Source organism: Paenibacillus sp. VTT E-133280 (genome assembly GCF_002264385.1).
In the GTDB taxonomy this organism is placed as follows: domain Bacteria; phylum Bacillota; class Bacilli; order Paenibacillales; family Paenibacillaceae; genus Paenibacillus_AQ; species Paenibacillus_AQ nitricinens.
On sequence record NZ_NFUX01000025.1, the window covers coordinates 1 to 57,671 of the forward strand.

Consider the following 57,671-nt stretch of genomic DNA (forward strand, 5'->3'; position numbering starts at 1 on the left):
CAATGTGCCGACGGTAACGTAAACGAGCCAGCGCCGTTATCCGCCCCAAGTCACCCGGGAATGGGCTTGTTATTAGGGAATAAGTGCAATACGGTCCGTCTCTCGGAACCTTACTACGAAGTTCTTGCTTATAAGAAGCTTTCGAGCCACAAGTAAGAATATTCCTACACATTCGCATTTGCAGTTTTTAGATGTAGTGAAGAGGATATCTGAACAAAATGCTGTATTATTGCAGCGGCTTTAAGTGATATTAAGATATAATTTAGATGAAATATCAGACAATAGGTGCGACATCGTTCGAAGCCTTCTCAATCGAAGTTCCAACCTTGAAGGAGAGAGTCTGAACGAATGATTCTATGGTCTGAAGCTACATAATTCTGATGAAGTTTATGTTCTCCAAATATGTGAAGGACAGTTGCTGTTTTTTGACTCCTGATTAAAGACTTAAAAGTGTATCTATAGTAAACTGAATGTAAAGTGCCCACGGTATAATGGGTATAATTTGTTAAAAAGCTCTTCGGATGAAGAGTTTTTTCCATTTTACAGAAAAGAATGTGATATGTTATGCAGCTTCGCGCGAGTCTTCAGAAGAAAAGATTGCTGGAGAAATATCTTTCTGGGGAGGGGATGGATTATCGGCAAATTATAGCTTTATTTATTCCAATTCTGATTGACCAGGCCTTCATTATTGGACTTAATCTGGTAAATACCGCAATGATCAGCTCGTCCGGGATGGCGGCGGTCAGTGCAGTGAATATGGTGGATTCGCTGAATATTTTTCTGATCAATGTGTTCGTGGCGGTTGCAACCGGGGGGACAGTGGTAGTCGCGCAGTATAAAGGGAGCGGAAATGACCGGATGGTGTCCCAGGCTACGGCGGCTTCGGTCGCCTCGGTGTCGCTGATCGCTTTGGGAATTGGTCTGCTGCTGATGGGCTTACATACTCCTATATTGAACCTTTTATTCGGAACCGCCTCACCCGAAGTGCTGGAAAATGCCCGCATCTACCTGATCGGCAGCAGTATCTCATATCTGGGCATCGCGGTGGTTCAGGCGGTATGCGGGGCTCTGCGAGGAGTGGGCAAGACGCGGGCTTCTTTGATGCTGTCGCTCATCATGAACCTGCTGTATGTTATCCTGAACGTGGTCTTCATTAACCTGTTGCACATGGGTGTGCTGGGGATGACGCTTGCGATTAATATCGCGCGGTATGCAGGTATGGTTTGTGCCCTGGTGTATCTGTTCAAAGTGGATACGGCCCTGCGGGTGCGTTTTCGTGACCTATTCCGAATCCCTCTGACCATGCTGCGGAGAATCATGTTTATCGGCGTGCCGTTCGCGGCGGAGCAGATGTTCTTCAACGGGGGTAAACTGCTCACCCAGGTGTTTATTGTCAGCCTAGGCACTTATGCCATTGCGACCAATGCGATTGCCGGCTCGCTGGCTCTGGTGTTTCAAATTCCAGCCAGCGCGCTGTCTCTAACTATTGTAACGGTGGTCGGCCAATGTATCGGGCGAGGGAATGTCTCTGAAGCCAGAAAGTTCATCAAGTCCTTTCTCTGGATCGGGTCCGGCTCTTTGGCGTTGATCGCCTTGATTCTGATGCCGCTATTCCACCCGCTGGTATCGATCTTTTCCCCACCTTCCGAGATCATTGATGATCTGTTTGTGGTGCTGCTGGTGAATTCCATTGCCCAAGTTCCGCTGTGGGCCGTCAGCTTTATTTTGCCGTCCGCGCTTCGGGCAGCTGGAGATTCCCGCTTCACCTCAATTACCTCGATGCTGACAATGTGGCTGTTTCGGGTGATTTTTGGATACATCCTTGGGATCCAGCTGGGCTACGGCGTCATGGGTGTCTGGCTGGCAATGAACTGCGAGTGGGCCGTTCGGGGGGGCATTTTTCTGTGGCGCTTCAAGGGCAAAAAGTGGTTTGCGCATAAGCTGATTTAGAATTGTTGATAAGGATACGTACTGCCAACGCCTGTTGCCGGAAACGTAGCTATTAAAAACGTGAAAATACAGCACAGGGCAGCGATTCTCATATTTACTTGAGAATTGCTGCCCTCTGTTTTGGTTATCGACTGCTTGCATTAGCTGATTATGATTAGGACTGGGTCAGTCACCACTCTAGAAAATTCTCCGACTCCATCTATTCAGCTTGGCACTGCCCCCTCTGATTTCTGCGCTCGGAATTCCTTCATTTTGAAACAAATTAAAAGACAAGTCAGTAACAACACACAGATTAACGTTGCTGTATGAGTCCAAAACATAATCTGAACATTCATTAAGGCATGGACGCCTATCACGAAAAATAGATTCTTGGTTAGGACATAGAGTAATGAGAATATGACCCCTAGAATTAATAGTGCGATAAAATCATAAACAAAATCCTTTCTGACTAATCCTGAATAGATCCGATTTGGGATATGTATAGCGACATAGATAGATTGTGAGATAAGCATTGCTTATCCGATTCGTGAAGTATTGTTATCGCCTTTTTTTAATAAGAGATAGCATTTCCGAAAATCTGTCCCAGGAATTCACCAAAGACGACGTTTGAATTCGTAAAGATATCATTATTGAATGTTAAACTTGAGTGAGTCAGTAATGTCATACCTAAATCAACAATGTTTATAGCGAGCCAAAATAATAAACTACCGAAAAGTGCTGCTAATAAAAATGAGACTGACCATAAAGCGTATTGATGTAGGCTTAACTTTATCCATCGATAGCTCCTCAGTTACTTTATTGCGCAGCATGATTTGTAATCCTCCTTAGGTTTTACCCGAGAATTGAGTAGTATAGAGTACTATTTATAATACATAATTTCCCAAATGATATCTGAGATTTACTATATTCTTTAAGTGCTTGAGTTCACCATTACAAAAATCATATATTCTCACGTATCCTTAACTCCTCCCCAGATTGACAGATGAAGGGGCACTGGCTATACTTGAAATGTTAAAATGCAAATCGGATAAAACGTTGATGAAAATGAAGTACACCGGAGGATGGCTTGATCAGAGAACAGGTTCCTTTACGAAAGCGTTTCGTAATGGCTGGGAGAACCTTGAAGACAGGCCGGTGGAAAGCTAATTTCGGAGTGTGAGATCACAAGCTCACCGGGGGCACCCGTTATCAGCCGCGACAAGGCGATCGCCCTTTAACTTTCCCGTAAATTGGGTCAAGGCGATAACCAGGGTGGTACCGCGATATTAATCGTCCCTGAATTATTCAGGGGCGTTTTTTTGTTTTTATTTTTTTAGGAAATTTGTATAATCTGGCGCATGCGCCGAATTAAAAAGATGAGACGGGAGCTGTAAACAATGAAAGCAAGTGAAATTCGTTCCAAATGGCTTAAGTTTTTTGAAAGTAAAGGTCACAAAATTGAACCTAGTGCATCTCTCGTACCGCATAACGATCCTTCGCTGTTGTGGATCAACGCAGGTATGGCGCCGCTGAAAGCATACTTCGATGGCCGTGAGATTCCTGAGAATCCGCGCCTGACGAACTCGCAGAAATGTATTCGTACCAATGATATCGAGAATGTAGGGAAGACACGCCGTCACCATACGTTCTTCGAAATGTTAGGTAACTTCTCTATCGGCGATTATTTTAAAGAAGAGGCGATCACATGGGCTTGGGAATTCTTGACCGGCAAGGAGTGGATCGGCTTCGATCCAGAACGTATCTCCGTAACTGTGTATGCTGAGGATGAGGAAGCTTTCAAGCTGTGGAATGAAAAAGTAGGCTTGCCAGCAGAACGCATCATTAAGCTGGGAGATGAGAACTTCTGGGATATCGGCGAAGGTCCTTGTGGTCCTTGCTCGGAAATCTTTTATGACCGCGGCGAAGCTTACGGCAGCGACATGAGTGATCCAGAAATGTATCCAGGTGGAGAAAACGAACGTTGGCTCGAAGTATGGAACCTTGTGTTCTCACAATTCAACCATAATAAGGATGGCAGCTATACGCCGCTTCCGAACAAGAACATTGATACCGGTGCTGGACTGGAGCGTTTTGCATCCATTCTTCAAGATGTAGATTCCAACTTCGATACCGATTTGTTCCAACCGATTATTCAAAAAACAGCTGAGCTTGCTGGTGTAACTTACAAGGATAATGTTGAACAGGATATCGCGCTAAAAGTTATCGCAGATCATGTGCGTACCGTTACTTTTGCCGTAGGGGATGGAGTACTTCCTTCTAATGAAGGTCGTGGTTATATTATCCGCCGTTTGCTGCGCCGTGCTGTTCGCTACGGAAAGACCCTGGGTCTGGATCGTCCGTTCCTGCATGAACTGACAGAAACAGTTGGTGAGATTATGGGTGTGTATTATCCATCCGTTGTCGAGAATCGGGAATATATCGCCAAGATTATCCGTACAGAAGAAGAACGTTTCCATGAGACATTATCTGATGGATTGGCTATCTTGGGTGAGATCAGTGCTAAAGCAAAAGCAGATGGACTCAGCACGATTGCTGGATCCGATGCATTTAAGCTATATGACACTTACGGATTCCCATTTGACCTGACGGAAGATTTCGCAGCAGAGCAAGGATTAACTGTAGACCGTGAAGGCTTCGATGTCGCTATGCAAGAACAGCGTGATCGTGCAAGAGCTGCACGTCATGACGGTGGCAGCATGAAGATCCAAGGTGGCGCATTAGCGGACCTGACGGTTAAAAGTGAATTTGTTGGATATAATGACTCGGTAACAGAGTCGAAAATCATGGCTATTGTTGTGGGTGATGAATTGGTCGATACCGCTGGTGAAGGCGTAGAGTGCCAAGTAATTCTTGAGGCAACACCGTTCTATGCTGAAAGTGGTGGACAAGTGAGTGACACAGGACTGCTTACTGGCGGTTCAGTTACAGCTAAGGTAAAAGGATTGTTCAAGGCTCCACATGGTCAACATGTACATTTGGTAACTGTGGAAGCTGGAGAATTGAAAGTAGGCGAATCGGTTCGCGCTGAAGTGGATCGTGCACAGCGTGAAGATATCGTGAAGAACCATACAGCTACTCACCTACTGCATAAAGCGCTCAAAGAGGTTCTGGGCGGTCATGTCAACCAAGCAGGATCTTTAGTGGAAGGTGCACGTTTACGGTTTGACTTCTCCCATTTCGGAGCGATTACACCGGAGGAACTAAGCGACATCGAGCATCGCGTGAATGCACAAATCTGGCGTGGTCTTGATGTAGTCATTGAGAACAAGCCAATTGATGAAGCTAAGGCTATGGGAGCCATGGCACTATTTGGTGAAAAATATGGCAATATCGTCCGTGTCGTTCAAGTCGGCGATTACAGCCTTGAGCTTTGTGGTGGATGCCATGTATCCAACACATCTCAAATTGGGATTTTCAAGCTGCTTAGCGAAAGCGGCATTGGTTCCGGAGTGCGCCGTATCGAGGCAGTAACTGGACGTTTCGCTTACCAGTTTACTGAGAGCCAACTGGATCTGCTCAAGCAATCTGCGGGTCTGCTGAAGTCTTCTCTGAACGACGTTCCAAAACGGATTGAAGCATTGCATAACCAAGTGCGTGAGCTTTCGCGTGAGAATGAATCCTTGCAATCTAAGCTTAGCGCAACCTTTGCCGCTGAACTAACAAGCAGTGTGAAGACGGTTGGTGCAGGTACACAGCTTCTTGCTGTTGCTGTTCAAGCAGGAAATATGGACGCTCTGCGTTCTACTGCAGATGAATTGAAATCCAAGCTCCCGGATGCTGTGCTTGTTCTGGGTGCAGCCATGGACGACAAGGTGAACTTTGTTGTTGCTGTACCACAGGATCTGGTGAAGAAGGGCTTCCACGCTGGTAAGATTGTTAAAGAAGTCGCAGCAGTATGCGGTGGCGGCGGTGGAGGACGTCCAGATATGGCACAAGCTGGTGGTAAAGATGCCTCCAAGCTTGGCGAGGCACTGGCTAAAGCAGAAGAATTAGTGGCTTCCCTAGCATAAATAAAAATTACGAAACTATTTCTTAATTTAAACGTATTACGAAAAAACATAGCGGTACTGAGAGTATGACATCAGTACCGCTACTCTTTATTAACAGGTGGTTAGATTTTCATGAATAGTTGTGCTTGACAATAGCTTAAAAGCCAAAAATATCATTATTTTTGTAGAGGAAATGCCAAAAAAAGCGTGATTCCACGCGCAGGATTTCCTCGTTGGGCTATGAATATGTTATGATAAAGGAAGCAAGTGAGCTGCACAGTAGCAACTTTGCGAAGCCGCCCTTTTAGGGTGATTTTGCAGAAGGAAGGTGTCACAAATGGACTCCATGGACAAAACGGTCAAATTCAATGTGAAGGGCGACGAAAAGGAAGCTTCTCCCCAGGAAATATTGCTCGCTGTATACGATGCACTGGTGGAGAAAGAGTATCATCCGATCAATCAGATCGTAGGGTATCTACTTTCCGGAGACCCAGCTTACATTCCGCGTCATAACAATGCGAGAAGTTTGGTCCGGAGAAAAGAACGTGATGAGCTGATTGAAGAGCTGGTTAGATTCTACCTCGTCAATCACAAGGTGGATAATCCCAGATGATGAAGAAGTTAGGATTGGATTACGGCGACCGTAGAATCGGTGTAGCCACAAGCGATGTTTTTGGATGGACGGCACAAGCTCTTGAAACGATTGAGCGCCGCGGTACTGGTAATGAGTTCGAACGTATTCGTGAACTTATTACGGAGCACGAAATTGGAGAGATTGTCGTTGGTCTACCGAAGAATATGAACGGCTCAGTAGGACCCCGGGGCGAAATCTGCATAGAGTTCGCTGACAAGCTACGGGAGCAATTTGCAATGCCCGTACACCTTTGGGATGAGCGTCTGACGACGGTATCCGCAGAGCGGGTGCTGATTGAAGGGGACGTCAGCCGGAAGAAACGCAAAGGGATTGTGGACAAAATGGCTGCAGCCCTGATTTTGCAAAATTTTTTGGATGCTAACAGTAAAAGGTGAGGGGTGCGAGGATATGACAAACGAACAGATTGGCCAAGAGGAAGAACCGGAAATTATCTATATTCCTGATGAGGAAGGTAATGAAGAGGAATTCGAGGTCATTATGAAGTTTGAGGTTGATGGCTCGGACGCTAAGTACATGATGGTGGTTCCGCTTGATTCCGAGGACGAGGAAACCGATGAGGTTTATGCGTTCCGTTATGTGGAAGAAGGCGATGATCTTCAATTGTTCATGATCGATAATGACGAGGAGTGGGCGATTGTCGAAGAGACTTTCAACACACTGGTTGACGAGTTGGACGGAGGATCAGAGAATGACTGATGTATCCGCTGATCAAGCGGTATGGTCCTCGCGGCTTAAGGAAGCCTATGGAGAAACAGTAGAACTGGAAGATGAGCAGGGCAAGTCTTCCATTTACGATATTATCGCCGAATTTGAAGTCGGTGGTATTGGCTATGCGGTGCTGAAAGGCGCTGGTAAAGACGTGGAATATGAAATTCTGCGTATCGTTGTCTCTCCTAACGGACTTCCGGAACTAGAGAACATCGTGGACGATGAAGAGTGGGAAGACATCTCTGAGCTATATGATGAGATGACGTTTCCAGTGGACGATGCAGAATAAACTTTAAACATGTACGTTACATTTATGATGAGTACGGAAGAGGGCGGAGAATTCCGCGCTCTTTTTGCTTGGAATACGATCAATATAATTAAAACAACAATCATGATCATGAAATATGTATTGAATTTTAAGTAGTACACTTTTATACTTTATAGTCGGAAAGTGAGGAACCTGACTTGAAATCCGCAATCCGTACGGTGCTTATCGTTATTCTTTTGCTGGTAGCAGCAGGAGGCGGAGGCGCTTGGTACATTTGGAACGGGATGCAGCCGGTAGAACCTGCAGGTCCTGCCGTAACATTTACGATAGAAAAGGGCATGGGCAGCGCGGAAATTGCTGATCTGCTCGAACAAAATGGCATTATTCGGAACAGTCTTTTTTTTAAGGGATATTTGAAATGGACTAAAGAAGGCTCCAGCTTTAAAGCTGGTACTTATGTTGCTAGTCCAGGAGATACCTATGACGAGCTCATCGAGAGGTTAAATGCTGGTGATGTTGTTAAAGAAGAGACCGTGACTTTCACGATTCCGGAAGGATATACTGCTGAGCAGATTGCCAAGAAGCTTGCTGAGGCTTGGAATCAGGATGCTGCTATTTTTCTTGAAATCATGGATACCGGTGCAGGCTTGAAGGGAATTGATGCTCTAGGTATCCCACAGGATAAGAACCTTCGTCATCGTCTTGAAGGATATTTGTTCCCTGAAACATATGAACTGGCCAAGGATAGTACGCCGCAGGAAGTTGTAGAAGCATTATTGGATCAGTTCCAGCAGAAACTGGATACGATCCCGAACTGGAAGCAAAAGCTTGAAGCAAGTGGAATGACACTTCATGGGCTGTTGACAGTGGCCTCGTTAGTCGAACGTGAGGTTGTTGTAGATAGTGAACGACCACAAGTTGCTGGCGTGATTTATAACCGCTTAAAGAAAGAGCAGAAGCTTGAGATCGATGCTACGGTTCAATATTTGCTCGACAAACAGAAGGAAAGACTGTTATATAAAGATTTGGAAGTTGACAGTCCTTATAATACGTATAGAAATATTGGGCTTCCTCCGGGACCTATTAGTAATCCGGGGCTGGCTTCCATTCAGGCGGCACTCGAACCCGAGGCTTCTGAATACTACTTCTATGTGACTAAGAAAGATGGTACACAGGGCCATTTGTTTGCTAAGACCTACAAGGAACATTTAGCCAATATCGAAAAAAGTAAGCAAGAATCGAAATAAAATATTAAAATGAAGAGTGGTGCGGTTGAAATAACTGTACAAGTAGGAGGTACAACATGATTAACAAACCGGAATTGCTGGCGACAGCAGCATCCTTAGAGGAAGCTGCTGCTTTGCTGGATGCCGGAGCAGATGCATTGCTCATCGGGGATGACCGTTTCGGCATGCGTCTTGCCGGACATTTCTCTTTGGAGGATACAGCTGCTGTTGTAGAAATGGCACATGCGCGTGGCTGCAAAGTATATGCTGGACTAGGTGGACTCATGTCCAACCTTCTTCTGGAAGAGCTCCCTGCCTATGTGAAAGCTATAGGTGAACTTGGTGTTGACGGTGTTGAGTTCGGTGATCCTGCGGTGTTAACCACAGTGAAGAAGGAAGCACCGGGTATGAATCTGCATTGGAATGCGGAAATGACCTCTACCAATTACGCAACCGCGAATTATTGGGGGCGTAAAGGTGCTACTCGCGTAGTTCTTGCGCGTGAGCTGAATATGGATGAAATGACGGAAATGGTTCCGCTTTTAGAGGTAGAGGCACAGGTTCAGGTTCACGGCATGACCAATATATACCATTCCAAGCGTAAGCTTGTAGAAAGCTATATGTCACATCAAGGACGTCCAAGCGAGGGCGGCAGTCTTGGTAAGGAACGTGGTCTATTTTTGATCGAGGCAGAACGAGATGACCAAAAGTTCCCGATCTATGAAGACGAGAACGGTACACATATTATGAGTTCGGAAGATATTTGTATTTTGGAGGATCTTCATATTCTTATGGCTGCAGGCGTGCGGAGTTTTAAGATTGAAGGATTGTTGAAATCAACAGCGTATAATGTGGCGGTTGTTAAGACTTATCGCAAAGCTATTGATCTTTATGCAGCTGATCCAGAAGCTTATTCTTTCCAAGAGGATTGGATGGAAGCTATCAGAACGCTGCAGGATCCAGAACGGGAGCTAAGCTTCGGATTTTTCTATAAAGAGCAAGTATATTAAGTTTAATTTAATGAGAGTTTTTTAGATCCCCGCAAAGACTAGGTGCAGTAATCATGCATAGACATCACTTTGTGGGGCGATGGAGGGGAGAACAGGAATGGGAACCATGACAAAGCCGCAATACAAGGGCAAACGATACCGTCTGGATAAACCGGAGCTCCTAGCTCCGGCCGGTAATTTGGAAAAATTAAAATTCGCAGTACACTATGGTGCGGATGCTGTTTATATCGGAGGGCAGAAATACGGCTTGCGTTCAGGAGCAGACAATTTCAGCTTTGAGGAAATGCGTGAAGGTGTTGAATTCGCCAAGAAATACGGCGCTAAGGTATTTGTTGCAACGAACATCTATGCTCACAATGAAGATGTCGCAGGGATTGAAGAATATCTGCGTAACTTATATGAAGTTGGTATTGCTGCTATTATCGTTGCTGATCCGGTCATTGTAGATACAGCACGCCGTTTAGTACCTGGATTAGAGGTACATTTGAGTACTCAGCAGTCTACACTAAACTGGCAAGCGGTATCCTTCTGGAAAGAAGAGGGTCTGCCACGTGTCGTACTCGGACGTGAGACAAGCCTGGAAGAAATCGCTGAGATTAAGAAGCATGTTGATATTGAAATCGAAAGCTTCATCCATGGAGCGATGTGCTCTTCATACTCAGGAAGATGCGTATTATCCAATCACTTTACAGACCGTGACTCCAATCGGGGAGGCTGCTGCCAGTCTTGCCGCTGGAAATATGATCTGTTCGAGGATGCGCGGCCTGAGGACACTTGGGTGTCTGAAGAAGATCAAGCTGAAGCACAATCTCCGGCACCTATGCTTCCAGGTGTAACTCAGATTCCACTGCATCAGCAAGGAGATAATCCTTTCTCTATGGGATCTAAGGATTTGTGCATGCTGGAAAGTATCCCTGAACTTATTGAAGTAGGTATCGATAGCTTTAAGATCGAGGGACGGATGAAATCGATTCACTATGTAGCCACTGTCGTTAACGCTTATCGTAAAGCTATTGATGCTTACATGGCTGATCCTGAAGGATACGAGTTGAAGCAAGAGTGGTTGGATGAGCTGAACAAAGCGGCGAACCGTCCGCTTAACACAGGATTCTTCTACGATACTCCGGATCATGAAGATCATATCTATGAGCCTGAAGAAAAAGCGGCTCCTTATGATTTTGCCGGACTTGTACTGGAATACGATGCTGAGAGTGGAATGGCGCTAATTCAACAACGTAATCACTTCAAGCCTGGTCAGGAAGTTGAATTCTTCGGACCCAATGATACATTCTTTAAGCAGACTGTAGCGGAATTGTGGGATGAAGCAGGCAACCCGCTTGACGCAGCCCGTCATCCTCTGCAGCGTGTTCGCATGAAGGTAGATCAGCCCGTAGCATACTTTGATATGATGCGTAAGAAAAAATCTTGATAAGATACAGGGATGTTCTTTGCAAAAAGGGCATCCCTGTTTTTCTTTTGACAAAGCTAACAATAAGTTATATATATTAGTAACTAACAAATAAATCCAAGCAGGAGGGTAGAACGAAGGGAGTTTTTTTGTCGAAACATACATAGGTTAAAAGTTATAAAAAAAGTATAGTAAAGCTAAGAAAAAAGGCCTAATAAACCGATATATAATATAGTTAGCGCTTTCATATGTCCTCTAATATTAGCGGGTAGATGATCATGATGGGGATCCTGATCAAGATAGTATTAGTGAATAGCATAAAGAGAGAAGGTTAGAGAGATGAAGAAGAACAATAAAAAATCTGTAAATGCACAGGGCAATGAAGTAGGGACAGGAAAGACATCAAAGTTAGAGGCTAAGAAAATGATGTTGGGTTGGGGAAGCCAAATCAAGAGAGTTAATCCTATCCAATCCGTAGGAGTGAAGTTATTTCTAATATTCCTATGTTCCACTGTAATTGTAGTTATGTCACTTGGACTTATATCTTATTCGAAGGCGAAAACAACGATAAAGAATAATGTATCCGAAGCCTATCGTCAGACTATTATCCAGACTGCTGAGAAGCTGGATATTACCTTGAAACAGTATGAGAACTTGGCATTACAGCTTTATTTTGATGCGCAAATGCAAACAGATCTGAAGGCTTTGTCTACTGCACAAACAGCTTACGAGAAATTTGAAGCAACAAGTGCAATAAGTAAGAAATTGTCCAGTCAGACGACAACTGATTCTAATATTATCAGTGTCTCTTTGATTCCAGAGACACCTGAGCAGGATATCGTTACTAGTGGTAGTGCTGGCATTAGTCTTGACGGATTACGTGAACAAGAATGGTACAAGAAGATTGTAGCCGACACCAAAGAGTATAATTCATATTATTCGGACGGCGACAAAGGCGGCGCGAAGAATATTTGGTTCTCCACTTCTATTCAAGGAAATGAAGATAAGGAGATTGCTATGGTAAGATCCCTTAAAAATTTGGGATCAGAAAAAGGATACATAATCATGCTTGTGTTGAAAAACACACTGCTGGAGGAATCTTTTGCAAGTGTGAAGCTGGGAGATGGCTCCCGTATTCAACTAGTATCTCCTGAAGGTACAGTTGTAGCTTCTTCTAATTCGGTAGACGATGGTAAGCCATCGGAGTTTTCTTTTATTAAAGAGAGTAAGAAAAATAACAGTAGCCTAGAAGCTAAAGATCCAAATGGAAAAGAAATTCTGGCAGTCTTTAATCCGATGATACGGGCGGATTGGAAGCTATCAGGCGTAGTGCCTACAGACGAGTTAGTGAAGGAAGCCCGTCCGATTCTGTTGACGACGTTCATTACGGCTGCTGGTGCGGCACTGCTTGCAATATTGATCGGGATTTGGATGGTTCGTATGATCGCTCAGCCTCTGGCACGATTGAAGAATCTTATGGTTCAAGGTGCAAGCGGGGATTTGAGTGTACGTACAGAATATGTGTCTAAGGATGAGATTGGACAACTTTCAGCCTCCTTTAACTTGATGATGGAGCGTATTACTGAGCTTGTATCGCAAACTAGAGAAACTGCTCGAGATGTGCTAGAGACCGCTGGCGAGCTTGGAGAAGCTTCGCGTAAGACGGCTATATCCGCGAAGGAGATAGCAGCCGCTACGGAAGAAATCGCTGGAGGAGCAGGTAGTCTGGCACTTGAAGCTGAACGTGGTAATGAGCTTACAGACGTGATAGCTACGCAAATGCAGACCGTGATTAATGCCAACAGTGAGATGGATGAGGCCGCACGCGGGGTTGGAGAAGCCAGCGCTCAAGGTGCCAAGCAATTAACGGATTTACTGGAACAGACTAGCCGTACTGGGGAAAAGACAGGTGCGCTTGTAGAACGAGTTAACAATTTGAAAGAAACAGTATTCTCTGTGATTAAGGTGCTGGATGTGATGAAGAGTATCACACAGCAGACGAATATTTTGTCATTAAATGCGACGATAGAAGCTGCACGTGCAGGCGAAGCTGGCAAGGGCTTTATGGTGGTAGCCGGTGAGGTAAGACAGCTTGCCGACCAATCGAAGCAGTCTATTGCTCTAGTAGCCGGAATCACCGACAAGATCATAACGGAAATGAACGAAACGGAAGCTGTATTATCTGAAGTGGCTCCTCTCTTTAAAGAGCAAATAAGCTCAGTGAAGAACACGAGCGATATCTTTGTATCGGTAAAAGGACAGATGGATGAGTTCATTACTAGTCTGGAATCGGTGACAACAGCGATCAGTAGCTTGAATCATTCACAGGTTGTATTGTCGGAAGCAATGGGTAACGTAAGTGCTGTAGCTGAGCAATCATCAGCGACTTCCGAAGAAGTAGCTTCCCTCAGTAATGAACAGCAAAGTGTAAGTGATCAACTTGTTTCGTTATCAGGTAAGCTGGAAAGTGCTTCAGGACAGTTAAAGGATAAATTGTCATTATTCACGATAAAATAACTGGGTCTAACTAATTTTTTTATGATTTACATAACAAAACCGCTTCTTCGTTATGAGGAAGCGGTTTTGTTATTGTGTAAAGAAGGACTTCCCCGTATAATAATTTTGTTAGGTAAATAATAATAACAAGTTAGGTAAAAAAGGGTTAAGGAGAAGGACCGTATGAAAGGTAAACGCATCTTTGGCTGGTGGTCCGTTATCGGGGACATGAGTATGGAACGCAAGCTGCTCCTCGTCTTTTTAATAATTATTACCCTTCCGCTTACCTTCATTAGTGTGTTTACTTATAAGAGTTATTCAGAATCTATACAGGGCAACACTATTGCTTATTCTGAGAAGTTAATCGATCAAATGATGGATGGAGTAGATGATTATATCGAAGATATGAAGCGTATTTCATCTATGCCAGCCTATGTGAACGATATTAAACAAAATTTAATTCGTTCAAACCAATACCATGAGCAGAAAGAGATCATGGGTGGCGAATCAGGCAGAGCTACATTGTTACCCGGAGATTTTGATTTACTGTTGTCCATCCAACGGGGCATAGAAGGCAACATTTCATTTATTAACAATATTAAACGAGGCGCGAACACGGTTTATATTTTTGACGCGTATGGAAATGGGTATTATTCTGCCAAAGATGGTGGTGTACGGCTCGACCTCGATCAAAGCTATAAGTATTGGAGTCAGCAGACGAAGGATTCCAGCGGAGAGGCACTTTTGTTTGGTACCCAATCATTTACGAGTAATTTGCAGAGCACTCGATATGCTTTTACCGTTGTTCGCAAAATCGTGGATGGTTTGTTAAATCCGATTGGGCTTATCGCGGTTGAAGCGAATATTAGCAATTTGGAGAATCGGGTTACGGAGCTGGATAAAGTAACGCATGGCAAATCTCTGATTGTTGATGAGATGGGGATGGTCGTGTACAACAGTGACAAAAAGCTTCTTGCCACGGATGTATCTGATTCAGAGCTATTCAAAAGGGCCGATGGGAAATCCGGAAGTTTCTATGATACAGTCAACGGAAAAGAATTTCTGAATATTTACTCAAGCTCTAGCAAGACCAATTGGAAGGCCATTATCTCTATTCCTGTGGATGTTCTGATGCGGGATGTGAAGGTAACCCGTAATGCAACGCTCGTTGCTACACTAAGTATCATTGTACTGGCGTTAATTATCTCCATTATCCTTTCCTTTGCACTCACTAAATCACTATCGCAGATGATTCAACTGATGAAAAAGGTTCAGGGCGGCGATCTAGAGGTGATGTTTAGGGTTAGACGGCGTGACGAGATTGGTCTGCTCGGGCATCAGTTTAATCGAATGCTGGCTCGGATCAGGCAGTTAATTCAGGATATCTACCGAATTGAAGAGCAGAAGAAGGAAGCGGAGCTTCATGCTCTGCAGAGTCAGATTAATCCTCATTTTATCTATAATACACTGGAGTCGATCCGAATGACCGCTGAGCTCAATGATGATATTGAAGCTGCGGATATGATCTCAATTTTAGGTAAACTGCTACGGTATAGTACAAGTGATTTGAGCGGCAAAACGACAATGAAGCAAGAGCTTGGATATGTACGGAATTATGTTGAGCTGCTGAACTGTCGTTACCCTAATCGTTTCGTACTCGAAATCGACGTGCCGAAGGAGCTAGATAATTACTCTATTATCAAGCTGGTCTTCCAGCCGATCATAGAGAATGCTGCTTATCATGGCTTGGATGATAATAAACCACAAATGCATTTAAGTATCCGTTGTGAGATGACTGAGCAAATGCTGTTCTTTCATATTAAAGACGATGGCTGTGGAATGGATAAGATCACTTTGGAGAGATTGAACGATGGGCTGCAGAAAGAAAGTCCTCCTAAGAAAAGTATCAATGGGGGGATTGGTATGAAAAATATACAGCAGCGAGTGCGTCTTCATTATGGAGCGGCTTTTGGAATTGAGGTATTTAGTGAGCTTGGACAAGGGACGGATGTTATTTTGTCGATGCCGTTGCTGGAACCGGAAATGATTAGATTATCTGACTGAAATAAGAGGAGGCTGTCCGTTGATGGGGATGAGATTACACTGGACTACGCGTACCATACTGCTGCTTCTCTTTTTGTTATCGATAAGTGGCTGTGAGAACAACACCAAGCAGACGGAATCAACAGTGCCTCCAGTTGGAGATGAGGGGAAGTCTGACTTATCCGGCACCATAGTCATGATGACCAATCGAATAGATCTGATTGAGAACGGAACCTTTCAAGGGTACGCGGATCAATTCAAGCAAAAGTACCCCGAAGCGAATGTTGAATTTGAAGGTTTATCCAATTACGCAACGGACATTCTGGTAAGACTATCCACCAAGGACGCCGGAGATGTACTTTTGCTTCCTGTGAATCTTCCATCAAAGGAACTGGATTATTTTTTTGAACCGTTGGATGAAGAAACTTCGGCTAGTGAGCGCTTCACTTCTTATGCTACTTATGATGGTAAGCGATATGGGCTATCTACGGGAACTACCACGGTAGGGATTGTCTATAATAAAAGATCCTTCGAAAAAGCAGGAATTACCGCGGTTCCACAGACACTGGATCAATTCTACGAAGCTTGCGCTAAATTAAAAGAGGCTGGAATTATCCCGCTGTATATGAATTATGGAGCCGTCTGGCCACTGCGTGAATGGGGAAATAGTCTGGTCAATTATATGACAGGTAACCCTGAGTATCTAAATAATATGGTAAATGAGGATAGTCCATGGCAGCTTGATAATGAGTGGGGGAAATCCATTTCCATTGCTCGAACCTTAATTGCTAAAGGTTATGTAGAGCATGAACTTTTCTCGAACAATTGGGAGATCTCTAAGACTAGACTCGCTAAAGGTCAAGCTGGCATGTATTTACTTGGAAATTGGGCGGTTGGTCAAGTGCTTGATATGGGGGCTTCACCAGATGATATCGGATTCTTCCCTTTTCCTTATGATAATAGTAGTACTCACTATGCGCCGATCAATCCAGACTGGTTCGTGGGTGTTAGCAAATACAGTAAGAATAAAGAGCTTGCTATGGCTTGGTTGAATTTTTTTGTAAAAGAGACTTCGTATTCAGATGATTGGGGATTCCTTCCTGCTGATGGTAGTCTGAACCCTTTTATGCCGCAGTACCGTGAATTTTTATCTTATGAACCAAAGCTGGTTTATGGCACGGTACAAAGTGATGCGTTCATCGATCTGGCGAATGGAGCTAAGTTATCCTTTTGGTCCGGGGATTATATTCAGGAGTTACTTGCTGCGCCTGATTTACAAAAGTCTTTTGACGAATTAAATGCAAAATGGACGGAAGCGCGGGCAGGCACACAGGTAACTTCTCAGCCTTAACTTTAGTTCAACATTAATTTTAATACAATCTCTGGAGGGTTTAATATGGCTAAAAAAGTCACCATGCAAAAAATAGCTGATCATCTCGGTGTATCCAAATTTGTTGTCTCTAAGTCACTTTCTGGTAAAGCTGGCGTTAATGAGATGACCAGAGAACGAGTGATTCAAGCGGCTTCGCAGTTAGGCTATTTTACGCAAAAGAATGCTTTTGTCCAAGGTGTCAAGCGTACTCCTCCGGTAGGGGCCAGTGATCGGAATAAGCAATCTGTGCTTGTATTAATGCCGAATATCCGCTCGCAAACTCAGGATTCCTTGTATTGGGGGAAAATTGTGGACGGTATTGCCCTTGCGCTGGATCAAGAAGGACTTGGAATGGTGATCATCTCTGAGAATCGTGCGGATAATTTCGTGAATATCTTGAACCCAAGCGGGATTCTTGGTTTGGTAGGTGTGGGCGAAATCTCCACTTCTTTACTACTTGAGGTGCATCGCATCGGTCTGCCGATGGTGTTGATTGACCATGAAGATCCATTAATTCCAAGTGATACTGTATTCGCGAACAATTTGGATTCCATGGCTCGACTTACTAATCATTTGATGGGGACAGGCCATACACAAATGCATTTTATCGGGAATATTGGATTTTCACGCAGTTTCCGGGATCGGTGGATCGGCTTTCGGAGTGCGCTGGAGGAGAGTGGGATAAGACTGCCTTTGGAAGATGATGCGAATCTCTTTTTGGAAGGGGTGGAGGAAGAGGTATTCCAAGAGGATTTTAAAAATTGGGTGATGAAACGGAAAAAAGCTAAGACACTCCCCACCGCCTTGGTCTGCGCCAATGACAAAACAGCACTTACGGTCAGTGATATCCTGAAGGCAGATGGTATTAATATTCCTGGGGATATCTCGGTTACGGGCTTTGATAATATTGAGGATGCCTCAAGAGGCGTTCCGCCGCTTACTACTGTGCATGTCCCTAAAGAAGCGATGGGCCGGGCGGCAGTGGAGAAACTGCTAAGTCGGATTGGGCACCCCTCTGCACCGCTGGAGAAAATCCTGATCGCAGCAGACATAGTGCATCGTGATTCTGTGGATATACCGCGAGATTAGAAATTAGCCGATTAAAAATAATTGAACGCCATGAAATTATGGTTATGGTTAGGGGGAATTCAGTTATGTCAGAAGCAGTTGCAATACCAAAGATTGAGGGCGAGAATATTCATCTGCGTGGTGTAGAAGAGTCCGATCTGGAGGCCTATTACAAATTTTTACTTGATGAAGAGATGGGACGTCTAACAGGGTCGCAAGGAGAAATCTCACGCGAGCAAACTGCAGCCTGGATTCGTAAGATTAGTGTTCCAGCTGAAGATCGTGTGGATCTTATGATTATCGTCAAGGAAACGGATGAGCTCATTGGAGAAGTGGTGCTGAACGAAATGGATCCAGACAACCGTAGCGCAAACATTCGAATTGGGATTCGTAGTCATAAACATAGAGGGAAGGGGTACGGTACTGAAGCTATGACTCTAATGCTGCGATATGGCTTTGAAGCCTTGAAGCTGCATCGTATCCATCTGGGTGTATATCCTTTTAATCCAAGAGCGATTCATGTCTATGAGAAGCTAGGTTTCAAGCGCGATGGTGTGGAGCGGGATGCTCTTTATGTAGACGGAGAATTTCATAACATGATTCTGATGTCTATACTGGAAGATGAATATCGGGCTTTGTACAATTAAAAATTTGCTCGTCGACATTTCTCCGAACTTTCCGCCTAACAGTTCTTGTACAGCGGCAGCAGCATTGGGATCTGGCTTCTTTACTTCAGGAATTTCGATCATGATCTCATCCATACGTTTGAACATTTATATCTCAGCCTCCTTCGAGTTAGGGGATTACTGAGCAATTTTGAGCTTCTTACCAAGCAATAGCGTCATCTGAGTCCGTAAGCTCCGGGGATGATGGATATACGATATAAGCAAGCCGCCAATGATCCCAAAAAACAGAACAGCGATCCTCCGATAACAGGAGAATCGCTGTTCTGTTGATTTTTATGGACTCTGAACTCTTACTTACAGCGCTAAATTACGATCAATGAGGGCGATGCGTTGCTGTACACAAGCATAAGAGCGAAGCGGGTCTTCTGGTGTGTTCAGTACATAATCTAACATTTGGTCAACGGTAGTTGTCGCTACATGGATGCGAGTGTCGGAGGAAGCGTAGTAGATATAAATCTCACCGTTATCGCGTGCAATCACACCATTACAGAATACGACGTTGGATACATCACCGACACGTTCCTCACCGTCTGGTGCGATGAAATGACCGCCTGGGGAATGGGTAACTTTGTTTGGCTCCTCCAAATCAGTTAAAAAGGCATAAAGCACGTATCTAAGCCCAGCAGCAGTGTTTCGCACACCATGAGCAATATGCAACCAGCCTTTTTCAGTTTTGATTGGAGCTGGACCTTGACCATTCTTAACTTCCTTGATGGTATGGTAATGGCGCTCATCCATGATGGTTTCACTCGTAATCACGGCAGCCTCAATTGAATCCGAGAGCCCCCAGCCAATTCCGCCACCGGAACCTGCATCAATAAAGCCATCCTGTGGGCGAGTGTAGAAGGCGTATTTTCCATCAACATATTCAGGATGGAGCACAACATTACGCTGCTGAGCTGACCCTGTTTGGAGATCGGCCAGACGTTCCCAGGTCTTCAGATCTTTTGTGCGAACAATACCACATTGGGCTACTGCGCTAGAAAGGTCACCGTGTGGGGCATCTGGATCTTTACGTTCTGTACAAAAAAGGCCATAAATCCAGCCATCTTCATGGCTTACAAGGCGCATGTCGTAAACGTTAATATCCGGAACATCTGTCTCGGGCAGCACGACTGGACGATCCCAGAAGCGGAAGCCATCCACACCATTATCACTTTCAGCTACAGCAAAAAAAGATTTACGGTCATTACCTTCCACGCGGGCAACAAGATAAAACTTACCGTTAAGTTCTATGGCACCAGGGTTGAAAACGCCGTTGACACCGATTCTTTCAGCGAAGTATGGATTGGTGTCAGGGTTGAAGTCGTAACGCCAGATTAGAGGAGCGTGCTCAGCGGTAAGCAGTGGATGAGTATAACGGTCATAAATACCGTTTCCATAAGGGAGCTTTTCATTGTTACGGGTGATCAGTGCCTCATAACGTTCTGTAAGTTGTTGTTTGCGTTCTTGAAATAATGATGACATTATACAGTCTCCTTTATAGTTGGTTTGATTCGTCCGATCATTTCAAAGCAGGCTCTGCTGTTATGATAAGGGCATTTCCAGGCACTAACCTTGGTTGCGTCAGGGAGAGGCAGATGCTTCTCGTCCACACCCCAGTACCATTCGCCTAATTTGTGATCCACCATATATTTATCAATAAAAGTCCAGGAGGCTTGGGCAGCCTCGTTAAATTTGCTGTTACCGGTCAGCTGATAAGCATTATAGAATCCGACAACCGCCTCCGCTTGCGGCCACCAATCTTTATCTTTGCTTAGCAATCCGCTCAGATCAGCTTCATTCCATATCCCGCCATCGGTATCTATACCTTCTGCAAGAACAGCTTCTGCCATGGAGATAGCGACAATTCGAACACGCTGTAGCAGCTTTTCTTCTCCAAGTATTTCTGCGGCTTCCACAAGCAGCCAGCTGCCTTCGATATCATGTCCATAGGAGATAATATCTGACTTAACATTCCAGGCCTCATCAAAGAAAAGATGAAAATGCTTGCCTTCGTTATCAATGATATGGTCCAGCATCGTTTCAATTAGCTCAGCCAGCGTGTTTTCCAGCTCCTCTGACTTCCATACTCGATAAAGTCCGGTATACGCTTCTAACACGTGTAGATGTGTGTTCATTGATTTTTTCTCATTCAAGTCCTTGCTGCTAAGGCTGAGGTTATCCGTGATTTGCCATTCCCGTGATAAAGCTTCAACATAACCTTTATAAATAGAATCATAGCCGTATTTCTCAACGAGCTGGAATATTTGAATGGCCTCATCTAATACCTCAGGCCGCCCAGTCGCGCGGTAGAATTCAGCCAATGCGTAGATAGCAAAAGCTTGGCCATAGATCTGTTTTTTCTCCTGTGAAGGTCTGCCCTCAGCATCCACCATCCAGTATAAACCGCCATATTCTTTATCGATGAAATGATCCATTAGATAGATATAAGCACGTTCTGCCATAACCAGATATTCTGTCTTGCCGTAGATTCGGTAAGCGCTCGCAAAGGACCAAAGAATACGTGCATTAAGCACAAGACTTTTCTCCGCGTCAGGTGTTATGTTTAGCTGATTGTCGATTTCACCAACAAAACCGCCATTGATTTCGTCCTTCGTCTGTTTCATCCAAAAACTAAGAATATTACCCTGTAGCTCATCCTCAAGCTGGGTCAACCATAATTCTGGTGAATTAATCATTGGTAAGTAGTCACTCCTCACATTACTTATTGATTTTCGAGGTGAAGTATTCTTTAATGATCCCAGCGGCTTGTTTGCCATACATACAATAATCATCATTGTGTTCTGCTTCATGAATTGGATAAAGATGAGTAGGCCAATCCCAAAGCATAAAGCCCTGAACCCAATCTCTGCGCTCACAGCCTTGAAACATTGCCTGATAGAATTTGCTTTGTTCTGCTTGACTTGGTTCACCCTTTAAGGTCCAATCATTAGGAATTGCCGCGCTCCCATTTCGGCTTGGGCAACCCGCCTCCATAAAAAAGAATGGCTTATTCTGCGATCTAACCACACTTTCAATCCGGTCGAGCTGAGCTTCCCAATCATTAGCTGGATAATATCCACTTGAAGAAATCACATCGAGCGCATCCCACCAGGTCACGTTATCCTCCTGATATTTATCGCAATTATAAGTGAGAATTCCTGAGTAAACCTTCCGAACCTCGGCAATAAGCGTGCGCCATTCGGCATCGCGTCTATCCGCTTGGACAAGCTCGCAGCCGATACAGAACATCTCACAACCCGATTCTTCAGCGATAGCAGCATAATGCAGAATAAATTTAGTATAAGAGCGGAACCATTCCGACCATTTAGGCTCACAAGGGACATCCTTATCGAAAAAGTTAATGTGAGCACGCCAAGTTCCGTCCGCACAATTAACAATCGGCTTAAGGCATACCTTAAGCTGCAGTGACTTTGCTTTACTAATGGCCTGTTTCACTTCATCGTCAGTAACGGTTGGAGCCTCCCAATAGGGGATTTCCGTAGAATGAGCGGTTGATTGAAGTGCACTAAGTGCAATGGCTGTCCAGTTCGCCCCGGTGACTGAAGACATGAGTTCCATCGAACGTTCCGCTTCTTCTGTTGTCCAAGAACCACGTGTACCCGAGAAGCCCCAGGTTATGCCTGCAATGTATTCGTTGTTAAATACCATCGAGAATCCCACCTTACATGAAAATAGAAAAGATAATTATTATGTTAATTTGTTATATAGTTATTATTAATTTGTTAGTTTATAATAACAACTTAATTCAGTTATATACTTTTTCGGAGATGATTTCAAGGACAATTTATAGTGGCGGCTGGGAAATTAGAATAACTTTCGTTATAGTAAATGCAAGACTATAAAAGAGCGAAATCGTACATTGACTTAAGACATAGGAAGAATTCTATTCGTGATGATGGTGCAATCATAATAACTGGCAGATACAGCTGGAGGGAAGTGCTCAAATGATAAATGTTATGATTGCGGACGACGAGGAGGTCATTCGCAGGGGGCTCGAAAAAATCACATCCAGGATGGAGCTGGACGTACATGTAATTGGATCCTACGGTAACGGGTTGGAGGCCTGGGAGCATATTGAAAAGTTATCCCGAGCGGAAATAGATCTGCTTATTACAGATATAAAAATGCCTAGAATGGACGGCTTTATGCTTATTGAACAGGTTAGAGGTTATATGGAGGATTTACCTATTGCCGTTCTTAGCGGTTTTAGTGAATTTGAATATGCCCGCCGAGCCATCCGTCATGGGGTGATAGATTATTTATTAAAACCTATTGATAAGACTCAGCTATATGAATTGCTCAAAAGAGTAGAGGATACAAAGAAAAAGAGCGTTAAAGACCAGGAGGAGATCATCTCCCAAGCGGCGGATGGTGGAGAGCATTACGTAGTTGAACAGACTAAAAGCATACTGGAGAGGGAGTATGATCAGAACTTCGAACTTGAGCGTTTGGCGGAGACCGTCGGTATGAATGCGAGCTACCTTAGCCGGTTATTCAAAATAAAGACGGGGCAAACCATCACCGAATATCTAATTCAAATTCGAATTACTAAGGCGAAAGAATTGCTGATCGAGCATCCCGACCTAAAAAATTATGAAATTGCCGATAAGGTTGGCTATAGTGATCCGGTTTATTTTAATAAATTGTTCAAGAAAATGTGTGGGATGACACCTAAGGATTACAAAAGTGGCTGTAAATTACCGAAAATGGAACGTGAGGTTTAGTCCTATATAGGAAGCTATTATTTAGGAGAGCGATAAGCTCTCTTTTTTTGTGGTTATTTTCAATAAATTAGATAATAAAAACACCATAACAAAAACAAAAATAACAAATACAAGACCAGAAAAAGCAATTCAAACCATCGTTTTGCGTGAAAAATAGATCTATAATGGGTTTGTAAGCGATATCATCACTTTTTTTCAAGAGTATTTCTGTTAGTTTGATAATGGTAATTACTCTGTTAAATTAATGGTGATGATAAAAGTTATTATTTTTGTTATTAAACCAAATTAGAGTTGAATGGAAGAGAGGGGTCGTAAAAGCATGAAAAAAGGAAAAACAATGATGGGCTTGATGGCACTGACACTTATGGCAGGATTGTTTAGCGGTTGTTCCTCAAACAACAACACCAACAATGAAGGCACTAAAAACACAGGAAGCAATGGATCCTCAACAGAGGCGACGGCAGCTCCGGCTGATGATGCAGCAGCCAAGGATATTAAAGGGGATATCACGGTTATTACGCAAAGAACGGATATTGTTGATACCGTATTCAAAGAGTATGCGGCTAAGTTCAATGAGAAATATCCTGATGTAAAGGTGAATTTTGAAGCGCTTGCTACTTATGAAGATCAAATTAAAATTCGCATGAGCACTAGTGACTATGGCGACGTTCTTTTGTTACCTACAAGCATAGCTATTAAAGATATTCCCGATTTCTTCGAACCACTGGGTACACTCGAAGATATGCAAAAACAATATACAGGGGTAGAAGAACGAGCAGTAGACGGAGTGGCTTACGGAATTCCAATGACCATCAACTTTAACGGTATTATTTACAACAAACAAGTCTTCAAGGATGCAGGGATTACAGAGGTTCCAAGAACTCCTGAACAATTCTTAACTGCTCTGCAATCTGTTAAAGACAAAACGAAAGCTGTGCCTCTGTATACAAACTATGCAGCTGGCTGGACATTGACCCAATGGGAAGCGGATCTGGCTACAGTAGCTGGTAACCGTGATTATGTGAACATTGGTCAAGTGGCTAGCGACGACAACTATGTTCCAGGTCAACCTCACTATGAGCTGTACAAAATCCTGTACGATGCAGCACAAAAAGGTTTGATTGAAGAAGATCCAACGACTACAGATTGGGAATCTTCTAAAGCGGATCTGGCTAACGGAAAAATCGGCACGATGGTTCTTGGATCTTGGGCAATCGGTCAAATCAAAGGTTTAGCAACGAATCCAGATGATGTTGGCTTCATGCCATTCCCTACGAATGCAGATAAAATCCTTGTACCGCTTGCTGGTGACTACAATCTGGGTGTCAGCGTTCATAGTAAAAACAAAGAAGCTGCTAGAGCTTGGGTGGATTGGTTCATTAACGAATCTGGCTACCCAACGACAGAAGGTGGCGGTATGAGCCCGGCTATCGGTGCTGAGCTTCCAGAAATTCTGAAACAATATGAAGGCACTGAAGTAACCTTTGATACACTTGCAGCTGCTAAAGCCGGTGAAGAAGGCTGGTCTGATGAAATCGACAAACAAGCCGAAATCGGTGCTTGGCAACCAGACTTCAAGAAACGTATTATTGAAGCCGCAATTGGCAACAGAAAAGAATCCTATGATGACATCATGAAGGACCTCAACGACAAGTGGAAAGCCGCTCGCACGAAAGTCACAGCACAGTAACAACTATAAGCTTTCTTAAATGCTTTAGGCGGTAGTGGAAGTGGAAGGGGATATGCGATCGGGCATTTCCCCCTTCACATTTAAACGAGTCATAAATAAATGAGGATGCTTTTCTGGAGGTGTATCGGGTGTTCAAGTTTTCGAATTTGAGTTACAAAAATCAACGTATTGCCATCATATGCTTGTTCTCATTAGTACCGATCGTATTGCTACTCACGTTTGCTTATTATCCAGTCATCAGTATGTTTCGGTACAGCTTCACCAGCTGGAATGGCCTAAGTAAAAATATGGAGTACGTTGGGTTAGAGAACTACAAAACCATTTTTACGAAACCGGAGTATTTTTCCGTATTTAAGGTCAGCTTGTATTATTTCTTTACCACCTTTATTCAGATGGCGCTTGCTTTGTATTTTGCAACCATTCTGAGCTTTAGTGTTCGCATGAAAAATTTATTCAAAGGGATCTTGTTCTTCCCAACCTTGCTAAACGGTGTAGCGATCGGCTTTATCTTTTTGTTCTTTTTCAAACCAGATGGAACGCTAGATACGATTCTTAACCTGCTCGGACTCAGCGGTTTACAGCAGAAGTGGCTGCTCAATCCGAATTTGATTAACTTCTCACTTGCAGGTGCGTCACTGTGGAGATACATGGGGATGAATTTCCTGATCTTCCTTGGGGCTATTTCCTCGATCGGTTCGGATATTTATGAAGCTGCTGAGATTGATGGTGCAAACCGATGGCATCAGTTTATGCATATTATTTTGCCAAGTATTAAGCGAATTCTGCAGTTGAACTTGATCTTAGCGGTTAGTGGCGCCATTGGGGTATTTGAAATTCCATACGTCATGACAGGCGGATCTAACGGAAGTAGCACATTTGTTATTCAGACGGTCGATGTAGCTTTTAAATATAGCAAAGTTGGATTAGCGTCAGCGATGGCCGTAGTTTTGCTGGGTATCGTTATAGTAGTTACTATTTTGCAGCGCGTTCTGATCAAGGAGGAGAAATAAACTATGCATTCTGTAAAATATACCACTGCTAGTATATTCAAATATCTCACCTTGATTTTGGGAGCACTTGCAGCGTTGATACCTATCGTAGTTGTATTTTTTGCTTCATTAAAAACAGGGCCAGAATACGCTTCAACCGGACCGTTAACGCTGCCAGAGAATTGGCTGAATTTCTCCAACTACACTAAGGCTTTTGTTGATGGGAAAATGCTTCTGGGATTTAAAAACACGGTCATTATCGTTGTGATCTCTATCCTGGGTGCAACGCTGACGGGTTCAATGATGGCTTATATTTTATCCCGCTTCAAATTTAAAGGCAGTAAAGTTCTCATCAGTATGTTTCTGATTGCTACTCTGATTCCGGGTGTTACTACGCAAGTAGCAACTTTCCAAATCATCAATCACTTGGGCTTGTTTAATACCAGATGGGCACCCATCGTGATGTACCTCGGTACGGATATTATCGCTGTATATATTTTCATGCAGTTCTTGGATTCGATTTCCGAGTCACTGGATGAATCCGCGATGCTGGACGGGGCTTCGTATTGGACGATTTATTGGAGAATTATTTTGCCGCTGCTGAAACCGGCGATTGTAACAGTAATTATTGTGAAGGGCGTAAATATTTATAACGATTTTTACACTCCTTTCCTTTATATGCCGAAAACAGATCTCCAAACGATCTCCACAGCGCTCTTTAAGTTTAAAGGTCCGTACGGATCACAGTGGGAAGTTATATGTGCGGCGATTATGATCGCAATTATCCCGACCTTGGTTGTGTTTACCGCGTTGCAAAAGTATATCTACAATGGATTTTCGCAAGGTTCCGTGAAGTAAGCTTAGTAGTAGATTTCATAACAGTACTAGATAAAATAGCAATCTAAAAAGTTGCATACATTTGGAGGGAATACTAATGAGTGAAGTGAAATTGGTAGGAGCAAGTGCAGTGAACATCCCGAACATGCCTTGGCAGGATAAGCCTGCGGGCTACGAGAACCCGATTTGGAGACATAATGATAACCCGGTTATCAAAAGAAATCCCGCAAAAGGTGTAGCCCGTATTTTTAATAGTGCGGTTGCTGCGTATGAAGGGAGTTTTATTGGAGTATTTCGTGTAGAAGATAACACGACTCGTCCGCATTTGCGTATGGGACATAGTGTTGATGGTCTAGATTGGAAAATCGATGATGAGCCGATCCGATTTATAGATGAAGAAGGTAACCCTTATCAGCCGCGGTATGCTTACGATCCACGTCTGGTTAAGGTCGAAGATACATTTTATATTATCTGGTGTACAGATTTTTACGGCGCAGCCATTGGTGTTGCCAAAACACAAGATTTCAAAACATTTATCAGCTTGGAAAATCCATTCCTGCCCTTCAACCGGAACGGCGTATTGTTCCCTAGAAAAATCAATAATAACTTCGTGATGTTGTCCCGTCCAAGTGACAGCGGACATACACCATTCGGCGATGTATTTCTTAGCGAAAGCCCTGACTTTGTTTATTGGGGTAAACACCGTCACGTGATGAGCAAAGGGGGGCAGGGCTGGTGGCAAAGTGTGAAGATTGGCGGCGGACCTGCACCGATTGAAACCTCTGAAGGCTGGTTGATGTTCTACCATGGCGTTACTGGAACTTGTAACGGACTTGTATATAGTATGGGTGCAGTTATTTTGGATATTAACGAGCCTTCGAAAGTCAAATATCGCTCGAAAAATTTTGTGCTAACTCCTGAAGAATGGTACGAGGAAAGAGGTTTTGTAAATAACGTTCTTTTCCCATGTGCTACTTTGCATGATGCAGAAACTGGACGTATCGCCATCTATTATGGCGCTGCTGATACTTATGTAGGCGTTGCATATACAACCGTTGATGAAATCGTCAACTATGTCATCGATACCCATGAAGAGGTTGGCGATGATGCGGGTTTAGGCAAAATTTAATAGGGTGAACAAGCTTTGGGGAACAACCTTAGATAGAGTGAAGTGGAGTAGATGCTTGGTGGTCGTGTAGCGTTCGAAAGAACTTTACAGCGTGCAGTGTAATGTGTTTTCTGTGCTGGGTTCTGCACGTTGCGCGCTTTGTGTTATGTGTTATGTAGCTTCGGCTTTTCATTGCATTCTCTGCAATAGAAACTCTCGATTTCGTCTGAAAAAAAGAATCTATTGCACTCTCTGCAATGGATTTCCGCAAAAATCAATTTTATGCTCATTTTCGTTCGAACTGATTGCGCAAAGTGCAATAGAACAAAGACGGACACTCATATGGAGAGATTCTATTGCACAAAGTGCAGCGCAAGAGCCACGAGTGAGTACTATGAGCTCATTCATGAGACGCCAGTATGTCTAGGCTAAAGCCGCAGTTGCACAAAGTGCACTTAAACTAACCTGTTTGGTGGTGTTTAGTGTAAATAGTTGCACATTGTACACTTATTTCAGGCGATTTTGCCCCGGAAACCCCGCTGTGAGCAATTTTAGTTGTATAGAGTGCAATTAAATGAACAACACAACTTACTTAGCTGTAATAGTTGCACAAAGTGCAACTAGCGAGCTCTTGTTATTAGTAGAAGCTAACGGAAAATCCACATATGCGGGTTTTCCGTTTCCATTGTTTTTAAGTGAAAAAACCTTAAGGAGGACTTTAATATGGGAAACGACATGACATTGTCACAATTAAAAGAATATAACGGAAGCAGCCCAAAGCCGATCGACTTTGACGCGTTTTGGGAGCGGGCTTTGCGTGATCTGGACGCCCAGTCACTAGATTATGAACTAGAGCCTGCGGAGTTCGTCAGTGAGCTGGCGGAATGTTTTCATCTTTATTTTACCGGCGTTGGCGGAGCAAGAATTCATTGTAAATATGTAAGACCGAAGAAAAGGAGTTCAGAAAAAAGTTCTGGTGTCGTGATGTTTCATGGATATTCCTGTGACAGCGGGGATTGGATGGAGAAGGTGACTTATGCGGCCCATGGGATTAGTGTCCTTGCGATGGATTGCCGGGGACAAGGCGGACTTTCCGAGGATAATCTTACAGTAAAAGGCACAACCATTCGTGGACATATTATTCGCGGCATTGACGATCCTAATCCGCACAACCTTTACTATCGTAATGTGTTTCTGGATACAGCACAGACTGCTCGAATATTGATGTCTATGGAGGAAGTTGATCCTGCACGAGTAGGTGCTTTTGGTTTATCTCAAGGCGGAGCGCTTACTGTAGCTTGTGCAGCATTAGAGCCGCGTGTGAGCATGGCCGTTCCTGTGTATCCGTTTCTTTCAGATTATAGACGGGCTTGGAAGCTTGATATCACTACGTCAGCTTATGAGGAAATTAACTATTATTTCCGCTTTTTTGATCCCCATCATTTACGTGAGGACGAGATTTTTAATAGACTGGGTTACATCGATATTCAGAATCTCGCGGAGCGAATTCAAGCTAAAATGTTGTGGGTTACAGGGTTATCCGATGTGATTTGTCCACCTTCAACGCAGTTTGCCGCATACAACAAAGTACTAGCGCCCAAAGAGCTTATGGTTTATTATGAGTACGGTCATGAGTATTTGCCATATCTTTCCGATCGGGTGTTACAAATGTTCATGACCTTGTAAACGATAAGCCAGTAGGCATAACAGACGACAACGGTGGTGAATGATTAGATGAAAGTACAAGTGAAAAAAGAAAAAAGACGATTCCAGCTGCATCCATCCAAATCCATTGGGGTGCGGCTTTTTCTCATCTTCTTTGTTTCGACGATGGTGCTCGTGCTCTCTCTCGGCTACACTTCCTATTCCGTAGCTGAGCATACGATCGAGACGAATGCGCTGTCAGCCAATCAACAGACAGTCGTTCAAACCGCTGAGAAGTTTGATGTGGAATTGTTACGTTATGAGGATGGTCTAGGAAGAATCTTGTATGACAATGAAATTCAAAATGCACTCAATCAAGGGAATAATCCCACTACAAGTAATGAGGAACGTAAGGTACTATCTAACCAGATTAGTGCGCAGCTAAATGATTGGCTCACGGCATCAAACGGTGTGGAGGCCGTATACCTTATTCCGATGAATGAAGGTTTTCCAATTTCTTCGGCAGGGACAAAAGATAGCGCTTTTATTGAGAGTTTCAGAGAATCCTCATGGTTTAAGCAGCTACAGGAGAAGCCACAGAGTGTATGGATTCCACGTGAATTACAGGGCCAGGAAGGAAATACGTCAGGTGTTTTCCATTTGGCCAAATCGATTGCCGGTGATTCTAAAAGCAAGGGATACATAGTTATTAACGATATTAGAATTAGCGAATTAGAAAATCAGCTTCGTAAAGTGGATCTTGGAACAAGCTCCTACATGCAATTGCTGACGAATAAGGATGAATTGATTGCCTCCTCCCAGCAAGTGGGGACAGATACATATCTGAATTTGGGAGGGACGCTTCTGGGTGGTCTGCAGAATACAGCAGGCTCATTGCCAACAAAGGATGAAAAGGGAAAATCTATATTAGCTGTATACGGAACACTAGAAACCTCGGGATGGAGATTACTTGGTGTTGTACCGGCTGAGAACTTGACGAAAGACGCGCTGCGTATTCTCAAGACTACTTATATTATTGTTGCTGTAGCTGCTGTTATCGCCATTCTGATTGGATATTGGATGTTCAGAATGGTATCTCGGCCCCTGACCAGACTTAAGAATTTGATGTCAGAGGGAGCTGAAGGGAATCTAGGGGTGCGTACGAATATCACCTCACGTGATGAGATCGGTCAGTTATCCAGCTCTTTTAACATGATGATGGAACGGATAACAGAGCTGGTTATTCATACGAATGAAACCGCCCGGAAGGTACTGGAAACCGCCGATGAGCTTAGCGGTGTTTCGCGTAAGACTGCTGATGCAGCTATGGATATTGCTGCGGCCACGGAAGAAATTGCGGGTGGTGCAGGTAGTCTGGCCTTGGAAGCTGATCGTGGCAATGAGTTGACAGGACAAATTTCGGTACAGATGGATTTAGTTAATTCAGCTACTCACGAGATGGATCACACCGCACACAGCATCGGCGAACTCAGTGAGGAAGGCTTCAACAGGTTGAAAGAATTACTTAATGAGACAAATAGGACGGGCCTGAAGACGAATCAGCTTGTGATGAAGGTTAACGAGCTGACAGAAACGGCATCTTCCGTTATGAAGGTTCTTAATGTCATGCAAAATATTACACAGCAGACGAATATCTTGTCACTGAATGCCACCATTGAAGCAGCAAGAGCAGGCGAGGCTGGACGCGGATTCATGGTGGTAGCCGATGAAATACGCCAGCTTGCAGATCAATCGAAAGAGTCTATTGCTGTTGTGGCTGAAATAACAGATACCGTTATGAGAGATATGAACGAGACGGTTGTGGTCCTTTCAGAAGTTGCACCGCTCTTTAATCAGCAAATGACTTCCGTGCAGAGCACTAGCGATATTTTCGTATCTGTGCAGGATCAAATGCAGCATTTTATCGCTCGTCTGAATGCTGTAACTGTGTCGATGGACAGCCTGAGTCAATCGCAAAAGGTTCTATCCGATTCGATGAGTAACGTAAGCTCTATAGCTGAGGAATCATCAGCTGCCTCTCAAGAAGTTGCCTCGCTTAGTGGAGAGCAACAAAGTGTAAGTGATCATTTGGTAGAGCTTTCTTTGAAGCTGGAGGATGCATCTTTACAGTTAAAGGAGAAGTTATCGAAATTCAGCGTATAGGATAGCCGTAACAGAATACTAAATTAAAGAACCGCTTATTCCTTTAGGAGAAGCGGTTCTTTGATTTTTACTTTTAATTTAAATATTTTTTTGATTGTGATGTTGTAATGAACATTTTATGGCGATTCTAATGGATGTAGATAGGACATAATAGGTGTGGATTCTGCTCAGGAGGGAAGACATTGCGTAATAACAAACATCGGCGTGTATTCAGCGGTCTTCTTATTTTATCTGCGGCTGTAGCCGTGTTGATCCTTAGGCTGGCGTGGGTTCAACTAATTATGAAGGAACAGAAGGTTCCTGGAACAAAATATACCCTTGCGAAGATGGCGGAAATTCAAAGTGAACGGGAAACTGTACTGGACAGCGGTCGGGGACGTCTGTATGACCGCAAGAATGAGCTTCTTGCGGGGGAAACCATTTGGACGGCGGCTTTTTTTCCACAAGAGGAGATGGCTAAGAAATCAGTGACGAAGGTTGTTTACGAAGAAGCTAAACCCATGCACCGACTGGCGGAGATTCTGGGTGTCAGCTATGAACAACTGTTGAATAAGCGGTCGTCACTTAAGGAACCTTTGCTATGGCCATCTTCAGTGGGAAAAGGGCCACTCGCGTTGTCTCAGGCACAGGCAGAAGAAGTGAGTGCACTGGGGATCGACGGAGTAGGCGTGCTCCCTTTCGCACGCAGATATGATGGAATTTCTTCAGGTCGGCAATGGCTAGGCTATTTATCGGAAGCCACCATGCATAAAGCTTCTCCTACGGGTCTTAGAGTTCCTATGACGGGAACGGACGGTTTAGAGAAGACATTAGAGCCTTTGCTTCAAGGGGTAGGTCACACGGAAGCATTTGTTCAAGTGGATGCGCGTGGGAATCGCCTTCCAGGCAGTCCCATTCAAGTTAAAGCTCCGGGCAATCCATATTTCCCTCTTTCTTTATATACAACGGTTGATAAGAAGCTTCAGGAGGGAATTGAGGAGCTTGCGCTCAAATCCGGAATGAAGGAAGGAGCCATAGTGGTGTTAGATACCGGGACGGGCGATATTGAAGCCATGGTATCTTTACCCTTCTATAATCCAGAGAAGGTATCTCCGCAAGGAGGGGAATGGAACAATCGGGCACTCCAGGCTGCCGTTCCTGGATCGATCTTCAAAATCGTTACAGCCGCCGCGGCGTTAGAAGCAGGTATAACCTCCGCTGATGAGCTTTTTTATTGTTCAGGGCAATACGAGAAATATGGTTTGTCTTGTATGACAGGAAAAGGACACGGCCCCCTTACGCTGGTGCAAGGATTCGCCGTGTCCTGTAATACTGTATTTGCTGCTCTGGCAGAGCGCTTAAGCGGTATCCAGCTTCAATCGACTGCACTGGCGCTAGGACTCGGTAGAGATATCAGCTGGCAAGCCGAGAAGACGCTTGGGTTTCCAATTCTAAAACCACTATCCGGAGAGCAAAAGGGAACCATCTTTACTACCTTACTGCCGGATGACAAGGGAGCCAGGGTGCAGACTGCAATTGGACAGCGAGATGTACAAGTAACCCCTCTACAAGCAGCTAATCTTATTGTAACGCTACTGCATGGAGGTGAAGTAAGGGCGCCAAGGATTCTGCAGCGAGTCACATTTGCCAACGGGCAGAAGCTGGAGGATCTGCCGGGACATCTGTCCCCTTCTTCTGCAGGGAGGATTTCTGAGTCTACAGCCCGCCAGTTACTGTCTATGATGCGCAAAGTTGTGACTGATGGAACGGGAGCCCGTCTACAAAGCACACACTGGCCTCTTGCAGGTAAATCAGGGACAGCACAGACGCTGGTTAAGGGCGTAGCACGCAATAATCAATGGTTTATCGGCTACGGTCCGGTGGATCACCCAAGATATGCTGTATCAGTTGCTGTAGAGAATGTCGCTCCCGATAGTCCGCATCTTGCCATTAAGCTGTTCGGTCAGATATTTGATTTATTATCATCTTCTACAGAAGCTTGAGGCTCCGGAGGAGTAGCAGTGGCCTTGCCCTTAGATGAAGGGCCATTTGCAGCAAAGGGCGAAACGATAAACTCCTCTTGAGGCAAATAGATCCAGCTCTGAAGATATCCTTGTTGAATTAGTTCTTTGATCAGAATAAGCAGAATCGGCGACAGGATCAGACCGGCCATACCGAAAGCGGATGTGGACAGAATGACGAAGGACAGCATCAGAAAAGCAGATGATACGCCGATCGAATTCCCGGTAATCTTCGGTTCAAGCAGTTGTCTTACAATCAATACAATCGCCAGGAGTACGATTAAACCGATGGCTAAAGAGGTATTACCAACAATAAACAGGTAGATGATCCAAGGGACTAAAATCGTCGTTACACCAAGGAGCGGTAAGACATCAAATACAGCACAGATAAGCGCCATAGTGATTTCGTTACCGGTCCTTAGTATGAATAAGCCAACCAGTACGATAACAAAGGTAATGCTAATAAGAATAAGCTGGGCTTTTAAATAAGAGCCGATGGCTTTGAAGACGTTGCCCTGCAAAAAGGCATAAGCAGTTTTAAATGTTTTTGGCATTTTGTCATGGGCAACCTTGCGCCAATCTTTAATCTCCATACTAAGGAAAAATGCTAAAATAATAGCGATCCCAAAATTAGCCATGAAGGAGGAGAAGGATCCGAGCACACCGACCATATACTTTAGAAAAGTAACAAGCCAATGTGTAAGGACATTCGTGGCATCTTTAAAGTATCCATTTACTTTGTCGGTAATATCCGGCGGCAAATTATTGATTTTTTGCTGAAGATAGGTTGTGGATTCTACGAAATGTTGTTGTACCACATATGTATATTTAGGAAGGTTTTCTTGAAAGTGAAGAGCTTGGATGGTGACCAATAGTCCAGCGCCAAATAACGTACCTAGAAGAATGATTAGGAATAGCAGCACTGAGATCGCCGAAGCGAAGGGTTTGGCAAGTCCGCGCCGGTTCAAGAAACGGGCAAGTGGTTCAATAAGCAAAAATACAAAAAAAGATAGGAATACAGGTGCAGCTAACTGATACAATTTACTGAAGGCGAACATAACCAGATAGACCGTGAGGACAATTAATCCAATGTCGAAGAACGTGCGCCAATATTTTTTGTACAACGGCAGCATAGATATAAACAACTCCCTTTTTAATTAAGTTGATAGGTCAGCTTGAATACATTGTACATGATTTTACGTAAAAACCGTCTATTTCTTTGATACATGTGTTAAAATAGGGGGTAACGTATTTTTTAACTAACTTCACTTGGCCGTATCACAGGTTCTGCTTGCAGACGTAAGGCGAGCCAAAGTCAACTCTGGAAAAGCGAGGAATTCATATGCAGACTTTGCTGCTCTGGTTATTTTATATCTCCACTTTTTATGCTTTTATCCCTGGTATGATTAGTCGCATTTTTGGTTTTCGTGTCTTTCGTAAAGGAACTGGGCAAAATGAGTTTGCGTTGACCTTTGATGATGGGCCTGACCCTCGGTTTACGCCGTTACTTCTGGATTTATTGAAGAAGTACGATGCAAAAGCTACCTTTTTTGTAGTAGGATCTAACGCTGAACGTTATCCGGATCTTATTAGGCGGATACATGGAGAGGGACATCTTATTGGAATTCATAATTATGTTCACAAGACGAACTGGCTCATGCGGCCCGCAACCGTTCGTCGGCAGATTCAGCGCACGAATGATATTATCTACAACATAATAGGCGAGCGTAGTACTTATTACCGTCCACCTTGGGGGATTGTTAATTTATTCGATATTTCCAAACGTCGCCAAGTTGAAATTGTTCTATGGTCGGTAATGTTTGGAGATTGGCGTGAGAAGCTTGGTGCGCAGCGTCTCACTGAGAAGATGCTGGCGCGATTGAACCCCGGTGAAGTGATGCTGCTGCATGATAGTGGCACAACATTAGGTGCCGATCCGGGCGCACCCGAGAATATGCTTATAGCTCTTGAACTGACGCTGCAGGAGGCCCAAAAAAGAGGATTGCGCAGTATTCGAGTGGACGACATGATCAAAATGGCGGAGAAATCACCGATTCGGCGGTTATCCTTTAGTAAAAGAGTACTGGTCGGACTCTGGTTGGCTTGGGAGCAGGTATTCCAAGTATTGTTCCAGCTCAAGACGATTAACCCGGCCGATCCGTTCATGCATTATCGAATGCGTAAATATCAGGGAGAGCCTGTTGAACTTGGTGATGGAACCTTGCTGAGTAAAGGTGATAAAGTCATTGAGCTGCATATTGATAACAGGCAATTATTCGAGTTAGGTATTCATTCTCGTTCTTCTGCTCAACTTGCGATTCGAATGATCCGCAGAATGGAGAAAGGGTTGCCAATGCTAGCAGAAGTTATTGCCGATGATGTAAACCTCGCGCAAGCCAAAGCACTTTATGGTGTTAGTATGATTAACCGTGGGCCAGAGAAATTCGGTTTTAGCGTACATGATTTGCCCGATGGCATATTCGCACGCTCCACCAAGTTTTACTTAAAGATCCTGTTAAGTGTAATTCATCCAGATGGTGGTGCTAGGCTCAAGGAGCGTAGTGAGGTACTTGTACCGAAGCTAATCCTGATGCCTGTCTCAGAATTATTCAAGAAGATGAATAAGCAACTGCCTCATGATGAAAGGTCGGTAAGGAAACGTAAACCACAGCAAGAGGAAGCATTGTCGCTTAACGATTCACTCACAGAAGTGGAATTACCAGGAGCAACAGTAACGAATTGATTCATGATATTATTTAGACTTATAATGAGCCGTAATATAGATGCCTCACAAACCAGCAATGGATTGTGGGGCATTTTTTCTTGTGTCCAATAAAAAAGAGCAGTCCGACCATAGATTATCTAAGGTAGACTGCTCTTGTATGCAAGGAACAACTAGAATTCGGGTTTGCTAATTAAATCTTCAGGACTGCACCGTTACTTGCGTTGGTAACCATTTTGGAATAGCGAGCCAGGTAACCAGTCTTAACTTTAGGCTCAAACTCTTTCCAGCCGGTACGGCGAACCGCCAAAACTTCTTCTTCAACCAGCAATTCAATCTTACGGTTGTTGAGATCCAGTTCAATGATGTCTCCATCCTCAACAAAAGCGATTGGACCGCCTTCTGCAGCTTCTGGAGAGATATGACCGATGCTAATTCCGCGGGAAGCCCCCGAGAAACGTCCGTCTGTAATCAGACCGACCTTAGCACCAAGACCCATCCCCACGATTAGCGAAGTAGGAGCTAGCATTTCCGGCATACCCGGTCCACCCTTTGGACCCTCATAACGAATAACGACTACATGACCTTCTTTAACCTTACCGTTAGCGATACCTTCGAGTGCGGATTCTTGGGAATCAAAGCAGATCGCAGGACCTTTGTGATATCCACCAACAGAAGCATCAACTGCACCTACTTTAATGATGGAACCTTCTGGAGCCAGGTTGCCGTATAGGACGGCGAGACCGCCTCTTTCGGAGTAAGGATTATCGATCTTATGAATGACGGAAGTATCTTGGATTTCATGACCGATTACGTTCTCGGCTAATGTTTTGCCGGTAACTGTCATGCAGTCTCCGTAAAGAGCACCTGGTTTCTTCAGCAATTCATTCAAGACGGCACTAACGCCGCCTGCGCGGTCCACATCTTCAATGAAAATATCGGATGCTGGAGCCAGCTTCGCCAAATAAGGAACCCGGTTAGCCACTTCGTTAATGCGTTCAAGCGGATAATCGATACCAGCTTCTTGAGCCAGGGCAAGGGTGTGCAGTACTGTGTTAGTAGAACCGCCCATTGCCATATCCAGTGCAAACGCGTTATCGAGTGATTCTTTAGTTACGATATCTCTTGGTTTAAGGTCCAACTTAATCAATTCCATCAGTTGAGTAGCAGATCTGCGTACAAATTCTCTGCGTTCATCGGCTACAGCTAGGATGGTACCATTACCTGGCAATGCCAGTCCAAGTGCCTCTGCAAGGCAGTTCATGGAGTTGGCAGTGAACATTCCTGAACAAGATCCGCAGGTAGGACAACCGAATTGTTCTAATTCAAGTAACTCAGCATCATTGATTTTTCCAACTTGATGAGCACCTACGCCCTCGAATACGGAGGTAAGGGAGAGTTTTTTACCTTTACTGTCTACGCCGGCTTTCATTGGACCGCCACTTACGAACATGGTCGGGATGTTGACACGCAATGCGCCCATCATCATGCCTGGTGTGATTTTATCGCAGTTAGGGATGCAGACCATGCCATCGAACCAATGCGCAGAAACGACAGTTTCCAAGGAGTCAGCGATGATCTCACGGCTTGGCAGGGAATAACGCATACCGATATGTCCCATTGCGATACCGTCATCAACACCGATCGTATTGAATTCGAAAGGAACGCCGCCAGCTTCACGAATCGCTTCCTTAACAATCTTACCGAACTCTTGAAGATGCACATGACCTGGAACAATATCAATATAGGAATTGCAGACCGCAATAAACGGCTTTCCGAAATCTTCTTCTTTTACTCCGGCTGCACGCAGGAGACTACGGTGTGGAGCACGGTCAAAGCCTTTTTTAATCATGTCTGAACGCATTTTCTTGGCTGCCATAATGACATTCCCCCCTAAATGAATTTCAATCAAATATAGTGTCGCATTAACGCAATGAACTCCAAAGACCTGCGTATATACGGTTTATAGAAAGAACGGGGACCTGCTTCCTGAATTAGAAAAGCGATGCCGTTTCTATAAAAAAAGCCGCTGTTTTGGTATAAACAGTTACCGCCTAAAATGAACGGAGAAGTCATTGTTATTAGTGAGTCTATCACAAAGAGCACGTTTTTTCTACCGGACAATGTGAGATTTGTCGATTGACGAAGAGCGTGGGAAGTGAAGGAAAAGCCCATTTTCGTAAGGAAAGTGCTTTATTTGGAAATAGATCAGGGTTCTGATGGATCTATTTGCCACTCTAGACAACTTTAGGAGAGCTGAGTATGATGGGAATTATTATTTTATGGGAGGTGCTGGAAAATCGGGATTCGTCTACAATTACCGCCGTGGTAGATTGTTTGTACGGGGATGAATAGCTAAGGAGGAAAAGAGAATGTCACAGCGTACAACTTTTTTAAATCCAATTGTAGCAAGCTCGGGAGACCCGTGGGTATTCAAACATACCGATGGCTATTATTACTTTATGGCAACGAAAGGTAAATGTCTGGAGCTGACGAGATCTAGAACATTGACCGGTCTTGCAGAGGGTGACAAGAAAGTGATCTGGTCTCCCGAACCTGGGGGCACCTACAGTTACAATCTGTGGGCGCCGGAAATTCATCATTTGGATAACAAATGGTACATTTACTACACTGCGAATGACGGAGGAGGCGACGAGTCTCGGCGGATTTGCGTGCTGGAAAATGAAACGGCTAATCCGCTGGAAGGACTGTGGGTATGGAGAGGTGCACTGCAGACACCTGTCTCAGGGTTGGATGGAACAGTAATGACTTTGCGGGAACAGCTGTACTTTCTGTATGGGGGATATGGTCATTTCCCTGATTATGGGTCAGCCATATACATTATGCGAATGAGTAATCCATGGACCTTGGAAGGTGAGCAACATCTGCTCACAGCTCCAACTCTGTCATGGGAGAAGCAAGGTGGCATGGCGATTAACGAAGGTCCGGTTATTTTGCAGCGAAACAATCGTATTTTCATGGTTTATTCGGCCAGTACGACGTGGTCTGAGGATTACGCACTAGGTATGCTCACCATGAGCGAAGCAGCAGATCCTTTGCAACCGCTCTCATGGGAGAAATCAATGTCACCTGTATTCTGCAAAAGTGTAGAGAACGGGATTTTTGCTACGGGACACAATAGCTTCACCCGATCTCCTGACGGCGAGGAAGATTGGATAGTCTATCATGCGCTTCCTTCCGCTGGAGCGGATGTGTCTTTACGCGCAACCCGTATCCAGAAATTTGGCTGGAATGTGGATGGAACACCGGATTTTGGGGTACCTTGTAGTGATACGCTTGCTCAGACTGCGCCATCGGGAGAGTAACATTAAAACATAAAATCAAGATAGAAAAGGTCATTCATTACAGGAAAACTGTAATGAATGGCCTTTTCATTTAATGTGGATATTTTTAATCATTGTCCATAATGATTGACAGAAAACGCCTGATTGGTAAGGGTTATTTCATAAATCTATAGTTTTGCTGGTATGTTTTTTAATAGATTTGTAGTGTGATATAGTCATATATTTATTTGAGGAAAGTCCATAAGGTTACAAAAATATTGTATGAAAGCGTTGACATTTTGATTTTGGATGCTTATAATTCGATCTGAGATACAGAAAAACTGTATTAATCAAGGGGAGCTATCTACGTGGCAAAAAGGGCGTGGTTCCAAGCTTTGGATTTGCTTAAAGCGTTGTGGCAAATATTTTATAGTGGGAGGTTAAGTATGAAGAACAATGCAAAGCGTTATTTTAGTCTTTTATTTGTGTTAATACTGATCATTTCGACTGTAACAGCATGTAGTGGCAACAGTGCAAACAATGGGGCGGATAAAGGTGTCTCCAACAACAAAGAGAAAGAGAGCACAGCCAAAGACCCGGTTGATTTTACAGATATCAGCGCGGACATACGCGGCAATACAGCCCCAACGCAAGAGCAAATCGACGAAGTTAATCATTCCTTGAATGATACATACCTCGGCGACGTCTTCGATGAAGTCATTCCAAATGATTACTCAGCTTACCCTGTTAAAGGTGATGTGGTTCTGGATGTATGGATGCCTGCGAATTCTAATATTCCGGATATGAACAATCATGCCGTCCAGAAGCAGGTCGAGCAATTGACGGGCATCAAAGTAAACTTCATCACGCCGCCAATCGGCCAGGAAGCGGATGCCTTTACGTTGATGATCTCCTCCGGTGATCTGCCAGACATTATCATTGAGCCGGGACGCTACCCAGGGGGACTTGAAGCAGGTGTAAATGACGGTGCTTATATCGATCTGACTGATCTGATGGAAAAAAATGCTCCGAACTATACGAAGTGGCGCAATTCGGATGAATCAAGAAGAAAAACCACGGTCACGGATGACGGCAAGCTGCTCGGTTTTTATGGGATTGCCCCATACTCGGAGTGGACTTGGTTTGGGACGCTGATTAAGCAGGAGGCGCTGGATAAAACTGGGCTTGAGGTTCCAAATACGATTGACGAATGGCATACCTTCCTGACAAAAGCAAAGGAAGTTGGATACAAAGCTCCACTCAATTACGGATCTACTTATGGGCAGATCTTCACCGGCATCATAAATGGTGCTTATGGAGTTTGGGATTGGACCTTCCTTGATAAGAACGGCAAAGTAGCCTGGGGGCCGGCGCAGCCGAAAGCTAAGGAATATTTGACCACTATGCAGCAATGGAACAAAGAAGGATTGTTGAACCCGGACTGGGCGACGGCAGATTTTAACCAAAGAATGGCCAGCGCTATTTCGGGGGACACCGCTGTGATGATGGATTCTCCGGATACGATGTGGAGTTATTGGAAAGAGCAAAGCGGAATCGACTTTGTGGGGGCGCTGAACCCGGTTCTGAATAAAGGGGATAAATCTGCTACCACATACAAGAATTTTAAAAGAGCAGGGACCGAAGCTGCGATCACTACCCAAAGTGAGAATGTGGAAGCGGCAATGGCCTGGCTTGATTTTAATTACAGTAAAAAGGGCTGGGAATTGATTAACTTTGGCGAGTATGGAACGGTACATCTAATTGATGAGGCGGGAATGCCTTATTATCCGGAGAACAGCTATATCTATAAGGATCCTGAAGGTCAGCCGGTATCGACTACGTTATTCAAATACCGTATGCATAATTGGCCGAATATCCGTGACGAGCATCATGCCAATCCGCTGATTGCTACCAAAGGAAGCTACTCCGGAGATATCCGGAAATACTGGACTGAGAATATGGATACCAGCATGGCCATGCCGCCGATTTCCTTTACCAAAGAGGAGGCCTCACGGGAAGCTGAACTTGGTAACCAATTGTCAACTCTACGTGGAGAGTATTTTGCAAAGATTGTAATGGGAGAATTGTCGGTTGATGCCTATGATAAGTTCTTGAAAGAAGCTCAGAATATGGGACTGGATGAATTCTTAAATATCCATCAGGCAGCCTTAGATCGATATAACAAACGATAGGTGGTTGTTTTATGGAGATATTAAGAAAAAATAGAGAAATAAAGCCGATTCCTGAGTTCGCTAAACCTAAAAATACCAAGCTAGTGATTAAGAAAGATTTGAAAAAAAACTGGTTTGTATATCTGTTGGCCGTTCCTGTAGTGGCGTGGTTCCTGATTTTCTGCTACGGGCCGATGTGGGGGGTTATGATCGCTTTTAAGGATTTTAAACCCCTGCTGGGGTTTGGCCAGAGCGAGTGGGTAGGGTTCAAGCACTTTATTGATTTCTTCCAAGGTCCGTATTTTTGGAGAGTTGTTAAGAATACCTTGCTGCTTAATGTTTGGGGAATCGTCTTCGGATTTACAGCGCCGATTATTTTAGCTTTAATGCTGAATGAAATTCGTGGGGCTAAGTTTAAGAAAACCGTTCAAACCATTACCTATATGCCTCACTTTATTTCACTCGTGGTTGTCTGCGGGATCATCCATATTTTTGCTGCGGATGAAGGGATTATTACGCAAATCCTGCAATTTATTACCGGAAAAGAATATTCTTCACTGCTCGGATATTCTTCTTTCTTCCGGCCGCTTTATACATTCTCTGGCATTTGGCAGAGCATTGGTTGGGACAGTATCATTTACCTCGCTGCGATGAGCTCAATTGATACTTCTTTATATGAAGCAGCTGAAATCGATGGCGTAGGAAGAATAAAGAAAATGTGGCATATTACATTGCCGCAGATTAGCCCGGTGATCATCATCTTGTTCATTTTTGCAATTGGAGGGTTAATGTCATCCGGCTACGAGAAAATTATTCTGCTATACAATCCTCTGATTTACGATACTGCTGATGTCATTGCATCTTATGTTTACCGTCGCGGCTTAAGAGAAGCCAGTCTCAGTTATTCTACGGCGGTGGGGTTAATCAGTTCGATTGTTAACTTCGGGCTACTGTGGATGACCAATAGTATAGCCAAACGCAGATCCGAGGCCAGCTTATGGTAAGAAAGAGGGACAGCCATGAAAGATAATCTGCAGCCTAAATCGAAAAAAATCAGAAAGCATAGATCCACAGGGGACAGAATATTCGACTATTCACTGTATGCCTTATTAACCGCATTAACGCTGGTGTGCTTTTATCCTATCCTGCATATATTGTTTGCTTCCGTCAGTGATCCTAGCTCATTAGTTGCCCATAAAGGAATCTTGCTAAGACCGCTGGGGTTTACTTTGGATGGCTATAAGCTGGTGTTTAAAGATAACAGTCTGATCAACGGCTATAAAAACACGATTATATATGTAGGGTTAGGCACATTAGTCAACATGATCATGACCATTCTGGGAGCTTATGTATTGTCCAGACGAGGTTTGTATTTCAAAAACTTCATCATGATCCTGATTACAATCACCATGTTCTTTGGTGGCGGGTTGATTCCCTGGTTCCTATTAATGAAGGATATTGGTTTGTACAATAATTTGTGGGCTATGATTTTGCCAAGTGCTTTAAGTACATGGAACATTATTATTTTACGAACAAGCTTTCAAGCCATTCCGCAGGAATTGGAAGAAGCGGCTACCATTGACGGGGCAAGTCAGGCCCATATTTTAACGAAAGTGATTCTGCCGCTGTCCAAAGCTACGCTGGCTGTAATCTTTTTATACTATTTAGTTGGGAATTGGAACTCATGGTTTAATGCGATGGTGTTGTTGAAGGACAGACAGCTGTTCCCGCTGCAGCTATTAATGAAGGAAATATTAGTAGCTAATGATGCAACCGCAACCTCGATCGGCAGTGCAGGCGGTGTAGTCATCGATAGTGCCCAGAGCCAGACGGCTTTCCGCGAGCTGGTTAAGTATTGTGCGATCGTCGTTTCTACGCTTCCTATATTAATGGTATATCCTTTCTTGCAAAAATATTTTGTTAAAGGTGTTTACGTAGGTTCGATCAAAGGATAGCGGGCAAAACCCCCAAGTTCATCTTATATAGAATTATTAAAAGGAGTGAAGTACACCATGTTGACAGAAGCGAGCAGCACATCCGTTCCACGTCCAGAATATCCAAGACCCCAATTTGCCCGTAAGGATTGGCTTAGCCTAAATGGAGAATGGGATTTTACGTTTGATGATGAAGATGTCGGTGAGGAAGAACAATGGTATCGGGCGGACATTAAGGGTCTATTTTCACGGGCTATTCAAGTGCCCTTTGCATTTCAGAGCAAGCTGAGCGGAATTGAAGATCCTTCCTTTCATGATGTTGTGTGGTATAGAAGAGCTTTCGAAGTTCCTGAGGGTTGGAACGGGAAAAGGATTGTCCTCCATTTCGGTGCCGTTGATTATTTGGCAAAAGTCTGGGTGAATGGTCAGCTGGTGGCCATGCATGAAGGCGGACATACGCCATTTCAGGCTGATATCACTCCTTCGCTAATTAAAGGAAGTAATACTATTATACTGCGCGCAGAGGATTTCAGCCGGGATGTCACTTTGCCGCGGGGCAAGCAATATTGGCTGGAACAGTCTGCTGCCATCTTCTATACCCGCACAACCGGAATCTGGCAGAGTGTCTGGCTTGAACCGCTGTCTGCAGTGCATCTGAGCAAAGCTATGATGACACCTGATATTGACCGCAATGAAATACGGCTTCGGACATTTCTGCAAGGATTTAAGTCTGCTGAGCAGCTCAAGCTGCGCATAACGGTATCGTATGACGGTGAAGTGATTGCAGAAGATCAATATTTGGTCCTGAATGCTGAACAGCTGCGGACTATCGGCTTGGGTGATTTTGCGGATCATGGTCTTGGACGTTTATGGAGCCCTGAGCATCCGAATTTGTATGATATTCAATTCCAATTGCTTCGAAATGAGGAAGTAATTGATGAAGCAGTGAGTTATTTCGGCATGCGCAAGGTGTCGATTGAGAATGGCAAGCTATGCTTGAATAACCGTCCATATTTCCAGAGACTGGTGCTGGATCAGGGGTACTTCCCTGACGGGATATTAACTGCACCTACAGACGAAGAGCTGAAACGTGATGCCCAGCTGACAAAGGAAATGGGTTTTAACGGGGTGAGAAAACATCAGAAGACAGAGGACCCCCGGTTCCTGTATTGGTGTGATAAGCTCGGCCTGTTGGTATGGAGTGAGGCGGCTAATGCTTATGAATATTCCGAGGCGTATGTGCGCCGCTACACGAAGGAATGGCAGGAGATCATTGAGCGCGACTATAACCATCCTTGTATCGTGACCTGGGTTCCGCTTAATGAGAGCTGGGGTGTTCCCAATGTCCAGATTGATACACGCCAGCAGCAGCACGGATTGGCAATGTATCATTTAACGAAATCCTTGGATGGGATGAGACCTGTTGTGTATAACGATGGGTGGGAGCATATGACTACAGATCTGGTAACTATTCATGACTATGAGAGCCATCAGGAAGTACTGGAGGAGAGATATGCCACGGCAGAATCTTCTGTAAATGCGATGCCGGCCAACCGCAAAATATTCGTCGGTGGAGCTTCGTATCAAGGCCAGCCGATTCTCGTATCCGAGTTTGGTGGAATTGCCTTCAAGAAAAGCGAGTGGGAGGGCTGGGGTTATTCTGGGGCAGAGAACGAAGAGGATTTCCTGATGAAGCTCAAGGCAGTGGTTGACCCGATGTTCACTTCCCCGGTGATCCAAGGTTATTGCTATACTCAGCTGACGGATGTCGAGCAGGAAATCAACGGACTGCTCACCTATGATAGACAGTCCAAAGCTCCGCTTGAAGCGATCCGCAATATCATGATGCATATCCAATAAATAACGATTACTAAAAGGAGTTACACCATGACACAACAAGTAACGCTTCCACGTCCTGAATATCCCCGACCTGACTTTGTTCGACCAGAGTGGATCAATCTGAACGGCCAGTGGCAATTTGAAATTGATCATGGCAAAAGTGGGAAGGAACGCGGATACCCTGTTAACGAACATAATCTCTCAGGGACAATTACTGTGCCCTTCTGTCCGGAAAGCAAGCTGTCCGGTGTAGAATACAAAGATTTTATGGCTGCCGTATGGTATAAAAGGGAGTTTAATATGCCGGAAAACTGGATAAATGGCAGAGTTATCCTTCATTTTGGCGCCGTTGATTATATGGCAGAGGTCTGGGTGAATGGAGTATCCGTAGGTACGCATCGCGGAGGATATACTCCGTTTAGCTTTGATATTACTTCTAATCTTTTACCGGGCAGTAATGTGATTACTGTATATGCTGAAGACGACGTTCGATCGGGACGACAGCCGCGGGGCAAGCAGAGTGAACAGTTCCATTCGCATGGCTGTGATTATACACGCACTACAGGAATCTGGCAGACGGTATGGCTTGAGCAAGTGCCTGAAACCTATCTGTCTACTATGAAAGTTATCGCTGATCCCGACAATAGCTGCGTACATCTGGAAATGAAGGTACAAGGGAACGCAGCGGGAGATATACTTAGCGCTACTGCTCTTTATGGCGGCAAATCCGTTGGGGACAGCAGTGTGATTGTTTCCGGGCTCTCTATAAAACTTACGATTCCACTGACAGAGATTCACTTATGGGAAGTTGGAAACGCCAGATTGTATGACCTGAAGCTGTCTTTGCATAGTCAGGGACGGGAGAGTGATGTCGTCCATTCTTATTTTGGACTCCGCACTGTACGACTGGATGGGATGAAATTCCGGATCAATGGAAAATCCGTATTTCAGCGGTTAGTGTTGGATCAAGGTTTCTATCCGGAGGGAATCTATACCGCTCCTACTGATGAAGATCTGCGCAGAGACATCGAAATCTCGATGGGGCTTGGTTTTAATGGTGCGAGACTTCACGAGAAGATTTTTGAGCCGCGTTATCTTTATTGGGCTGACCAATTAGGTTATCTTGTCTGGGGAGAACATGCCAATTGGGGGTTGGATATTACTGGAGCGGATAGTCTATCGCACTTCCTGCCGGAATGGCTTGAAGGTATGCAGCGTGATTTCAATCATCCTGCGCTGATCGGCTGGTGTCCTTTTAATGAGACCTGGGACCGGGACGGTGTGAAACAGCATAACGCTGTGCTCCAGATTGTTTATGACGTATCAAAATGTATGGATCCAACTCGTCCGGTAATTGATACGAGCGGTAACTTCCATGTGGCTACAGATATCTTTGATCTTCATGACTATGACCAGAATCCGCAGACGTTCCGGGAAAGATATGAACCGATGAAGCATGGCGGTGAAGTATTTAATACCTTCCCGGCTCGCCAAACGTATGAAGGTCAACCTTACTTCATCAGCGAATATGGCGGAATTTGGTGGAACCCACAGCAGAAAGATGAGAAATCATGGGGGTATGGGGACAGACCGACCTCAGAGCAAATGTTTATCGAACGCTACGAGGGGCTGACGAATGTACTATTGGATCATCCGCTGATGTTTGGATTCTGCTATACCCAGCTGTACGATGTGGAGCAGGAAGTCAATGGACTGTACACTTATGACAGACAGCCGAAGTTCGATCCGGAGCGTATCCGCCGCATCAATGCGCGCAAGGCTGCAATTGAAGATTAGAGGCGCTACGTAACTATTCATTCGAAAGGAATGTGATAGATTATGAAAGTGAATTTCCGGCAAAAATGTCTGGTCGCCTTAAGTGTCCTTCTTATTCTTCCAATGGGGAAGGTGACCCTTGCAGTCTCTGATCATAATGACTTTTACAACGTGGTTATGCAGGACGGGGCGGACCCATGGGTATATAAACATACAGATGGCTTCTATTATTTCACCAAAACAACTGGCGGTAATGTTACCCTCTGGAAGTCAGCCCAGTTGACCACTATTGATGCAGCGCCTACAAAAAAGTTGTCAACACGGGCGGAAGCGGTATCTGGGCGCCTGAGCTGCATTATATAAACGGAGCTTGGTATATTTACTATGCGATGGACGATGGAGATAACGTCAACCACCGCATGCATGTAATGGAGAACACAGCGGCAGATCCGATGCAGGGAACTTGGCAGTATAAAGGCCAGATTACAGATTCAAGCAATATGTGGGCTATAGACGGTACTGTACTGCAAGTGAACGGCGAGCTGTATTTTATCTGGTCCGGCTGGGAGGAGAATGTCAATGTGCGGCAGAATCTCTATATCGCGCATATGAGTAATCCCTGGACTATTGATTCCGAACGCGTAGAGATTTCAAGACCAACGTATAGCTGGGAAACGAATCATTCCCCATATGTGAATGAAGGACCGCAGGTGATTATAAATGGAGAAGTCATTAGTTTGGTCTATTCGGCAAGTGGAAGCTGGACCAATGATTATTGTCTGGGGCTGATCACCGCAGACATCTCCAGTAATCTGTTAAATCCGGCATCATGGCATAAACGCAATCAGCCTATCTTTTTCTCAGGCAATGGACTTTACGGACCTGGACACCATTCGTTTACTAAGTCTCCTGACGGCCAAGAGGATTGGATTATGTACCATGTCGCCAAATACAATAACGCAGGCTGGAACCGCGAGGTGCGGATGCAGCAATTCAGCTGGAATGCTGATCATACCCCTAATCTGGGTATTCCCGTTGACCCTAATCTTCCGATAGCTTTACCTTCAGGTGAAACCATGCATACCCGCTACGAAGCAGAAAAAGGGGCGTTTGGCGGTATTGCCTATGCTTCTTCTAGTCCCAAGGGCTCGGGTGGACTGAAGGCTGGCCATATTGATACGCCGGACAGTTACGTGGAATTTTCAGTTGATGCGGCAGCCGCAGGCGAATATATTCTTTTGGCTCGAACGGCGAATGGAACGGCTGGCGGGAATTGGTCGGATTTTCAGCTGAGTGTCAATGCAGGACCATCCAGCCCATTTTATATCACCAATAAAGGGTGGGAGAATTGGGGGCTGTCCACAGCACGGATTCAACTGAAGGCAGGCATGAACAAGCTTCGTTTTACCAAAGGCGATGGTTACGGAGAAATTGATTTCATTGATATTAAGCCATTGTGAATCGAACAAACCAAAGAGACCTATGAAATGGCTTCCGGTTTTCCGGAGGTCATTTTAGGTGAAAGGACCTGTTGGTGTAATTGTTTTTCATCTCATTAAGAAGTAAGATTAGGATAATTATTAGGATACAAGGAGAGCTGATTTGTGCTGGAACTTAGCTTAAACGACCCGGAAAAATTAGTCAAAGTAACGCATGCATTATCAACTCGTTCTAGGGTTGATATTCTTCGGCTCTTAAACTCCAAAAACTTAAACATTATTGAAATCGCTGAGAAGCTGAAGCTTCCAGTGTCGACAGTAGCCAGCAACATCAAAGTATTAGAAGCAGCAGAGTTAATTCATACAGAATTGCTTCCGGCTTCACGCGGGGCGATGAAAGTCTGCAGCCGGAATTATGATGATCTTCATATTGCCTTGAATCTGAAAGAACCAATGTCAAAGGGATTAACACATGTCTATGAAGTAGAGATGCCAATCGGTCATTATAGCGACTGTGAGGTATCTCCTACTTGCGGGATGGCTAATAGCGAGGGTCTTATTATCAAAGAAGATGAACCGTCGAGCTTCTATCACCCAAAACATGTCAACGCTCAGCTGATCTGGCTCCGCAAAGGATTCCTGGAATATTTGCTGCCTATGGATATCCCCTCCGGAGCACAAATTGAATCGCTTGAATTATCAATGGAGATCTGTTCCGAAGCTCCGAATTATGACCAGAATTGGCCTTCGAACATTTCCGTATGGGTGAATGGTTCCGAGATCGGCATGTGGACCAGTCCTGGTGATTTCGGTGACCGGCGGGGCAAGCTGAATCCTAATTGGTGGTGGGATGGATCCACACAATACGGGTTTCTCAAGACCTGGCGTGTTGACAATGAAAAGACGACGCTTGATATGGAGAAGGTGTCGAATGTTTCCTTAAATGATCTTCTGATAAACCGGAGCCCCAAATTGCGGCTGCGCATCGGAATCAATCCTGATGCAGTTCATCAGGGCGGACTGAACCTGTTCGGGCGCCAGTTTGGTGATTATGAACAACATATTATGATGAAAGTAAAATATACAATGGATCAGGATGAAGTAGAGCTTTAGCTTAGGAGATGAACAAATCAAGGGGGGCCTCGGAAACGAATCTTCGTATCCAAGGAACCGTCTTGATTTGTTCGTTCTGGATGTAAAGTCAGAGTGTGCGCCTTAGGGCGGCACGCTGAAGGGTGATCATCCAGTCAACGGACGGCTCAACCAGCGGGTGAAAGAGACGTTTAACTGACGGCTGAGCCAGCAATATGGTGAATAATACGGCGGTGAGCAGCAGAACCACTGCCCCAGCAGCATTGCCAATATAGGTGTAAATATCGGAAACAGCGGCCAGACGAACGATAAAACCATGAAGCAGGAAGACATACAATGTGCGGCGCCCGCAGTCGGTCATGCGGCTCGCTCCGTAAGGTACAAGGCCGAGGAAAGCGAGCGAAGCGACAATTTGTAGTCCGTACAGTCCCAGGCGGTATACGCCTGCATACCATACATTGGCATCAAGCTGCATATAGGTCATGTTGCCATATAACCAGCCTAAGGGAAATCCCGCCCCCCATCCTGCCATGACGGCAAAGAGTAGAATAGAGGCAGCAGCTGCAATGATTTTGATATATTTCTGATAGAGCTTGACGAAGGTTTCGAACGAAAAATGATAGCCGATAACGAAAAAAGGAAAATATACAAAGGTACGGCTGATGCTGAACCATACACCGTCCAGCTGGAGATATCCGACAGCCACTCCCGCTGTTACAGCGAAGAGGAGCTTAGCGGTTACGGACCATTTGCTCATTCCGAGCATCAGGAGGCGCCAGCAGGCATGACTGGCCAGAAACCACAGGAGCAGATAGGGTGCGAAAATGGAATGCTGGATGTTACTTACGTGAAAGAGAGAAACGTCGAGTGCAGAATATAAGCTTTGAAAAATGAGGTATTGCAATCCAATTTGCAGCAGGATTTTGCGGCCGGTAGTTCCGGCAAGGCTTTTTCTGGCGAAATAACCGGTCACCAGTACGAACAGCGGCATGTGAAAGCTGAAAATCCACATATATAATCCGTGTATTCCGCCCATTTTGTTAATCAGAGGTTCAATTGCATTACCGGCAAAAACAGTGATCATAAGCATAAAACGCAGGTTGAGAAAAAAGATTCCTCCGCGCGCTTCCAGCGAGTTTCCCCCTACCATTTAGCCTCCAAGTTGTGCTGTATGCAAATTGATTAATTTAATTTTAAAATACAAGATTTTCTTCAATTGAATTGTGAATTAACTCACTATTGAAAGCGTTGTCATAAGTATCAAATGTGGCGATGTGTTGAAGGTTGTTAGAATAGTGGGTTTCTACTATAATTTTCTTATATGCAGTAACATCCGGGAGTGGAGCATGTTGAAGAAAAGAATAACTAAGCGTCGTATTGGTTTAATTGTAATAATCATTCTTGTTGTAGCCGGATTGCTGTTGTGGAGATATTTAACGCCGTATGCACCGGCTCAAGAAGCCGAAACTGCACTGATTTCAAGTGGTGGAGTTACCGTCGAACAGAATGATAATTGGATCTCGTTCGAACCTTCCATCACTAAAGGCGCCTCGATTATATTTTATCCTGGGGCTTTGGTTAAACCGGAAGCTTATTCCCCTCTTGCGAAGAGCGTCGCTGCTGAAGGGCATCCCTTCTACATCGCCAAAATGCCGTTTAATTTAGCCGTAACTAAGGGTGATGCCGCAGAAGAGATCATTCGTGTGCATCCGAAGCAGTCATTTGTGCTGGGTGGACATTCACTTGGGGGTGTTATGGCCTCACGTTACGCAATTCAGCATGCGGACCAGCTGGAAGGTGTGTTTTTCTTAGCCTCTTATCCAGATGACAAAGGAAGTCTGCGAGAGACTACTTTGTCAGTGTTGTCGGTTGTGGGTACTGAGGATCAAGTGATTGACAGAGACAGTTACAACAAAGGCCGTTCCTATCTGCCAGATAACACAGTTTATAGTTCAATTATAGGTGGGAATCACGCGCAATTTGGCAGCTACGGGCCTCAGAAGGGGGACGGTGAAGCCACAATATCTGAGGAAGAGCAGCAGAGTCGCACAGTAAGTGCCCTGTTGGATTGGCTGGGAAATCTGAGGTAGCTATGGCTCATTCAACAGAGGGAGGAAACAATTCATGCCAGTATTACACATTAAAGATGAATGCGTTCCCTGCACCGGAATATTGTTCGATAAAGACGGGACGTTATTGGATCTATTAGCCACTTGGGGGAATTGGGCCGAGCTTGTACTGTGTGGAATGGAAAATCAGCTTGCGATTATGGAAACCGATTTTATCGTGGATCGGAGTAAAGTGCTGGGTACCCAGCATGATGCTGCAGGAAAGCTGATTGGTTATGATCCGGCAGGGCCGCTCACCATGGCTACAGAAGAAGAAAGTTATGGTGTGCTTGCATGGCAGCTGTATGCTGCGGGTGTTCCTTGGAATGAAGCGTTGACCCGTGTAAAGAGTATAGCTAAGGACGCTATGTATGAATTACGCAAACGCCGCACGGCACAACCCCTGGAAGGGCTTCTTCCTTTTCTGGAACAGTGCGCGGCTGCATCACTCAAGCTAGGGGTGGTTACCTCAGATGGCGCAAAGACCACTCAGGAGCATCTGGATTGGCTTGGTATTGCTCATTACTTCCATTCGGTAGTTACAAGAGACAGAGTATTAAACGGAAAACCCGCACCTGAAATGGCTGAATTAGCCTGCCGGGAGCTTGGGCTGTCTCCTGAAGTGACGATTATAATTGGTGACAGTAATGCAGATATGCAATTGGGTAAAGGTGCAGGCTTACGCCTCGCCGTTGGAATCTCCAACATGGGTGATGGGAATCACTTGATTGACGCAGATGTGATTATTTCTAGCTTTAATGAGCTAAGGATCACCTACTGATCAGCATACTAATGGAAAGGATGTGCTACAACAAATGGATCAATTGCAGACACTTGCTTCTTGGATTAAAGACTGTGACAACATCGTTTTTTTCGGAGGGGCAGGTACATCAACCGAGAGTGGGATTCCGGATTTCCGCTCGGCAGCAGGATTATACCAGACTCAGCACAATTCACCTTATCCGCCTGAAGTGATGCTGAGCCGTACTTTTTTTATGTCCTCACCGGACATTTTTTTTGATTTTTACCGTAGTAAAATGCTTCATCCTGATGCTCGTCCAAATGGCGCGCATCAGCTGCTTGCAGAATTGGAACGGCAGGGCAAGCTTAAGGCAGTGATTACGCAAAATATTGATGGCTTACACCAGCTGGCGGGTAGCCAAAAGGTACTTGAGCTGCATGGTTCCATTCATCGTAACTATTGCATGGACTGCTCACGTTATTACGGGCTGGATCAGCTTCTGGGTACCACTGAGATCGTCCCTCACTGCCCCGACTGTGGTGGCATTATCAAACCAGATGTTGTGCTTTATGAAGAAGAACTGGACCATTCGTTGCTGATTAGTTCTGTCGAAGCGATAGCCGCTGCAGATATGCTAATCATTGGTGGAACTTCTCTTACAGTTCAGCCTGCGGCTAGTCTGGTCACTTATTTTCGGGGCAAACGCACGGTGCTGCTGAATGGGGACCCCACCCCTTTTGATGATCAAGCTGATCTTTTGATTACAGACCGGATTGGGAAAGTACTTGGAAGTGTAAAGGATATGCTTGGTTAGAGGTTCTCATGGCTTGTCTTTTGTCAGATTATTATTGCGCTCAGAAGTTTAAAGATAAGGAAGAACGAAGTAGCGCGCAATGAGAGGCAGGGATAAGCAATGGTATATGTAGCAAGTGATGAACGGTATGTAGAGATGTGTTATAACCGTTGCGGGAACTCAGGTCTTAAGCTTCCGGCAATCTCATTAGGACTATGGCAGAATTTTGGTGGAATTGATCCTTACGAGAATGGCCGAGAAATGATCACCCGTGCCTTTGATCTTGGAATTACTCATTTTGATCTGGCCAACAACTATGGACCACCAGCAGGTTCAGCAGAAGAACTGTTTGGAAAAGTGCTTGCTAGTGATATGGCTCCATATCGAGATGAAATGGTAATTTCAACGAAAGCAGGGTATAACATGTGGCCCGGCCCTTATGGAGAATGGGGTTCGCGTAAATATATGCTGGCCAGTCTGGATCAGAGTCTGAAGCGGCTGGGCCTAGATTATGTTGATATCTATTATTCGCACCGGCCGGACCCGGAAACACCTCTTGAAGAAACCATGCAGGCGCTTGACCATGCTGTCCGTTCCGGCAAAGCTCTGTATATAGGATTATCTAACTATACCGCGGAGCAGACGCTCGAATCGATTAGAATTCTGAATAGTTTAGGAACACCGCTCTTAATTCATCAGCCTAGTTATTCTATGCTCGATCGCTGGATTGAGGGTAGTTTACAGGATGTGCTGGAACAGAGCGGAGTTGGCAGTATCGCTTTTACACCTTTGGCTCAAGGATTGTTAACCAATAAGTATTTAAATGGAATCCCAGAAGGATCAAGAGCGGCCAAACCCTCTGCTGCGTTAAATGAAAGCCGGATAACACCGGATGTGAAGCGCAAGATCCACGCGTTAAATCAGCTTGCTGTTTCAAGAGGCCAGAGTTTGGCGCAGCTTGCACTAGCTTGGACACTACGTGATGGGAGGATTACTTCTGCATTGATAGGGGCTAGCAGAATTAGTCAGATTGAAGAGAATATAGCTGCACTTCAGCATTTGGAGTTCTCGCAGGCAGAATTGGATCGCATTGAGACTATTCTTCAAACGGAGAATGGAACTTGATGAAGACGCGGGTGAAGGGATGAGCGACATCAATGGAGTTGCTTCAAGATGAGAACAAGGTGAAAGAGTGGGCCGAAGCCAACTCGGGATCTATGGGCTTAAACAGGTCGAAGATTGAGGCTAAGTATATTTGGAATCCTGGAGGGTTTGTAAACCAATCTTATCGCATAACGGATGGTCAATCCTCTCGTCATTTAAAACTCTCGCAAGTACAAAAAGCAGCAGGACTTAAACAGTGGGTTAAGATCAGTGAACATTTGACTTATAATTACAAAGCACCACGGTTGATTAGGGAGATTACACAAGAAATAACCTCTGGTTATTCTTATGGTTTAGTGTTTGATTTTATCGAAGGTAAACCATTAAGCTCCATTTCCGATCCACTGCCAGTGATTGAAAAGGTTCTGAGGTCACTTCATCAATTACATGGGGATAAAGAGATTAGGCTGGCAGTTGCAAGTGAAGATAAGAACTACAACTATGCCGCCGCATTTACTGACGAATACATCAATCGATTTGAAGAAGATCTGCAAATTATTAGAGCGGAGAAGCATTTGCTAGACTTCGTAACGGCGGACACTTTAGAATGGTTCGATACAGAAGTGGAAGCTTTGAGAATAATGGTTAGTCAGCACCCTTCTTTTCAGAGAAAGGCGTCCGACATCGTACACAATGATGTGAATTGGCAGAATATCTTAGTCAATGATCCTAATGAATTTTGGATCATTGATTGGGATGACCTAACGGTATTTGGAGACGCTGCCATGGATTATTCCGTACTACTTTGGCCGCTCTATAAATCAAAAGATTGGACTTACTGCAGAGATCTGGTTATTGATTTAGCAGGCATTGCAATAATGGAACGGATTGAGTTTTATTTTAGAGCGAAGCTTCTTGATGATGTGATTGATGTTCTCGCTGACTATGTGGATGCGGAGCATGTGCCAGAACTGAAAGAAATGGCTCAGAAAAGGGCGAAAGAGATACATCTACGAGCTTACCCTGAATATCTGAATCAATATGCAAAATAACCGCAGCAAACTGAAAGATCAGCTTAAAAAAGGGATTCACATATTGGACTTGCCTAATATGTGAATCCCTTTTTTTAAGGCCTCCCTTACTCATTTGTCTTTTTTACATGTCTAGTCGTTGTAAGACGGTAAGCGGTGGGTGACTGAGCACAAAACCGTTTGAATTGGCGTGAGAAGTATAAAGCATCGGTGAGCCCTACGGATGCTGCTACCTGTTCCACGGACAGCTCGGGCCGTTCACGCAGCAGCTGTCTGGATTTTTCAATGCGCAGCTTCAGCAGGTAGGTCACCGGAGATAATCCGGTCTCTTGCTTAAATACACGGGATAGATAAGCCCGGTTATAGCCAAGAGTATCACACATTTGTTCAATGGATACTGGATGAGCATATTGGGAGGCCATGTAGTGGATCATTTGCTTCACAGTACGCTTAACCTGTGATTCAGCTCCAGGAAGACGGGAGAAGGAAGAGAGTAAATCTGCAGCTTCACCTACAATGAGATAAAGATACCCTAGAGAAGTCAGGTGGGCACTTTCTTTGTTTGCTTTGAAGGCTTGCATGATACTGGAAAGGGCACCTGGGATGACGCTATCACCTGTTGTAGTCACCACAGGTTTTTGAGGTGTAAAGCCTGTCTGCAGCACAAGGCTATCAGCCTCACTCCCTGTAAAAGCTGCCCAGCGATAGCACCAGGGCTGATCTTTATCCGATATATAACTGACCAGCTGTCCTGGATGAATAAGGAAGAAGTCACCTTTTTCCAGTGCATATTGATGATGTTCAGTACGGAAAACCCCTGAGCCAGACTCAATAAAGTGAAGTAAATAATAATCGTAAATCTTAGGGCCAGCTTGATGCATAGGAATCGTCTGACTCTGACCAGCAAACAGTACATGGAGATTTTGTTTATCGTAATACACGGGATTAGATCCTACGGAATAAGTATGCTCCATTTGAGACAGCCTTTCTTGTGTTATTGTAATTTTATGGCTTATAGTTTAAGGTGTGTTAATTATTTGTGTAATTATTATATTATGGGAAGTCACATTTATCCATACATTACACACATGATTGCATTATCAGAGGATGACTGATTCTATTATAATGAATACATAAAGAACGCTTTACTAATTCCCACTGGCTGAAGCAGCGAAAGGATGGAGTGGCATTAATGAGCACACAGGAACTTAACAAGAAATTCATCGAAAAGTACGGGGTAAGCGAGCAAGAAGCTCAAGTATTTTATGCACCAGGCCGTGTTAATCTCATTGGAGAGCACTTGGATTATAACGGTGGATACGTGCTGCCGGCAGCTTTGGAATTCGGAACAACGTTGATTGTGCGTCCACGCAGTGACAGCAAAGTGAATTTTGCATCTACTAATTTTCCTTATGAAGCAACTATTGATTATAGTGAAATTGGCAAGGCCAAAACCGGAGAATGGATCGACTATCCGGTTGGAGTAATGGTTGAATTGGAGAAGAAAAACACTCCGGTATCTAAAGGTTACGATCTGCTGTTCCATGGTGATATTCCGAATGGCGCAGGCTTGTCCTCATCGGCTTCTCTTGAAGT

Annotated in this window: 45 protein-coding genes and 1 pseudogene (1 of these 46 running past the window's edge); 37 read left to right on the top strand and 9 right to left on the bottom strand. The window is 44.5% G+C overall.

Annotated elements, in window-relative coordinates; translation table 11 throughout:
* Positions 1-564 precede the first annotated feature (564 nt).
* On the top strand, positions 565-1,950 hold the full coding sequence (locus CA600_RS13000) for an MATE family efflux transporter (protein WP_094870563.1): 1,386 nt from the start codon (positions 565-567) through the stop codon (positions 1,948-1,950).
* A 203-nt stretch (positions 1,951-2,153) separates the two neighbouring features.
* Here the strand turns inward: CA600_RS13000 and CA600_RS32200 are convergent, their stop codons facing one another.
* Positions 2,154-2,462: a CPBP family intramembrane glutamic endopeptidase gene (locus CA600_RS32200; RefSeq protein WP_094870564.1), complete on the bottom strand. Its 309-nt coding sequence runs from the start codon at positions 2,460-2,462 to the stop codon at positions 2,154-2,156.
* Between the two features lie 864 nt (positions 2,463-3,326).
* On the opposite strand from CA600_RS32200, the gene alaS reads away from it, so the two are divergent.
* From alaS to CA600_RS13070, 13 genes are all read left to right on the top strand, one after another.
* Positions 3,327-5,960: an alanine--tRNA ligase gene (alaS, locus tag CA600_RS13010; protein ID WP_094870565.1), complete on the top strand. Its 2,634-nt coding sequence runs from the start codon at positions 3,327-3,329 to the stop codon at positions 5,958-5,960.
* A 316-nt stretch (positions 5,961-6,276) separates the two neighbouring features.
* The gene (locus CA600_RS13015) at positions 6,277-6,552 is read left to right on the top strand and encodes an IreB family regulatory phosphoprotein (protein ID WP_042125473.1); all 276 of its coding nucleotides are present in this window, start codon (positions 6,277-6,279) and stop codon (positions 6,550-6,552) included.
* Positions 6,552-6,968, top strand: a complete 417-nt coding sequence (ruvX, locus tag CA600_RS13020; protein ID WP_094870613.1) for a Holliday junction resolvase RuvX — start codon at positions 6,552-6,554, stop codon at positions 6,966-6,968. The genes CA600_RS13015 and ruvX overlap by 1 nt, the downstream gene beginning before the upstream one ends.
* 13 nt (positions 6,969-6,981) lie before the next feature.
* Positions 6,982-7,290 carry a DUF1292 domain-containing protein gene (locus CA600_RS13025; RefSeq protein WP_038569507.1) on the top strand — a complete coding sequence of 103 codons (309 nt, stop codon included), beginning with the start codon at positions 6,982-6,984 and terminating at the stop codon, positions 7,288-7,290.
* Complete coding sequence (locus CA600_RS13030; RefSeq protein ID WP_094870566.1) at positions 7,283-7,591, top strand: DUF1292 domain-containing protein; 309 nt, start codon at positions 7,283-7,285, stop codon at positions 7,589-7,591. The genes CA600_RS13025 and CA600_RS13030 overlap by 8 nt, the downstream gene beginning before the upstream one ends.
* A 176-nt stretch (positions 7,592-7,767) precedes the next feature.
* A complete protein-coding gene (gene mltG, locus CA600_RS13035; RefSeq protein WP_256989834.1) occupies positions 7,768-8,817 on the top strand; it encodes an endolytic transglycosylase MltG in 1,050 nt (349 codons plus the stop codon).
* Positions 8,818-8,873: 56 nt separating this feature from the next.
* Complete coding sequence (locus tag CA600_RS13040; RefSeq protein WP_094870567.1) at positions 8,874-9,806, top strand: peptidase U32 family protein; 933 nt, start codon at positions 8,874-8,876, stop codon at positions 9,804-9,806.
* 97 nt (positions 9,807-9,903) lie between these two features.
* Positions 9,904-11,235, top strand: a complete 1,332-nt coding sequence (locus CA600_RS13045; protein WP_094870568.1) for a peptidase U32 family protein — start codon at positions 9,904-9,906, stop codon at positions 11,233-11,235.
* Between the two features lie 318 nt (positions 11,236-11,553).
* Entirely contained in the window at positions 11,554-13,731 is a 2,178-nt protein-coding gene (locus tag CA600_RS13050; RefSeq protein ID WP_094870569.1) for a methyl-accepting chemotaxis protein, read from the top strand.
* A 162-nt stretch (positions 13,732-13,893) separates the two neighbouring features.
* Entirely contained in the window at positions 13,894-15,774 is a 1,881-nt protein-coding gene (locus CA600_RS13055; RefSeq protein ID WP_094870570.1) for a cache domain-containing sensor histidine kinase, read from the top strand.
* Between the two features lie 22 nt (positions 15,775-15,796).
* Complete coding sequence (locus CA600_RS13060) at positions 15,797-17,104, top strand: ABC transporter substrate-binding protein (protein ID WP_094870571.1); 1,308 nt, start codon at positions 15,797-15,799, stop codon at positions 17,102-17,104.
* 45 nt (positions 17,105-17,149) lie between these two features.
* The gene (locus CA600_RS13065) at positions 17,150-18,214 is read left to right on the top strand and encodes a LacI family DNA-binding transcriptional regulator (protein ID WP_094870572.1); all 1,065 of its coding nucleotides are present in this window, start codon (positions 17,150-17,152) and stop codon (positions 18,212-18,214) included.
* A gap of 65 nt (positions 18,215-18,279) precedes the next feature.
* Positions 18,280-18,840 (top strand): GNAT family N-acetyltransferase, encoded by a 561-nt coding sequence (locus CA600_RS13070; RefSeq protein ID WP_094870573.1) that lies wholly within the window; start codon positions 18,280-18,282, stop codon positions 18,838-18,840.
* Here the strand turns inward: CA600_RS13070 and CA600_RS32205 are convergent.
* From CA600_RS32205 to CA600_RS13090, 4 genes are all read right to left on the bottom strand, one after another.
* On the bottom strand, positions 18,727-18,966 hold the full coding sequence (locus CA600_RS32205) for a manganese catalase family protein (RefSeq protein ID WP_373455820.1): 240 nt from the start codon (positions 18,964-18,966) through the stop codon (positions 18,727-18,729). The genes CA600_RS13070 and CA600_RS32205 overlap by 114 nt on opposite strands.
* A gap of 207 nt (positions 18,967-19,173) precedes the next feature.
* Positions 19,174-20,346, bottom strand: a complete 1,173-nt coding sequence (locus tag CA600_RS13080; protein WP_094870574.1) for a glycoside hydrolase family 130 protein — start codon at positions 20,344-20,346, stop codon at positions 19,174-19,176.
* Entirely contained in the window at positions 20,346-21,560 is a 1,215-nt protein-coding gene (locus CA600_RS13085) for an AGE family epimerase/isomerase (RefSeq protein ID WP_094870575.1), read from the bottom strand. Before CA600_RS13085 ends, CA600_RS13080 begins: the two co-directional genes overlap by 1 nt.
* A gap of 22 nt (positions 21,561-21,582) precedes the next feature.
* Positions 21,583-22,533, bottom strand: a complete 951-nt coding sequence (locus CA600_RS13090; RefSeq protein WP_094870576.1) for a glycoside hydrolase family 113 — start codon at positions 22,531-22,533, stop codon at positions 21,583-21,585.
* 296 nt (positions 22,534-22,829) lie between these two features.
* Here CA600_RS13090 and CA600_RS13095 point away from each other — a divergent pair, with 296 nt between their 5' ends.
* The 8 genes from CA600_RS13095 to CA600_RS13130 all read left to right on the top strand — a co-directional run bounded on the left by CA600_RS13095 (position 22,830) and on the right by CA600_RS13130 (position 34,022).
* Positions 22,830-23,609, top strand: a complete 780-nt coding sequence (locus CA600_RS13095; RefSeq protein WP_094870577.1) for a response regulator transcription factor — start codon at positions 22,830-22,832, stop codon at positions 23,607-23,609.
* A gap of 319 nt (positions 23,610-23,928) precedes the next feature.
* Positions 23,929-25,299, top strand: coding sequence for an ABC transporter substrate-binding protein (locus CA600_RS13100; RefSeq protein ID WP_094870578.1), 1,371 nt, complete (start codon positions 23,929-23,931; stop codon positions 25,297-25,299).
* Between the two features lie 128 nt (positions 25,300-25,427).
* Positions 25,428-26,309, top strand: a complete 882-nt coding sequence (locus tag CA600_RS13105; RefSeq protein ID WP_042186108.1) for a carbohydrate ABC transporter permease — start codon at positions 25,428-25,430, stop codon at positions 26,307-26,309.
* 3 nt (positions 26,310-26,312) lie between these two features.
* Positions 26,313-27,146 (top strand): carbohydrate ABC transporter permease, encoded by an 834-nt coding sequence (locus CA600_RS13110; RefSeq protein ID WP_042186110.1) that lies wholly within the window; start codon positions 26,313-26,315, stop codon positions 27,144-27,146.
* A 76-nt stretch (positions 27,147-27,222) separates the two neighbouring features.
* The gene (locus tag CA600_RS13115; protein ID WP_094870579.1) at positions 27,223-28,254 is read left to right on the top strand and encodes a glycoside hydrolase family 130 protein; all 1,032 of its coding nucleotides are present in this window, start codon (positions 27,223-27,225) and stop codon (positions 28,252-28,254) included.
* A gap of 702 nt (positions 28,255-28,956) precedes the next feature.
* Positions 28,957-29,919: an acetylxylan esterase gene (locus tag CA600_RS13120; RefSeq protein WP_094870580.1), complete on the top strand. Its 963-nt coding sequence runs from the start codon at positions 28,957-28,959 to the stop codon at positions 29,917-29,919.
* A 48-nt stretch (positions 29,920-29,967) separates the two neighbouring features.
* Entirely contained in the window at positions 29,968-32,040 is a 2,073-nt protein-coding gene (locus tag CA600_RS13125; protein WP_094870581.1) for a methyl-accepting chemotaxis protein, read from the top strand.
* Between the two features lie 182 nt (positions 32,041-32,222).
* Complete coding sequence (locus CA600_RS13130; protein WP_094870582.1) at positions 32,223-34,022, top strand: peptidoglycan D,D-transpeptidase FtsI family protein; 1,800 nt, start codon at positions 32,223-32,225, stop codon at positions 34,020-34,022.
* Here the strand turns inward: CA600_RS13130 and CA600_RS13135 are convergent.
* Positions 33,983-35,173 carry an AI-2E family transporter gene (locus tag CA600_RS13135; RefSeq protein ID WP_094870583.1) on the bottom strand — a complete coding sequence of 397 codons (1,191 nt, stop codon included), beginning with the start codon at positions 35,171-35,173 and terminating at the stop codon, positions 33,983-33,985. The two genes, CA600_RS13130 and CA600_RS13135, sit on opposite strands and share 40 nt — an antisense overlap.
* A gap of 209 nt (positions 35,174-35,382) precedes the next feature.
* Between CA600_RS13135 and CA600_RS13140 the strand changes: the two genes are divergently transcribed.
* Positions 35,383-36,783 carry a polysaccharide deacetylase family protein gene (locus CA600_RS13140; RefSeq protein ID WP_094870584.1) on the top strand — a complete coding sequence of 467 codons (1,401 nt, stop codon included), beginning with the start codon at positions 35,383-35,385 and terminating at the stop codon, positions 36,781-36,783.
* 172 nt (positions 36,784-36,955) lie between these two features.
* On the opposite strand, the gene ilvD is transcribed toward CA600_RS13140, so the two are convergent.
* Entirely contained in the window at positions 36,956-38,641 is a 1,686-nt protein-coding gene (ilvD, locus tag CA600_RS13145) for a dihydroxy-acid dehydratase (RefSeq protein WP_094870585.1), read from the bottom strand.
* A gap of 493 nt (positions 38,642-39,134) precedes the next feature.
* Here ilvD and CA600_RS13150 point away from each other — a divergent pair, with 493 nt between their 5' ends.
* The 8 genes and pseudogenes from CA600_RS13150 to CA600_RS13185 all read left to right on the top strand — a co-directional run bounded on the left by CA600_RS13150 (position 39,135) and on the right by CA600_RS13185 (position 50,318).
* Positions 39,135-40,088: a glycoside hydrolase family 43 protein gene (locus CA600_RS13150; RefSeq protein WP_094870586.1), complete on the top strand. Its 954-nt coding sequence runs from the start codon at positions 39,135-39,137 to the stop codon at positions 40,086-40,088.
* A 404-nt stretch (positions 40,089-40,492) separates the two neighbouring features.
* Positions 40,493-42,238, top strand: coding sequence for an extracellular solute-binding protein (locus CA600_RS13155; RefSeq protein WP_094870587.1), 1,746 nt, complete (start codon positions 40,493-40,495; stop codon positions 42,236-42,238).
* A gap of 11 nt (positions 42,239-42,249) precedes the next feature.
* Entirely contained in the window at positions 42,250-43,221 is a 972-nt protein-coding gene (locus CA600_RS13160) for an ABC transporter permease (protein WP_094870588.1), read from the top strand.
* A 15-nt stretch (positions 43,222-43,236) separates the two neighbouring features.
* Positions 43,237-44,172 carry a carbohydrate ABC transporter permease gene (locus tag CA600_RS13165; protein ID WP_094870589.1) on the top strand — a complete coding sequence of 312 codons (936 nt, stop codon included), beginning with the start codon at positions 43,237-43,239 and terminating at the stop codon, positions 44,170-44,172.
* Positions 44,173-44,229: 57 nt separating this feature from the next.
* Complete coding sequence (locus tag CA600_RS13170) at positions 44,230-46,011, top strand: glycoside hydrolase family 2 protein (RefSeq protein WP_094870590.1); 1,782 nt, start codon at positions 44,230-44,232, stop codon at positions 46,009-46,011.
* A 27-nt stretch (positions 46,012-46,038) separates the two neighbouring features.
* Positions 46,039-47,787: a glycoside hydrolase family 2 protein gene (locus CA600_RS13175; RefSeq protein ID WP_094870591.1), complete on the top strand. Its 1,749-nt coding sequence runs from the start codon at positions 46,039-46,041 to the stop codon at positions 47,785-47,787.
* A 42-nt stretch (positions 47,788-47,829) separates the two neighbouring features.
* Positions 47,830-49,226, top strand: a pseudogene (locus tag CA600_RS13180) (family 43 glycosylhydrolase).
* Positions 49,227-49,370: 144 nt separating this feature from the next.
* Complete coding sequence (locus CA600_RS13185; RefSeq protein ID WP_094870592.1) at positions 49,371-50,318, top strand: ArsR/SmtB family transcription factor; 948 nt, start codon at positions 49,371-49,373, stop codon at positions 50,316-50,318.
* An 88-nt stretch (positions 50,319-50,406) separates the two neighbouring features.
* Here CA600_RS13185 and CA600_RS13190 read toward each other — a convergent pair whose 3' ends face one another.
* On the bottom strand, positions 50,407-51,447 hold the full coding sequence (locus CA600_RS13190) for an acyltransferase family protein (RefSeq protein WP_094870593.1): 1,041 nt from the start codon (positions 51,445-51,447) through the stop codon (positions 50,407-50,409).
* 196 nt (positions 51,448-51,643) lie between these two features.
* On the opposite strand from CA600_RS13190, the gene CA600_RS13195 reads away from it, so the two are divergent.
* The 5 genes from CA600_RS13195 to CA600_RS13215 all read left to right on the top strand — a co-directional run bounded on the left by CA600_RS13195 (position 51,644) and on the right by CA600_RS13215 (position 56,096).
* Positions 51,644-52,387, top strand: coding sequence for an alpha/beta hydrolase (locus CA600_RS13195; RefSeq protein WP_094870594.1), 744 nt, complete (start codon positions 51,644-51,646; stop codon positions 52,385-52,387).
* Between the two features lie 34 nt (positions 52,388-52,421).
* Positions 52,422-53,186 (top strand): HAD family hydrolase, encoded by a 765-nt coding sequence (locus CA600_RS13200; protein WP_094870595.1) that lies wholly within the window; start codon positions 52,422-52,424, stop codon positions 53,184-53,186.
* A 34-nt stretch (positions 53,187-53,220) separates the two neighbouring features.
* Positions 53,221-53,961 (top strand): NAD-dependent protein deacylase, encoded by a 741-nt coding sequence (locus CA600_RS13205; RefSeq protein WP_094870596.1) that lies wholly within the window; start codon positions 53,221-53,223, stop codon positions 53,959-53,961.
* A gap of 99 nt (positions 53,962-54,060) precedes the next feature.
* A complete protein-coding gene (mgrA, locus tag CA600_RS13210) occupies positions 54,061-55,065 on the top strand; it encodes an L-glyceraldehyde 3-phosphate reductase (RefSeq protein WP_094870597.1) in 1,005 nt (334 codons plus the stop codon).
* Positions 55,066-55,097: 32 nt separating this feature from the next.
* Entirely contained in the window at positions 55,098-56,096 is a 999-nt protein-coding gene (locus CA600_RS13215) for an aminoglycoside phosphotransferase family protein (RefSeq protein ID WP_094870598.1), read from the top strand.
* A gap of 86 nt (positions 56,097-56,182) precedes the next feature.
* On the opposite strand, the gene CA600_RS13220 is transcribed toward CA600_RS13215, so the two are convergent.
* Positions 56,183-57,049 carry an AraC family transcriptional regulator gene (locus tag CA600_RS13220; RefSeq protein ID WP_094870599.1) on the bottom strand — a complete coding sequence of 289 codons (867 nt, stop codon included), beginning with the start codon at positions 57,047-57,049 and terminating at the stop codon, positions 56,183-56,185.
* A gap of 218 nt (positions 57,050-57,267) precedes the next feature.
* On the opposite strand from CA600_RS13220, the gene CA600_RS13225 reads away from it, so the two are divergent.
* A protein-coding gene (locus CA600_RS13225; protein WP_094870600.1) for a galactokinase crosses the window boundary here: on the top strand, positions 57,268-57,671 show its start. 772 nt of this gene lie beyond the right edge of the window; only the first 404 of its 1,176 coding nucleotides appear in the window; its start codon is at positions 57,268-57,270; its stop codon lies beyond the right edge, outside the window.

What these genes read in the sequence shown, in the direction of transcription:
- CA600_RS13000 (WP_094870563.1), top strand. Translation starts at nt 565, where the DNA reads ATGCAGCTTCGCGCGAGTCTTCAGAAGAAAAGATTGCTGGAGAAATAT.
- CA600_RS32200 (WP_094870564.1), bottom strand. Translation starts at nt 2,462, where the DNA reads ATGCTTATCTCACAATCTATCTATGTCGCTATACATATCCCAAATCGG.
- alaS (WP_094870565.1), top strand. Translation starts at nt 3,327, where the DNA reads ATGAAAGCAAGTGAAATTCGTTCCAAATGGCTTAAGTTTTTTGAAAGT.
- CA600_RS13015 (WP_042125473.1), top strand. Translation starts at nt 6,277, where the DNA reads ATGGACTCCATGGACAAAACGGTCAAATTCAATGTGAAGGGCGACGAA.
- ruvX (WP_094870613.1), top strand. Translation starts at nt 6,552, where the DNA reads ATGAAGAAGTTAGGATTGGATTACGGCGACCGTAGAATCGGTGTAGCC.
- CA600_RS13025 (WP_038569507.1), top strand. Translation starts at nt 6,982, where the DNA reads ATGACAAACGAACAGATTGGCCAAGAGGAAGAACCGGAAATTATCTAT.
- CA600_RS13030 (WP_094870566.1), top strand. Translation starts at nt 7,283, where the DNA reads ATGACTGATGTATCCGCTGATCAAGCGGTATGGTCCTCGCGGCTTAAG.
- CA600_RS13040 (WP_094870567.1), top strand. Translation starts at nt 8,874, where the DNA reads ATGATTAACAAACCGGAATTGCTGGCGACAGCAGCATCCTTAGAGGAA.
- CA600_RS13045 (WP_094870568.1), top strand. Translation starts at nt 9,904, where the DNA reads ATGGGAACCATGACAAAGCCGCAATACAAGGGCAAACGATACCGTCTG.
- CA600_RS13050 (WP_094870569.1), top strand. Translation starts at nt 11,554, where the DNA reads ATGAAGAAGAACAATAAAAAATCTGTAAATGCACAGGGCAATGAAGTA.
- CA600_RS13055 (WP_094870570.1), top strand. Translation starts at nt 13,894, where the DNA reads ATGAAAGGTAAACGCATCTTTGGCTGGTGGTCCGTTATCGGGGACATG.
- CA600_RS13060 (WP_094870571.1), top strand. Translation starts at nt 15,797, where the DNA reads ATGGGGATGAGATTACACTGGACTACGCGTACCATACTGCTGCTTCTC.
- CA600_RS13065 (WP_094870572.1), top strand. Translation starts at nt 17,150, where the DNA reads ATGGCTAAAAAAGTCACCATGCAAAAAATAGCTGATCATCTCGGTGTA.
- CA600_RS13070 (WP_094870573.1), top strand. Translation starts at nt 18,280, where the DNA reads ATGTCAGAAGCAGTTGCAATACCAAAGATTGAGGGCGAGAATATTCAT.
- CA600_RS32205 (WP_373455820.1), bottom strand. Translation starts at nt 18,966, where the DNA reads ATGTTCAAACGTATGGATGAGATCATGATCGAAATTCCTGAAGTAAAG.
- CA600_RS13080 (WP_094870574.1), bottom strand. Translation starts at nt 20,346, where the DNA reads ATGTCATCATTATTTCAAGAACGCAAACAACAACTTACAGAACGTTAT.
- CA600_RS13085 (WP_094870575.1), bottom strand. Translation starts at nt 21,560, where the DNA reads ATGATTAATTCACCAGAATTATGGTTGACCCAGCTTGAGGATGAGCTA.
- CA600_RS13090 (WP_094870576.1), bottom strand. Translation starts at nt 22,533, where the DNA reads ATGGTATTTAACAACGAATACATTGCAGGCATAACCTGGGGCTTCTCG.
- CA600_RS13095 (WP_094870577.1), top strand. Translation starts at nt 22,830, where the DNA reads ATGATAAATGTTATGATTGCGGACGACGAGGAGGTCATTCGCAGGGGG.
- CA600_RS13100 (WP_094870578.1), top strand. Translation starts at nt 23,929, where the DNA reads ATGAAAAAAGGAAAAACAATGATGGGCTTGATGGCACTGACACTTATG.
- CA600_RS13110 (WP_042186110.1), top strand. Translation starts at nt 26,313, where the DNA reads ATGCATTCTGTAAAATATACCACTGCTAGTATATTCAAATATCTCACC.
- CA600_RS13115 (WP_094870579.1), top strand. Translation starts at nt 27,223, where the DNA reads ATGAGTGAAGTGAAATTGGTAGGAGCAAGTGCAGTGAACATCCCGAAC.
- CA600_RS13120 (WP_094870580.1), top strand. Translation starts at nt 28,957, where the DNA reads ATGGGAAACGACATGACATTGTCACAATTAAAAGAATATAACGGAAGC.
- CA600_RS13125 (WP_094870581.1), top strand. Translation starts at nt 29,968, where the DNA reads ATGAAAGTACAAGTGAAAAAAGAAAAAAGACGATTCCAGCTGCATCCA.
- CA600_RS13135 (WP_094870583.1), bottom strand. Translation starts at nt 35,173, where the DNA reads ATGCTGCCGTTGTACAAAAAATATTGGCGCACGTTCTTCGACATTGGA.
- CA600_RS13140 (WP_094870584.1), top strand. Translation starts at nt 35,383, where the DNA reads ATGCAGACTTTGCTGCTCTGGTTATTTTATATCTCCACTTTTTATGCT.
- ilvD (WP_094870585.1), bottom strand. Translation starts at nt 38,641, where the DNA reads ATGGCAGCCAAGAAAATGCGTTCAGACATGATTAAAAAAGGCTTTGAC.
- CA600_RS13150 (WP_094870586.1), top strand. Translation starts at nt 39,135, where the DNA reads ATGTCACAGCGTACAACTTTTTTAAATCCAATTGTAGCAAGCTCGGGA.
- CA600_RS13155 (WP_094870587.1), top strand. Translation starts at nt 40,493, where the DNA reads ATGAAGAACAATGCAAAGCGTTATTTTAGTCTTTTATTTGTGTTAATA.
- CA600_RS13160 (WP_094870588.1), top strand. Translation starts at nt 42,250, where the DNA reads ATGGAGATATTAAGAAAAAATAGAGAAATAAAGCCGATTCCTGAGTTC.
- CA600_RS13165 (WP_094870589.1), top strand. Translation starts at nt 43,237, where the DNA reads ATGAAAGATAATCTGCAGCCTAAATCGAAAAAAATCAGAAAGCATAGA.
- CA600_RS13170 (WP_094870590.1), top strand. Translation starts at nt 44,230, where the DNA reads ATGTTGACAGAAGCGAGCAGCACATCCGTTCCACGTCCAGAATATCCA.
- CA600_RS13175 (WP_094870591.1), top strand. Translation starts at nt 46,039, where the DNA reads ATGACACAACAAGTAACGCTTCCACGTCCTGAATATCCCCGACCTGAC.
- CA600_RS13190 (WP_094870593.1), bottom strand. Translation starts at nt 51,447, where the DNA reads ATGGTAGGGGGAAACTCGCTGGAAGCGCGCGGAGGAATCTTTTTTCTC.
- CA600_RS13195 (WP_094870594.1), top strand. Translation starts at nt 51,644, where the DNA reads ATGTTGAAGAAAAGAATAACTAAGCGTCGTATTGGTTTAATTGTAATA.
- CA600_RS13200 (WP_094870595.1), top strand. Translation starts at nt 52,422, where the DNA reads ATGCCAGTATTACACATTAAAGATGAATGCGTTCCCTGCACCGGAATA.
- CA600_RS13205 (WP_094870596.1), top strand. Translation starts at nt 53,221, where the DNA reads ATGGATCAATTGCAGACACTTGCTTCTTGGATTAAAGACTGTGACAAC.
- mgrA (WP_094870597.1), top strand. Translation starts at nt 54,061, where the DNA reads ATGGTATATGTAGCAAGTGATGAACGGTATGTAGAGATGTGTTATAAC.
- CA600_RS13215 (WP_094870598.1), top strand. Translation starts at nt 55,098, where the DNA reads ATGGAGTTGCTTCAAGATGAGAACAAGGTGAAAGAGTGGGCCGAAGCC.
- CA600_RS13220 (WP_094870599.1), bottom strand. Translation starts at nt 57,049, where the DNA reads ATGGAGCATACTTATTCCGTAGGATCTAATCCCGTGTATTACGATAAA.